This is a genomic window from Flagellimonas sediminis, assembly GCF_010500845.1.
GTDB classification, from domain to species: domain Bacteria; phylum Bacteroidota; class Bacteroidia; order Flavobacteriales; family Flavobacteriaceae; genus Flagellimonas; species Flagellimonas sediminis.
Genome location: NZ_JAAAMI010000003.1, coordinates 364,642 through 422,312, shown reverse-complemented (window position 1 = coordinate 422,312; position 57,671 = coordinate 364,642). Strand labels below are relative to the sequence as shown.

The following is a 57,671-nucleotide window of genomic DNA, read 5'->3' as shown; positions in this document are numbered from 1 at the left end:
CGCCCCACCCTCTACTTGGTTACGGGCAATGGCCAGAGCCTCATCAAACTTTTCTTCTTTAATGAGCCTTAAAAAAATTTTGGAACCGGCCACATTGGTACGTTCCCCCACGTTAATGAAATTGCTTTCGGGGGTTACGACCAAGGGCTCGAGACCTGATAATCGTAAAAAGCGTTCTTGGTTGTTCGTTGCCATAATCTAAAACTATGCTGGAGTCAAAAGATTCCTCGGTTTGTAATCCTTCACAATATTGGCGATTGCCTTAATATGTTCAGGTGTTGTTCCACAGCAGCCACCCACAATATTCACCAGTCTTTTTTCCACATATTCCTTGATTTGTGCGGCCATCTGTTCCGGGGTTTCATCGTATTCCCCAAAAGCATTGGGCAATCCTGCATTGGGGTGGGCTGACGTGGCAAATCCCGACTTTGCGGAAATCACCTCTAAATGGGGCACCAACTGCTTGGCTCCAAGCGCACAATTGAATCCCACCGATAAAATCGGAATGTGGGAAACCGATATCAAAAATGCTTCGGCTGTCTGTCCTGATAAGGTTCTACCCGAAGCATCGGTAATAGTACCACTCACCATGATGGGTACTTCAATATTCCGTTCATCCTTAACCTCTTCAATGGCAAAAAGGGCCGCCTTGGCATTTAGGGTGTCAAAGATGGTTTCCACCAATAAAATATCAGCGCCCCCATCCAACAAAGCTTCTACTTGCTCTTTATACGCTTTTCTAAGTTCATCAAAGGAAACGGCACGGTACCCGGGGTCGTTCACATCGGGCGACATACTTGCCGTTTTGTTGGTGGGACCTATGCTCCCTGCCACAAACCGTGGTTTGCTCGGATCTTTTTTAGTGAATTCGTCCGCAACTTGTTTGGCAATCTTGGCGGATTCAAAATTCAGTTCATATACTAATGCTTCCATGCCATAATCGGCCATGGCGATGGTGGTACCGGAAAAGGTATTGGTCTCGATAATGTCCGCACCTGCTTCCAAATAAGCTCTATGGACATCTGCAATGGCCTGCGGTTGGGTCAAAGACAATAGATCATTGTTACCCTTCAGGTCACTGGGCCAATCCTTGAAACGTTCTCCCCTAAAATCCTCCTCTTCGAATTTATAGCGTTGCAACATGGTGCCCATGGCTCCATCCAATACCAAAATCCGTCTCTTTAAAATGTCCTCAATTTTTTCCATAGTACAATTCCCTTTACAAACAATAGGATGCAAGGGTATCAAGAAAAGTGTGGAAATACTTTGAATTCTTTCGTTATCCTTCCCTTTTGGCAGGATATTGCTCCGTACCTTCCTGAGCATCATTCAGGATAAGGGTAGAATGTAGCACCTTCTCGGAAGTCGAGGGTTGCTAAGGCTTCAAAGGGTCCAATCCCTCCACCTTTCTTGATAACACTTTCAACTTATTAATGAACTGAACTGCAAAGAAACGGCTCTCCCTACTGAAAAGCAAAAAATGGACCTTGATTTTTACATTTCCAACAATAAAAAAACGGGTTGAAAAATCAACCCGTTTTTAAATGCGGTTTGTTATTTTCTAAATCATCATACCACCGGAGACCTCAATGCGTTGACCGTTGACCCATTTGGCATCCTCGGTGCACAAAAAGGCAACCACACCACCAATATCACTGGGAATACCTACGCGACCCAAGGCGGTGAAATTGGCAATGGCTGCTCTTTTGCCCTCATCGGTCTTGTTGGTACCACCACCAAAGTCGGTTTCGATGGCGCCCGGAGCGACCACATTCGACCTAATTTTTCTGGCCCCAAGCTCTTTGGCTTGATATCTGGTAAGTGTTTCCATGGCTGCTTTCAAGGCTCCATAAACCGAATATCCTGGGAAAGAGAACCGAGCCAATCCACTGGAAATATTCACGATACCTCCACCATCTGCCATAATGGGCAACAACTTTTGGGTCAGGAAAAATGCCCCTTTGAAATGGATATCCACCAAAGTATCGAACTGATCCTCAGTGGTCTCTGCAATCATGGCATTGATCCCTATTCCTGCGTTATTGATCAAATAATCGATGTAGTCCGCTCCAAAATGAGAGTCGATCACTTTCTTGACCTGATCCACAAAGACGTCAAAACTGCCTACTTGAGACACATCCAATTGCAACGCATAGGCTTTTTGACCCAAACTTTCAATTTCCTGAACGGTTTTGTCCGCCTCTACCTTATTGCTTTGGTAGGTCAAGACCACATCCAACCCTTTTTTGGCCAAGTTGATGGCCATATTTTCTCCGAGGCCTCTACTGCCTCCGGTCACTAATGCTATTTTACTTTTTGCCATTTTTTTTGATTTTTGATTAGGGTACAAAGTTCTGAAACAAGTGACCTTGATGGATTGCGAGCATCAATCCATTTTTTGCAAAAATCAAATAGCGATACTTCCCCTATATTTTAATGGGGATGTTTTGGAAAACTTCTTGAAGAAATTGGAAAAGTGGGCCACTTCCTCAAATCCCAAACTGAAAGCAATTTCGGAAATGTTCCAATCCGTGTTGTTGAGCAAGATTTTGGCCTCTTCAAAAACACGGGCATGGATAATGGCCGTTGTGGTGCTTCCCGTAGTTTCTTTGAGCACCTTATTCAAATGGTTGGGGTGTACTGCCAATCGCTCAGCAAAATCGTTGGCCGTTTTCAAGACCAACCGTTGCGCGGGAGTATTGACAGGAAACTGACGCTCCAACAGTTCCACAAAAAGGTCAGTGATGCGGGTTGCGGCATTTTTGCCATTTTCCATAGGTTGTACCGGCTGCAACTTTTGACCGATATGCAATAGCTCCACTACATAAGCCCGAATCAAATCAAACTTGAAGGGATAATCCGATGATAACTCCCTGTCTATCTTATGAAAAAGTTGTTCTAACTCCACATAATCATCATCGGAAATATTGAAGATGGGAAACCCTCCTGGTTGGAAAAGCGGTAACGTCTCCAAAATGACCCCACTTTTATCCTTGGATAAAAAGTTCTCCGTGAATACACAAAAATACCCCGATTGGTTTTCATCCTGTGGTACATAATGATATGGGATTCTGGGTGATGCAAACAATAGGGCCTTATCAGCAATATCGATGACCTTATCAGCATATTCTGCCCTGTTCTTCCCGTTGATCAAACTGATCTTAAAATAAGATCGCCGATCATAACGCATCTCCCCTTCGTTCAGCTTGGCACGGTACTCATCGATCTTGAACACATTAAAATGCCCAATGTCCTTTCCAATGGTATCAGGAATGGGCAATTTCATTTTTCCATAAAAATCCCGCAAGGTGAACAATTCTTCCATGGTATTGTAAAATTCAAATATAGCGTAAAAACAAAAACACCCTCCAAAATTGCTTCTGGAAGGTGTTCTTGGAAAATATATATGATTTTAATTGATGCTCTGCACCACTTCTTTTTTGGCCTCTTTTTTAGAACCATCAAATCCTTCCACACCGCCAACGGTGGTATACTTCATCACGTAGCGTTTATCGGGATTGATGATCTGATAGGCAAATTGGCACATGACCGCCGCTTCATGGAATCCGGAAAGGATCAATTTCAATTTACCGGGATAGATGTTAACGTCCCCAATGGCGAATACCCCTGGAATGTTGGTCTGGTAATCCTTGGCATTGTTCACCTTGATGGCGTTCTTTTCAATTTCCAAGCCCCAATCCCCGATAGGTCCCAATTTGGGTGACAACCCGAACAATGGAATGAAGTAATCGGTTTCCACATAACTTTGCTCTTTGGTTTCATCGTTGTACTTGATCACCACGGCCTGAAGTTCCTCCTTACCATGGATTTCCTGTACTTCTGCTTCGGTATACAATTGAATCTTGCCCAATTTGGCCAATTCCCTTGCTTTTTCCACGGAATCCAACGCCCCGCGGAACTCATTCCTTCGGTGTACCAAAGAAACTTCGGAAGCTACATCGGCCAAGAAAATGGCCCAGTCCAATGCGGAATCCCCGCCACCGGAAATAACCACTTTTTTATCGCGGAACAATTCAGGATCTTTGATCATGTATTCCACTCCCTTGCTTTCGAATAGTTCAATATTGGGTATCAAGGGTTTTCTGGGTTCGAAGGATCCCAATCCACCTGCGATGACCACCACAGGAGCTTGGTGTTTGGTACCCTTGTTGGTGGTAACCACAAAAGAACCGTCCTCTTGTTTGTCCAAAGTTTCGGCACGTTCGCCCAAAGTGAATCCTGGTTCAAAAGGTTTGATCTGTTCCATCAATCGATCCACCAAGGCCCCGGCCAAAATTTCTGGATAGGCCGGAATATCATAGATCGGTTTTTTAGGATAAATTTCGGCACATTGACCACCCGGTTGTGGAAGTGCATCGATCAAATGGCATTTCAACTTTAACAAGCCCGCCTCAAAAACGGTGAACAACCCGGTTGGTCCCGCTCCAATTATAATGATGTCTGTTTTAATCATACTACTGCTTTTAATGAGCTTGGATATTCCCATCGACTTCGCTTAGGGGCCCCAGCTCTACCTGACAATTTTTAAACTTTAACTAGCGATTTTTTTCCCTTGTATTGATATTCACTTTGAATGTCCAATAATCTTTGGCGATGGTTTACCACCTCACCGATGATGATGATCGCAGGATTGGACAACTGCTGCTCCTTTGCCTTGTTCTCAATGGAAGCAACAGTTCCAATGCCTATTTTTTCGTGCTCCGTGGTCCCATTTTGGATGATAGCGACCGGAGTCCGCTCTTTTCCTTCTTGCTTGAAGAGTTCCATGATCTCTCCCAACTTGGACATTCCCATAAGGATGATGACTGTTGCGCTCGACTTGGCTGCCAAGGCCACATCATTGGAAAGTTTGTGTTCCTTGGTGGTACCCGTAATCACCCAAAAACTCTCGGCAGAACCTCTTTTGGTCACCGGAATGTTTTGGGATGCCGGAACCGATACCGAGGATGAAATTCCCGGAACCACGGCCACTTCAAGTCCCAATTCCGCAGCATATTCCATTTCTTCGGCTCCACGGCCAAATACAAATGGGTCGCCCCCTTTTAGCCGGACCACATGAAGGCCTTGATCGGCTCGTTGCACGATCAGTTCGTTGATCTGCTCCTGCTGGTAGGTATAACATCCTTTGCGTTTACCCACAAATATTTTTTCGGCTTGGGGAGCATAATCCAACAATGCTGCGGACACCAATGCATCATACAAAACCACGTCTGCAGCCTGCAAAGCCTTCACACCCTTTAGGGTGATCAAATCCACATCCCCGGGGCCTGCCCCTACCACTGTCAATTTTCCGTTACGCATGTTCCAACTCCAATTTTCTGTATGCCTCCAATCGTTCCAATACGGTTTTCGCATCTTTCACATAGCTTTTTGCAAAGACTTCGGAAGGCTCATTTTGGTTGAGTTGAAGAGCGAATTTTTCAAATCCACCTTCAAACTCAATTTTTCCTGTGGCCACATAGAGTTCATCAAAATCCTTGATGATACTCGCATGGGTATTCACTTTTTGTTTCTCCGCAGTCAACAATGCCTTGGCAGAGTTCACCATGGACTGATAGGAATAATAAATACTGGCCGCCCATTTTCCTTCTAGGATGGCCTCTTCGGCACTTTCTATCTTCTCTTGGCTTTCAAAGAACAGGGTAGCCACCAAGTCCACAATGACTCCGGCGCATTCGCCAACCCCGATTTCCTGAACATATTTTTCCTCGTTGCCCCAATCGATGAAATCTTCTTGGGTAAGGTTGTCCACATCGGTCAATGGTTTCAAGAAATCGTAGAAGTAAAGCTGTCCTTTTTCTTCATAATAGTCGGTGAAGTTTGCCCCGTTTCCATTGGCTTCGAAATCGTCCAAGATCAAACGGAGGGCTTGAGGACCTCTTTTACTTGGAATTTTGGCCACTTTGTCCGCGAACTTTCCGTTTCCGTTACCCATGTTTCCGCCGCCCAACAACACCTGAAGGGCAGGTGCTACCAATTTATCCTTGGTACGGATGGACATTCCTTGGAACCCGATGTGGGCCATGTTGTGTTGTCCACATGCGTTCATACAACCACTGATCTTGATCACCACATCAGCATTGTTGATGTATTGTGGGTATTCGGCTTTGATCACACGCTCCAACTCATCGGCGATACCGGTACTGCTGGCAATACCCAAATTACAGGTGTCGGTGCCAGGACATGCGGTAATGTCCAAAGCCTTGTTGTAGCCTGCTTCGGCAAAGCCCAATTTTTCAAGTTCTTGGTAGAAGAAAGGAACCAATTCCTCCTTCACGAAGGGTATCAAAATATTTTGACGTAGGGAGAGACGAATCTCGCCAGCTGCGTAGTTCTGCACCAAATGGGCCAATTCCCGTGCCTTATCGGTATAAAAATCACCCAACAATACCTTGATACCGATGGCCACATAGCCTTCTTGTTTTTGGGGCACCAAGTTGGTGGATTTCCACTGTTCAAATGCTTTAGCATCCTCAATTTCAACTTTGGGCGTTTCCACTTCGGCCACTTGTACCTGTGGATAGTTTTCAAAATCGATTGGATAGGATTGAATAGGAATGGCGGTCTGCTCTTCTTCCAATAATTGTTTGAAACCGTCCAAACCGATATCCTTCAACAAAAATTTCATCCTTGCCTTGGCCCTACTCTTGCGTTCTCCATAACGGTCGAACACACGAACCACGCCTTCCATCATTGGGATGATTTTATCCGTAGGCAAAAAGCTGTACAGTTCATCGGCATGGCGGGGTTGGGAGCCCAAACCACCGGCCAACATTACTTTGAACCCTCTTACCCCATTTTCAATTTTGGCGATAAAACCTAGATCATGCATGTAGGACAAGCCGGTATCGGCATCACTGGCGGAAAAGGAAACCTTGAATTTTCGTCCCATTTCCTGACCAATGGGGTTTCTTAAAAAGTATTCGAACAAGGCTTGGGCATAGGGAGAAACATCAAATGGCTCATCCACATCGATACCCGCTGTTTCACTTGCCGTAACATTCCGAACCGTATTTCCACAGGCTTCGCGAAGCGTTACTTGGTCTTTTTCCAACTCTGCCCACAGCTCAGGAGTACGCTCCAAATCCACATAGTGAATCTGAATGTCTTGACGTGTAGTGATGTGCAGACGACCACGGGAATATTCATCGGAAACGTCGGCTATGCGAAGCAACTGTTTGGAAGTGACTTTACCATAGGGCAATTTGATACGGATCATCTGTACCCCGGGTTGACGCTGGCCATAGACCCCACGTGCCAAACGAAGGCTTCGGAATTTTTCCTCATCGATGTTGCCATCCTTGAACTGGCGAATTTTTTTCTCCAAATCAATGATATCCTTTTCTACTACCGGGTTCTCTATTTCTGTTCTAAAACTTTTCATTATCCTATTTTTCCTATCACTTTTATAGGTTTATAATAAAAATCTTTCCTGTTGTTCAATTGGGCATTACCTGTTATTCTATGAAACCTACGCCTGCTGTATGATTCGTCCTGCTATCGATAATGATAAAGGAACCATTGGTGCGGTGCTCCTTGAACCTATCATAAAAAATGGGTTTGTTCAATCGTAAACGCACTTTGGCAATATCGTTCATATTAAGAGAGGACACATTTTCCTCGATACCTGAATAATCTGGGTGGATCTTATGGTCGATGGCATCTACTTTGGCCAAAGTTTTGTTGACACCATGTTGCAACACATACTTTCCACCAACGGTCAACTGATTGGAGTCCATCCAAGATATGGTTGCCGTCAATTGTTTGTCAATGATAGGAAGGTCTCCTACTTTCACCAACATGTCGCCACGGCTTACATTTACCTCATCTTCCAAAGTAATGGTCACCGAGGAACGACGTGGAGCGGTTTGGTATTCGGTATCGTAAAAATAAATGGCCTTGATCTTGGATCGGGTCATGGATGGCAACACCACCACTTCATCACCCACGCTCAACTCGCCACCATACACCTTCCCTGCAAATCCACGGAAATCATGGAATTCTTCGGTCTTTGGTCTAATGACATATTGTACCGGAAAACGGGGTGTTCCTACGTTGTAGATATCCTGAAGATCCAATTCTTCCAAATGCTCCAATAAGGTCTGGCCTGTGTACCAATCCATGTTTTGGGAACGGTTCACCACGTTGTCGCCCTTTAGGGCACTCACCGGAATGAAGGTGATCTTTTGATCTTGATAATCCCTTTTGCCCATCAATTCCTCAAAATCGGCCTTGATATCATTGTAGGCATCTTCGGAGAAATTCACCAAGTCCATTTTATTGATGGCCACGATCACATCCTTGATACGCAACAGGTTATTGATGAAAAAGTGCCTATTGGTCTGCTCTATGACCCCTTTTCGGGCATCGATCAAAATAATGGCCGCCTGCGAGGTGGAAGCTCCTGTAACCATGTTACGAGTATATTCCACATGCCCAGGGGTATCGGCTATAATGTAACTTTTGGTTGCCGTGGAGAAATAAATATGGGCCACATCTATGGTGATACCCTGCTCCCTTTCGGCCACCAGCCCATCCGTTGCCAGTGAAAAATCAAGGTAATCGTACCCCTTTTGTTTACTAGTTCGTTCAATGGCTTCCAATTTATCGTCGGTCAAGGATTTGGTGTCGTACAACAATCTTCCTATCAAGGTACTTTTGCCGTCGTCCACACTTCCTGCCGTTGCTATTTTTAATACTTCCATCTTCGTCTTCTTAAAAGTAACCTTGTTGTTTACGTTTTTCCATGGCTGCCTCGGAACGTTTGTCATCGATACGGGCCCCTCTTTCGGATATTTTGGAATCCCTGATTTCGGAAACTACTTTGTCGATGGTATCCGCGTACGATTCCACGGCTGCGGTGCAGCTCATATCCCCTACGGTACGGAATCGCACGATTCTTTCTTCCACTTTCTCATCCTCAGCCCTAAACACCACACCATCTTCTGCAGACCAAATCAGTCCGTCACGAAGGAAGGTATTTCTTTTGTGTGCGAAGTAAATGGACGGAATTTCAATATTTTCTTTTTGGATATAACTCCACACATCCAACTCAGTCCAGTTGCTGATCGGGAACACTCTCACGTTCTGGCCCATTTCTATCTGTCCGTTCAACATATCGAACAATTCCGGACGCTGGTTCTTTTCATCCCACTGGCCAAAATCATCACGAACGGAAAAAATACGTTCCTTGGCCCTGGCCTTTTCTTCATCACGTCTGGCCCCACCGATACAGGCATCGAACTTGAACTCCTCAATGGCATCCAACAAGGTTGTGGTCTGCAAAATGTTCCTACTGGCATACTTTCCTGTTTCTTCCACTACCTTTCCTTGGTCGATGGAATCCTGCACATTGCGAACAATAAGTTCCACACCTAATTCTTCTACCAATTTATCCCGAAACTCTATGGTTTCTGGAAAGTTGTGTCCTGTATCGATATGCATCAACGGAAAAGGAATCTTGGCAGGCCAAAATGCTTTTTGGGCCAATCGAACCAAGGTGATGGAATCCTTTCCGCCGGAAAACAACAACACAGGTCTTTCAAATTGTGCGGCCACTTCCCTTAAAATGTAAATGGCTTCATGCTCCAATGCATTGGCGTTGGGCCTTTCTGGGGCAGTAAGCGTAAATGGATTTTTAATTTCTTCTGCGAGTGTACTCAAAGCTTTTTATGTTTTAACCTCTCAACTGTGCTCGAGGTGACAATTCATATTATTTTTTAGGTATGCAAACCACATTCACGGTTTGCCAATACTTTTGTGGGATCAAAATACTTATGCTCATTGGGCAACCCATGTCCCTGCAAATAGGCATCCAATTGGGTATCGCTCCAATGATAGAACGGACTTACCTTAAGCACGCCATCCTTACTCATGCTCAACACGTCCAAGGAATCACGGTGGGCCGTCTGTCCTTTTCTAAGGTTGGTGAACCAAACATCGGGTTTGTGCTCTTCCATGGCCCTCCTGAACGGCTCTAACTTAACCTGCTCCGTGAACAGTTCGTGACGGGGATCATCAATCTGAGGAATGCCCATTACTGCATCACGATGTGCAGTGGTTTGTTTGGGCACATATAATTTGATGTTCAGGCCCAAACGGGCGATCAACTCTTCGGCATGCTTGTAGGTTTGAGGGGTATTGTAACCCGTATCGCACCAAATAACCGGAATATCTTTGTTGACCTCGGTCACCGCATGAAGGATGGCTACCTCATAAGGTCTAAAGTTGGTGGTCACCACGGATTTCTTTCCATGGCCAATGGCCCAAGAAATAATTTCTTCCGGCGGAATGCCCTTAAACTGGCGATTCAGATTCTGTATTTCAACTTGTGTCAATGCCATAACCGTTCTATTTATTTACCCCATTTGATGGAGTTCCAAACTCTTTCATGAAAAAAATACAAGACCATTTTGGTAACCAGTTCCACCATTCCGATGGAAAAAGCCAAGGTCAGGGTTCCGGTCACGATCCATGAAATAATGATGGTATCGATGGTACCCACAATCCTCCAACTAATGGATTTTGCTATGCTCCTTTTGGGGCTTTCGGACCTCAAATCCTTGGTATAGGAGGTTTCTTCTTTGCTATTCTTTATTACCAGTTGGTCTGTGATCATCTCAAAATTGTATTTCCTATCGACTTACTAGGGAATTCAAAAATAAAATTAAATTTTGAAACCACATATAAAAGCTATCTTAAAAATACTTTTATCCTATAGTTTTAGTAGATTATCGAATTTTAAAATATGATTTTGCCAGATTCTCATCAATATTGAATAAAAATATAGACGATTTTTAAAGTAGATCGGCCAAGGTATTGCTCCGGTATACATCCAAAGCACTATCCCGAACCTGAATCATCAATTTGTGAACGGAACAAGTGGCCTCATCTGGGCAATCCCCACATTTTTCGTAGAAGTTAAGGCTCACACAGGGTACCATGGCAATGGGTCCTTCCAACACCCGCATGACTGTGGTCATCGGAATTTCATGGGGTTCCTTGATCAGGTAATACCCCCCACCCTTTCCTTTTTTGGAACCCAAAAATCCATTTCTTCTGAGGGTAAGAAGAATGCTTTCCAAAAACTTTTGAGAAATGTTCTCTTGTTTGGCGATTTCCGCAATCTGAACAGGCTCTTTTCCCTTGACCCTGGCGAGGTAAGTAAGTGCCTTTAAACCGTATTTTGTCTTCTTGGAGAGCATTCTGCGAATTTAAAAATAAAAAGTCAACATATTTGTACTAACAACCAAACTGATTCGTTACCTGTTAAAGTACTCAACTTCACTAAATGAATAAAATATACTTTCTATTACTCATTGTAATCCTCTCAGCTTGTCAAACTAGTGAGGATATAGAATCAGTTTCTGAAGAAGTTTCAAGCCAATTGATTGGACCATGGGAACTTGTGGAAATCACATCCGAAGAAGGTAGAATTGGTTCATCTACCGCATCAGACCCTAATTACTTTGAAATTCTTTATACTGGAGAAGGCACAAATCTTGACACACAATTAACCTTTACCGAAAATCCAAATGCTTTGGATATTTCAGGAGAAGGCTTCTATTATGTGAGAGCCATTACCGAAGTTAGCGGAAATATTGAGATTTCAGGTGACCCTAAAATTGAAGAACAATGGACTTTTGCATATGACTTTCTCGCACCAGGTCGTGGTTGGAAAGTTGAGGAAGGAAAATTTATATTCGATCATGTAGAGGGAAGTTTAAGAGTGGATTACGGTCCAGAAATTCTAGAGTTGAACGAAACCGCCCTTAAACTTAAAATAAAGTACAATAAAGATTACCCTAAAACAGGTCTACATATCGGTCAAGAAACCTGTATTTTTTATTGCACATTACATAGAATATAAAAACAGTCCTATTCTTCCAAGGCCTGATCTATATCGGAAATGATATCATCAATATGTTCCAATCCAACTGAAATTCGGACCATGCCATCTGTAATCCCTACCGCTTCGCGCTCCACTTTGGACAGTTTGCTATGGGTTGTGGATGCCGGATGGGTAACGATACTACGTGAATCACCCAAATTGGCAGAAAGCGATAGCAACTCAATACTATCGAAGAATTTTCTACCGGCCTCCAATCCTCCTTTTACTTCAAAAGCTACTACACAACCACCGGCCTTCATCTGCTTTTTGGCCACCTCATACTGTGGATGCGATTTCAAGAACGGATATTTCACCCAGGCTATCTTCGGGTGATTTTCCAAAAAAGTGGCCAATTGCAGGGCGTTGGAACAATGTCTGTCCACACGAATGGCCAAGGTCTCCAAACTTCTGGACAAAACCCACGCATTGAAAGGGGAAAGTGCGGGACCCGTGATTCGTGAAAAACGGTACACCTTGTCCATCAACTCGTTGCTACCAACCGTGATACCCGCCAATACCCTTCCTTGTCCATCCATCAATTTGGTACCGGAATGGATAACCAAATCAGCTCCGAATTTGATGGGTTGTTGCAGATAGGGAGAAGCAAAACAATTGTCCACAATAAAAATGAGTCCATGCTTTTTTGCGATGTTGCCCAATACCTCAAGGTCCAACACATCCACCCCAGGGTTCGTTGGGGACTCAGCATAAAGAATCCTGGAAGTTGGTTGGATCAGATTCTCGATACTCTCCAAATCATTGGCATCAAAGAAACTGGTGGTGATATTCCATTTCGGAAAAAACTGGGTGAACAAGGTATGGGTTGAGCCAAAAATACTGCTCGATGAAATCACATGGTCCCCTGAATTCAACAAGGCCGCCAAAGTGGAATACACCGCCGCCATGCCCGAAGCAAAGGCAAAACCACTTTCTGCCCCTTCCATTTTGCATACTTTTTCAATGAACTCGGAGGAGTTGGGATTGGAGTATCTGGAATAAATATTCCTTTCCTTTTCTTCGGCGAACGAAGCCCTCATGTCCTCGGCATCCTCAAATACAAAACTGGAAGTCAAATAAATAGGACTGGAATGCTCCAAATATTGACTTCGCTCCATTTGCGTGCGGATCGCTTCTGTTTCAAACTGCTTTCTGTTATTGCTCATATCTTCTCTGCTATTCTTAATATATCACCAAATACACCCCTGGCGGTTACCGCGGCACCTGCTCCGGCACCTTGGATCACCAATGGGTTTTCTCCATAGGATTCTGTATAAATTTCGATAATGGAATCGGAACCTTTCACTTGCCCCAAAGCACTTTCTTTAGGAACTGATACCAATTTCACTTCCAATATCCCTTTGTCTTGTTGCAAATCGCCGTGCAAATCGCCAACATATCGCAACACATGCCCTAGCTTCTGTTGACTCTTGACATCAGTATAAACCGAATCCATTTCTTCAATTCGTCCCTTAAAATCATTAAAATCCAACGTCTGTAGTTCCTTTGGAATCAAATTCTGAATCTTGATATCCGAGAACTCGTTTTGCAGATCCAGTTCCCTGGCCAAGATCAATAATTTTCTTCCCACATCATTCCCTGATAGGTCCTCACGTGGATCCGGCTCTGTATACCCTTTGGCCATTGCTTCCTTCACAATATCAGAAAATTGGGCATCTTTCTCCGAAAAGGTATTGAAAATATAACTCAATGATCCTGAGAACACCCCTTTGATCCTCGTAATATTCTCTCCGGAAAGGTGAAGCAACTTAATGGTATCGATCAAGGGAAGCCCTGCCCCAACATTGGTTTCGTACAAATATTGCTTTTGATTGGCATCCAAGGATTTCCGAATGGATTTGTATCGTTCAAAGCTCAGGGTATTCGCAATCTTATTGGAGGAAACCAAATCAAAACCATGCTTGATGAACGGTTCGTAATTCTCCACAAAGGCGCTGCTGGCCGTGTTGTCGACCGCTATCAAGTTTTCCAAATGGTGTTGCTTGGCAAATGCAATAATGTCGGCAATCTGATAGGGTTTTCCCTCTTTTTCCAAACGTACTTTCCAATCGGCACCAATCCCAGAGGCATCCAACAATACTTTTCTGGAATTGGCCACAGCAAATACCCGAAGATCAATCCCTTTCCTGGCCTCAATGTTTTTTTCAGAACCCAAGATCTGATCGATCAAGGTGCCACCTACATTTCCATGTCCGAACAAAGCCAAATTGATGCGTTTAGCAATACCGAAAATCTGTCCGTGCACCACATTCACCGCTTTGGTCAAATCGGATTTGCGCACGACCATGCTCACGTTCTTTCCAGTGACCGTATTGTTGAAAAGCAATGGCACCACTTGGTTCTTCGCCAAGGCATTGAAGGGTTTGTGGAAACTGCTCAAATCCATCCCCACAATGGAAATGACCGAAACATCTTTTACCACAGTGATTTGGTTGATATCCTGGGAAGAGTAATCCGTTTCAAATTCGAGATCCAGTAATTTTTTGGCCTTGTCCGCTTTGGAAGCATCCACTACCAGACCAATACCTCTCTCGGATGATCCCTGTGAAATGATTCCCACACTGATGTCGTTCTGGCCCAAGGCCCTAAAAATCCGCATATCGACACCAACTTTGCCCAAAAGACCTCTTCCTTCTAGATTGATAAGCGCCATATTGTCCAACACCGAAAGGGATTTGATTCCCCCATTATCCGTTTTTGGACCGATCAGGGTACCTTCGTTATCATCGTTGAACGTATTGCAGATACGGAGTGGGATATTTTTCTCTATCAATGGGATAATAGTCTTCGCATGCAAAATATTGGCCCCGAAATTGGCCAGCTCATTCGCCTCGCTATACGAAATCACATCGATTAATTTGGCATCCTTCACCAACTCTGGATTGGCAGTGAAAATACCATCCACATGGGTATAGTTGATCAATTCCCCGGCATCCAAGAAATTGGCCAGAAGGGCAGCGGAATAATTGCTTCCATTTCTTCCCAAAGTGGTAGTGGCCCCATCACTGGTAGATCCGATAAAACCGGTGACCACGGCAATGGTATCTGCTTTTAATTGATGAAAATAACGGATTACATTTTCTTTGGATGCCCCTTGGTCCACCTCCGCGTTGCTAAACGTATCATCGGTCTTTATCAATTTACGGGAATCGAAGAGTTCGGCCTTCAAACCGGTTTGGTTCAAAAGTGATGTTACTACTTTGGCCGAAATCAACTCACCGAAGGATAGAATTTCATCTTTGGTCTTTAAACTATAGTCGCCAGTCAAGGAAACCCCATTCAAGATTCGTTCAATAGTATTGAGTTCATCTTGAATATCGACTCCCTTGAAATCATTTTTCTGATAGATGGCAAAACTCTCCAAATCTTCCTTGAAGTCTTCACCCCTAGCCGCTTTTTCCAACAAACTTTCCAGTTCGTCCGTGGCTTTTCCGCGAGCGGAAACCACCACGGCAAAGTGTTCGTTGGCTTTGGCCCGTTTGGTGATGATTTTCAACACGCGTTTGATTCCTTCGCCATTGGCAAGGGATTTCCCCCCAAACTTCAATACCTTGATCCTCTCTGTCTTTCCATTTTTCTGGAAGACCGTCTCCAACAGTTTTTCCAACTGTTCAAACTCCATCAAAAAAGCATCGTGGCCGTGGAGTGACTGCACTTCACCATAGGTGACATTGGCATTGGCCCTAGCCAAGCGTTTGAAGGTCTCGCGGTTTTCTTCAGCAGTAAAAAAGAGATCGGAATTGACCCCGATGATATGGATCTTGGTATCGCTTTCCTGCAAAACCTTAAAAGCATCATCCCCGTTACGGGTAATGTCGATGGTCTTCAACAATTGGTTCATCAACTTGTAGGCGGACAATTGAAAACGCTCCTGCAATTTCTTGCCATGGTGCATCAACCAACTCTCTACATTGAACACCTGAAGCTCCTCGTTGGTACTCCGCTTAAACCGTTCCTTGAACGACTCCGGGGTGCGGTAACACAACATGGCGTGCATACGGGCATCATGTACGGGCTGTTTGGAATTGACCAAGAACTGTTCTTGGATCTGGCAGTTGGCAATAAGCCAGTCCGTGGATTTCCAGTCGGATGCAACTGCCACCAAATGTTCTGTTATATTCGGATTCAAAGCGGTCATTTCCCAAGCGATCCCACCACCCAAGGAACCTCCGATGATGGCGTACAATTTAGAGATTTCCAGTTGTTGCAACCCCAAAAGAAAGATCTTGGCAATATCGCCCGCAACAAAATCCTTATAGTTTTCGATTACAAAACCATCATAGCCGTTCCCTGGAATGTTGAACGCCAAAATGGTGTATTGATCGGTATTGATACATTTTCCTTCCCCGATCAGATCGGACCACCAGCCTTGTTCCCCGGCCACATTGGAATTACCGGTAAGGGCGTGGTTCACCAGAACAATGGGCGCCGAATGAAGGGGCTGCCCGAACAATTGATAGGACAATTGCAGGTCCTGAACCGATCCATTGATCGTTGTAAAATTTTCTATGGCCAAATGCCTTATATCCATAATGCAATATGTGACCCAATGGGTCAAGATTTAATAAATAATATGGTTATAAGAAAGAGGGGCAGAAACTACCTGTTGCGTTATCTATTCCCAATGGGATAGAATGTAGCACCTTCATGACCATAGAAGTCAAGGGTTGCTAAGGCTTCATCGGGTCTATTCCCTCCACCTTTCTTGATAACTTTTCAATACGTGTTTGAACTTCGAGGGACAAATATACTGATGGAAAGATGGATTTTCCTAATCTTTTGGAAAATTTTCATCAAAGATGTCCCTTTGGTCCAGATCCAATCTCTTTTGAACTATTTCAAAATGGTAAACTCAATATTCGAATCCGTGAAAACGGTATGCGTCTGTGTTTTGAAATCAGATTCGTCCGCCTTGAAGATATTGTCCACATACGTCTGCGGATTTAAATCGATGAGTGGGAACCAAGTGCTCTGTACCTGAACCTGTAACCTATGCCCTTTCTTAAAGGTATGGAACACATCCTGAAGTTTGATATCCACTTCAGTCTTTTGGTTGGGCACAAATGGTTCTGGGTTGGAAAAACTGTTTCGGAACCGGCCACGCATCACCTCGCTACGCACCATCAAATGATAGTTGCTCATCTTTAGATGGTCCTGCATTTCTTCATTGGTCTCGGTATCTGCTGGGTGAACGTCAATCACCTTTACGATCCAGTCGGCCGCTGTACCTGTAGTGGCCACCTTCAAATTGGCCAAAATATCCCCTGCCAAGGTCAAATCTTCCGTCAAAGGTTCTGTTTCAAAAACCAATACGTCGGAACGGCGGGCCGCAAAACGCTGGTCATCCGTCATATATTTTCTTGGTGTGAACACGGTTTTGATGTCCTCGGAATATGGCACCGGTTTTTTAATGTCGCTAATGAACTGGATCCCTGTTGTTGATTTAGGCTCCGAAGTCAATTCCTGGTCTTCGGAAAGGTACATGGTCTGTTTGGAAGCATTGGCTGGTGGCCAGCTATCGTATTGCTTCCATTCTTTTCTACCCGTATCAAAAACATACGCTTCCGGCAGACCTGAATTTGGACTTCCGTCACCCTTTAAAAAGTGATTGAAGAATTTGGTTTCAATGTCTTTCTGGAAAAACAACGAAATGGAATCGCCAAAATAGTAGTTACCTACAACGTTCCTTACCTGATCTCTTGCCCAGCCCCCATGGTCCCACGGACCGAAAACCATGGTATTGTAGTTGTCCTCGTTGTATTTTTCAATGTTCTTGTAGGTTTCCAATGGCCCGGATAGATCTTCCGCATCGAACCAGCCTCCCACGATCATGGTGGCCACGCTGCTCTTCACATCTTTCAAGTGTTGGATAAGGCCCTTACTCTGCCACATTGCATCATAATTGGGATGGTCCTTCAACTCGTTCCAAAAATAATCATCGGTAACCCCTTCTGGTCGCATGGTGGGCGTATCGGCGGTATCGTATTCAAAAAAGTGGTCCAAGTTCTTTAATGGACCGGCGTCCAAAAAGAACTGATATTGATCTTCGGTTGGCAGACTTGGCAACGTATACCAAGCTGTATCAATCGGTTGGTCCCCGTTTGGCCTTGGGGTGCCGAACAAGGAAGTGGCCCTAAAATAACTCAACAAATAGGCTCCGTTGTGATGGAAATCATCAAAAAAGAAATCCCCGATACACGCTTGTGGAGACGCTGCCTTTAAGGCTGGGTGCGCATCTATGGTGGCATAAGTGGCATAAAAACCAGGATACGAAATACCCCATACGCCAACATTTCCATTGTTGTTTTCCACATTGTTCACCAACCAATCAATGGTGTCATAGGTATCGGAACTTTCATCCACTTGGTCATTGGACGTTTTGTTGGGAATGTAGGCCCTCATGTTTTCATAATGTCCTTCACTGAGCCAACGTCCACGTACATCTTGGTAAACGATGATGTTCCCTTCCTTCATCAGATGTTCGTTGGGTCCTATCTTGGTTCTAAAATTACCCTCTCCATAGGGCTGCGAGCTATACGGAGTGCGTTGCATCAGGATTGGATATTTTTGGGAAGTGTCCTTCGGGGAATAGATGGTGGTATGCAACTTAACGCCGTCGCGCATGACAATGTCCACTTCCTTTTTGGTATAATGATCGGCAACATAGGTATCTACCGCTTTTTCTTCGGTCTTTACCGTTTTTTTACAACTGACCGCCAACATTAAAAAACCAAGGCTCAAGAACAGGATCCTAAAAGAACTTTTCATGCTTTTTCAAATTTGATCCCTAAAGCTACTAAAGTTAGCTGGGTACGACAATAAAAAAAGGAGCCTTGATCAAGGCTCCTTATCTATTTTTAAACTGATGTTGAACTTTTAAAGGCTAAATGCAGCTTTCACTTTGTCCACCATATCCAATTTTTCCCAAGTGAAGAGCTCCACTTTTTTCTCGATCCTTCCATTGTAGGGAGACTCGAAAACCTTGGTCAAGGTTTGGGGCTCCTTACCCAAATGGCCATAGGCAGCCGTTTCCAAATAAATGGGGTTTCTCAGTTTGAGTCGCTCCTCAATGGCAAAGGGTCGCATATCGAATAGTTCCGCGGCTTTCTTTGCAATCTCGCCATCGCTCATCTTAACATTGGATGAACCATAGGTTTCCACAAAAATGGATGTGGGCTCCACCACCCCGATGGCATAGCTCACCTGCACCAGAATTTCATCTGCCACCCCTGCTGCAACAAGGTTTTTGGCCATGTGGCGTGCAGCATAAGCGGCACTGCGGTCTACCTTACTCGGGTCCTTTCCACTAAAAGCACCTCCACCATGGGCACCTTTACCTCCATACGTATCCACAATGATCTTTCTACCCGTTAATCCGGTATCCCCGTGTGGGCCACCAATCACAAACTTCCCGGTTGGGTTAATGTGATATTTGATTTGGTCGTTGAAGAGTTTCTGGATATCCGCTGGTAAAAGATTCTTTACCTCTGGAATAAGAATATTGATGATATCCTTCTTGATTTGGGCCAGCATGACCTCATCTTCTGCAAAATCATCATGTTGGGTAGAAACCACAATGGTATCAATACGCTGTGGCACGTTATCATCGGAATATTCAATGGTCACCTGGGATTTGGCATCGGGTCTCAAATAGGAAATTCTAGTACCTTCCCTGCGCAAATCGGCAAGCACTTGTAAAATCTTGTGCGATATATCCAAGGCCAATGGCATATAATTGGCTGTTTCCTTGGTGGCATATCCGAACATCATTCCTTGGTCCCCGGCACCTTGCTCTTCCTTGCTGCCGCGATCTACTCCTTGGTTAATGTCCTGTGATTGTTCGTGGATCAAGGAAATAACCCCGCAAGAATCGCCACTGAACTTGTATTCACCTTTGGTGTAGCCAATATTGTTGATCACTTCCCTCGCAATGCTCTGAAGGTCTACATAGGTATGGCTCTTCACCTCCCCGGCTAACACTACCTGACCGGTGGTCACCAAGGTCTCGCAGGCTACTTTGCTCTCTGGGTCAAAGGCCAAAAAATTATCCAAAAGGGCATCGCTGATCTGATCCGCAATCTTATCCGGGTGTCCTTCACTAACAGATTCTGATGTAAATAAATATGGCATTGTATTACTTTATGGGAAGGCTTTGACGAAGGAACCCTAAGGCGTTTACATCTCACGGGAGATGCCTGAAGTGCATTCAGAATAAACTGCTTTAGCATTTTTTAGAGGTTGCAATCAGTCAAATCTTTCCTCGTTCGATGAGCAAAAGTACATATTTGAAACATATTTCAAAACTTTGTTTTATACGGCAGTGAACTATCGCCATTTCAACCAGTTTTTTTTCGTCAAGTAGATATACTTTGTATATTGCGGCGATTAGAATTTCCCTGATCAACAAACACCAACTTAAAACACAATCACCCTATGCATATTGCGGTAGCAGGCAACATTGGCGCCGGAAAGACCACATTAACCAACTTACTTGCAAAACATTACAAGTGGGAAGCCCATTTTGAGGACGTAGTGGACAATCCGTATTTGGACGACTTTTACACCCAAATGGAGCGTTGGAGCTTTAACCTGCAGATCTACTTTTTGAACAGTAGGTACCGCCAGATCCTGCGGATAAGGGAAACCGGTAAAAATGTGATCCAGGATCGTACCATTTACGAGGATGCCCATATTTTTGCCCCCAACCTGCATGCCATGGGACTGATGACCAACCGTGATTACGAAAACTACCGTAGCCTTTTCGAATTGATGGAAAGTTTGGTACAACCACCCGATCTGTTGATCTATCTGCGCAGTTCCATTCCCAATTTGGTGAACCAGATCCACAAGCGTGGCAGGGATTATGAAAATTCCATTTCCATTGATTACCTCAGTCGATTGAACGAACGTTACGAGGCTTGGGCCAACACCTATGAAAAAGGGAAATTGCTCATTTTTGATGTGGATAACCTCGATTTTGTGGCGGAACCAGAAGACCTCGGGGTGGTGATCAACCGCATAGATGCGGAGATCCACGGGTTGTTTTAAAAGCAATCTTTCATTACATCCAAATAACTTGGGTTACCAAACATTTGTATCTTAATCAAAATTTATTCCAATGAAAATTGATCGACTTCTCAAATGTTCCACAATTCTTCTAGGCCTACTTTTATATTTACATGCAGGTGCCCAAGAACTCACAAAAGTTGCGCCCGAAGAAGTGGGAATGTCATCAGAACGACTGGATGTAATGACCCGCACATTTCAAGATTATATTGACAAAGATAAGCTACCAGGTGCAGTAATTCTTGTTGCCCGAAAAGGAAAAATAGCCTACTTCGAGTCCTTTGGCAAAAATGATATTGCACGTGAAATTCCCATGACAAATAGTTCCATCTTTAGAATTGCCTCGCAGACCAAGGCCATTGTAAGTGTTGGAATCATGATCCTTCAAGAACAAGGGAAACTTTTGATTTCGGATCCCGTTGGCAAATACATCCCAGCCTTTATGGAAACAAAGGTTGCCGTAGCCAAGGAAGACGGCACTTACGAGGTGGTAAAAAGCAATAGGCCCATAACCATCAGAGATTTATTGACCCACACTTCTGGAGTTTCCTATGGTGAAGGTATTGCCGCGGACCAATGGAAAAAAGCCAAAATCCAAGGATGGTATTTTGCTGATCGGGAAGAACCTATTTTGGCAACCGTTACGAGAATGGCCGGACTACCTTTCGAATCGCAGCCAGGGGAACAATTTGTGTATGGCTACAACACCGATATACTAGGAGCACTAATCGAAGTTGTATCAGGCAAACCATTGGATATTTTTCTGCAGGAAAACATAATCGGGCCATTGGGAATGGCCAACACCCATTTTTATTTACCTAAAGAAAAAAGAGATCGTTTGGCTGTTGTGTATTCTCCCAAAGACAATGGATTGGAACGCGCTCCAGAACAAGGTGGAATGGTGGGTCAAGGGGCCTATGTGGATGGACCCCGAAAGAGTTTTTCAGGCGGCGCAGGCCTTTTGAGCACATCATTGGACTATACCAAATTCCTTCAAATGATGCTAAATGGTGGCATCTTTAACGGAAAACGAATTTTATCTCCAAAAACCGTTGAATTGATGACGGTCAACCATTTGGGTGATGCATCATTCCCTTGGGTTGGCGGAACCGGATTCGGCCTAGGCTTTTCCGTTGTTGAAGATTTAGGGGATAGGGGCACTCCCGGAACTGTCGGTGAATATGGTTGGGGAGGTGCCTATCATTCAACGTATTGGGTAGACCCTAAAGAAGAATTAACCGTAGTGTATTTCACCCAATTGATTCCTTCAGGTGACATTGACGACCATGGAAAATTGCGGTCTTTGGTTTATCAAGCCATCGTGGATTAAAACAAAAATCCATTTCCCTCACCCAAACGACCCGTTCCCTCATTCCTATTTTTAATAGGTTGATTTTCAAACTAGTTTAGGATTCAGATTACATCCATAACTATTAACTACGCCCTTGTGGCAAAAAATTTGAAAATCATGGAACCAAAGAAAAACCCACAATTAGATCTGAAAAGGAACAGCAAACTCTATTTTTCCATAGGGATGACCTGTGTTCTCCTACTCGCCTATATGGCCTTGGAATGGAAAAGCTACGACAAAATCTCCGAATGGGACATTGGACTAAATGATCCCAATTTACTGCCGCCAGAGGAAGTACCTATTACCATTCAAAAAATGGAACTTCCGAAACCTAAAATCCAAACCCCACCGGAAATCAAGATAGCCGATGACGAAGAAAAGATTGAAGAATCTGTTATTGAAGCAGAAGATACCAATCAGGATACTGAAATAGTAGATGTTGAAGACATTGAGGTTGCAGATGATGACATCCCAGATACAGTGCCTTTCATTACCATTGAAAACGCGCCTGTTTTCCCAGGTTGCGAAAATGAACCCGATGAAAAGGCAAAAAAAGCCTGTTTTCAGGAAATGATGCTCAAACACATCAACAAGACCATCCGTTATCCTGAATTGGCACAAGAAATGGGTTTACAAGGTAGGGTAAGTGTGGTTTTTACCGTTCAGAAAGATGGCAGCATCGGTGACGTAAAACTGCGTGGTCCTCATGAAAGTTTGGAAAAAGAAGCTGGTCGTATCATTTCAAAATTGCCCAAAATGACTCCCGGAAAACAGCGGGGTACACCAGTAAAGGTTCCCTATGCCATTCCGATTACTTTTAAATTGAATTAATTTCACATCTCGACTCCGCTCGATATGACACCATAAAAAAACCACGCCAAGGCGTGGTTTTTCCAGCTTTACTTTAAAGCGAGAGCTAATTCTTTGCCCTAGCACTCTTGTATTCTTCAATCTTTTTTTCAAGTTCTTCCTTGGAGTTGGCCGTAAACTCTTCAACCTCTTCAACGGTTTCACCATTGATCGTGGTACTTGAGATCACCATTGCCTTAAAAGCCCCTTCTTCGGTATTGCTTACCTCCACTCGGATTTGCTTTTCAACTTCTTTGGTTTCCTTCATATCATCAGAAGAAATGGTAACGGAAACTTCCTCTTTCACCATTGCCATATCGTCGGAAGAAAGGCTCACCAAACTTGGGGCAATCACCAACGCCACTACGGACATCAATTTAAGCAAAATATTCAAAGATGGACCGGAAGTATCCTTAAATGGGTCACCAACGGTATCCCCAACCACAGCAGCTTTATGGGCATCACTACCTTTTCGGCCTTCGGCTTCAATGGTTTTCTTGGCATTATCCCAAGCTCCACCAGCATTGGATTGGAATATCGCCATCAAAACTCCAGCAGTAGTAACACCGGCCAAAAGTCCTCCCAACATTTCGGCACCGCCGATAAATCCAACAGCAACAGGTACAGCAATGGCCAACAAACCTGGCATTACCATTTCTTTGATGGAAGCCTGCGTTGAAATGGCCACGCACTTCTCATATTCGGCCACACCATCGGCGGCTTCAAAAATTTCCATATCCTCCTTGGAGGCTTTGGAAAGATCGGAATCATATTTTCTCATGATTTCCAAAGCTGCTTTCAACTTTGGAATTTCTTTGAACTGACGGCGCACTTCTTCAATCATGGACATGGCCGCCCGACCTACTGCATTCATGGAAAGGGCAGAGAATACGAAGGGCAGCATACCACCCACCAATAGTCCGGCCATGATATCTGGCTGGGAAACGTCAATGGATTGTACCCCGGCGGTCTTCATAAAGGCCGCGAACAAGGCCAAGGCGGTCAACGCTGCGGAGGCAATGGCAAAACCTTTACCAATGGCAGCGGTTGTGTTACCAACGGCATCCAACTTATCGGTACGCTCCCGTACTTCTTTTGGCAATTCGGCCATCTCTGCAATACCACCCGCGTTATCAGAAATAGGTCCATAGGCATCAACAGCCAATTGGATTCCTGTATTGGCCAACATTCCTACCGCGGCAATGGCAATTCCATATAAACCTGCGAAGTAGTGCGAAACCAAAATGGCCGCGGCAATCAAAATAATAGGAATGGCAGTGGACATCATACCCACTCCCAAACCTGCGATAATATTCGTGGCCGAACCTGTCTCGGATTGGCGCACAATGGAATTGACGGGTTTTTTTCCGGTTCCCGTATAATATTCGGTAACCTTACCAACCAAAAGTCCAGCGACCAAACCTGCAATGGTAGCCCAAAAAACGCCCATGGCAGAGTATTCTTTTCCACCTTCCATCCAAGATTCAGGCAGCATGCCTTTGATGATGAAATAAGATGCGATCAACATAAGTGCTGCAGAACCGAATTCGCCAATATTCAAGGCAGTCTGAGGATTTCCTCCATCCTTCACCTTAACGAAAAAGGTTCCGATGATGGACATCACGATCCCTACGGCAGCCAGTGCCAACGGTAAATACACGGCACCCAAACCATCAAATGAAGCCTGGAATTCGGGAAGGGTGGCAAAAACAGCACCTAATACCATGGTACCGATGATAGATCCCACATAGGATTCGAAAAGGTCGGCACCCATACCGGCCACATCCCCAACGTTGTCGCCAACATTATCGGCAATGGTAGCTGGGTTTAGAGGGTGATCTTCAGGAATACCTGCCTCTACCTTACCTACCAGGTCGGCACCTACGTCAGCAGCCTTGGTATAGATACCTCCACCTACACGTGCAAAAAGTGCGATGGACGAAGCCCCTAGTGAAAATCCGGATAGTACGTTCAGGATCTCACCCAACTCCCATCCTTGACCGCTATAGATCATGAAAAGTCCACTCAAGCCCAAAACACCAAGTCCCACAACACCAAGTCCCATAACGGCACCTCCGGCAAAGGCTACTTCAAGCGCCTTACCCAATGAGGTACGGGCGGCCTGTGTAGTTCTTACGTTGGCCTTTGTGGCCACTTTCATTCCAATGAAACCGGCGAGGGCGGAACAAATGGCCCCTACCACAAAGGAAACGGCCACCATTCCGTTGGAGCCCGCCTCATTGCTTCCCTTGAAATAAAGCAATACGGCTACGGCCACCACAAAAATGCTGAGTATTTTATATTCTGCCTTTAGGAAGGACATTGCCCCATCGGCAATGTTCTTGGCAATCCTTGCCATTTTTTCATCCCCAACTTCCTGTTTGGAGATCCATACGTTTTTAATGAACACGTACAATAGGCCCAGGATACCAAAAACGGGCAAAAACTTTACGATTAAATCCATAGATTGAGTTGTTTAGAAAATTTTTAATGGCAGCTAATGTAGTAAAATACGAAGTAATAAAAAAAATGCGCTTTTCATTATAAAAAGCGCATTTTTTTAAAGTTATTATTATCTATATGGTGTAGGTCCGTTTCTTTTTGTGTTCGCTTTCTTCATAGCGCTGTACACATTCGTGATAGATCTTGATGGCCTCGTTCACATCGCCCCAACCACCGGTGTCTACTTTCTTTTCTTCCAAATCTTTGTATACCTGGAAAAAGTGTTCAATTTCCTTCAATCTGTGCGGGTTCAGTTCACTGATGTCTTCCCTTTGGCTCCAAATCGGATCGGACACCGGAACACAGATCAATTTTTCATCAGGACCTTTTTCATCGGTCATATGGAACACCCCTACCGGTTTCACTTCCATCACCACCATTGGATAGCTTGGCTCGGTGGCCAACACCAATACATCCAAGGGATCTTTGTCCAAAGCCAAGGTTTCGGGCACAAAACCGTAATCGCCAGGATACATCATGGACGAAAACAAGGTTCTATCAAATCGGATCTTGTGAAGGGTGAAGTCGTATTCGTACTTATTTCTACTACCTTTTGGGATTTCTATGAGCACATCAAAGGTAACTTGTGGTTTTTTAGACATTTCAGAGATTTATTTACTGCAAAAATAACCAGTACAACTGGATTTGGGAGCATAAATTGCCTTATTCGTATTAATTAAAAATTAAATCCGAAGGTTCCTGTAATGCCAAAAGGTCTTGCATCTGGATTTTGGAGGTAATTGCCCCTAAAATTGAAGTCTATCCTGAGTATTTTGAAGATATTACCGACCCCGAAGGAGTATTCCCAATAAATCTGATCCTCGGGTGCGGACAATGGTACGTTGGTCGGTGCACTCAAAGCGATATTTTCGTCGGAAAGCTGGCCCCAGGCCCCTCTTAGCCCTACTATTTCCCTAAGATTGAACTTTCGCAAGAAAGGAATCCTTGAGAATAAGCGTCCATTAAAGTTATGTTCCAAATGTACCGTGGCATAGGTATCGGTCACAAACTCGTAAAAATCCAGGTTTGGAAACGCGTTGTACAAGGAGAAAAGGGTCTGGTTACCTGGTATCACACTCAACAGTCCCAGAGGAACGGCCCCGAAGGTCTTACCGAGTTCCACACTACTGGTTAACCTGCCCAAACCACCAATCTGCCATGGTTGGCGATAGGAGAACTGGATTTTTTCATAATCGAAATCACTTTCCAAAAAGCCTCTGACACCTTTGGTATAGTTCAGCACCAAAGTACTGTAATCATCGTTTACATTGACGCGCTCCACCCCATAACCAATGGTTCTTTTACCTGGCGTATAGATCAAGGTAGTGTTCAAATCGAACTGTTTTACTTCCGAAGAAATGCCCGTTGGAGAGTTTGGATCTACATAATCAAGACTGAAAGCATCGGGTAAGGCCGAACTTAGGGTCCGGAACGAACTACCTACACTTATCCTGAAGTTTTTTACGGGTTCCATTTCCACATTGAAGGTAGATAGGTTAATGTTGGTCAACCTGTTATTGGAACCAACGGTCACCAAGGACGACGAAGCGATGCTCCTTCCCATGACGTCAGTGGTACTAGTCAAACTTAAGCCCAATTGCTCAATGTCCCTTCGGTTACCTCCAGAGAGAATGAGTCTATTCTTCCGATCCAGCAAAAACTTGCCCGAAAAACCATGCTTGAACTTCCTGTCATCAAAACCATAAGCCATGTATCCTTCCAAACGCCACGTATCGTTCTGTCCAAAATAGGTGCGCGCACCACCACGCAAACGGATTCCTTCGGCATCGTTGTAACCGAAAGTGCTGTAGATATCCCCAATATCCACGTTCCATTTATCGATTTCAATATATCCGGAACCCAAAATACTCACAATGTCGTAATAAGTGCGGAACTTGGGCACCGTCTTTAAGGTATCCAATAATTTAAAGATACCCGATTCGTCTGCGTTCAGGTTCTCGAGTCGGGCGTTCTTCCAAAAAATACTATCCTGGGCAAACACCCGCGGATCGTATGGATCGGAAACAGCTTTATAAAAATCTTCGGAACGGTTGGTATCGAACACATAGTTATCAAAAACCGTGGTGCGTTTACCATATACTCCCCTCGACTCCTCTTTCTTGGAAAAACTAAAGTCGCTCAACATGTAATCCCGCTTCAGCAAAAAGACTGAGTCGCTCACCACATCAAACTCCTGTTCAATATAGATTTCCTTTACCCAGTTGATGTTGGCACTCTTGGTGACCTGCATGTTGATTTTCTTGATGGCAAAAGTGGTATCGTTCACCCAAAAATCCCCTTTAAAGGTTAACTCGTTTTTCCGGCGTGGATAATAGATGATATTGTAGCACCATTTATTATCAATGAACGTACTGTCAGAAAGTACATAGTTGTACACATCCACACCTGTTTTGGACAAGGGACTGGTAAAGCTTTTATCGAAAAACTTCAGATAGTTATCATATATATCGTAGTCGGAATAGAGGTCCTCCACAAATGCAGCGATGGCCTGATTACCACTAAAACCTGAGTTTTTGTTCCCCAACACATCCTCTTTTTCCTTTTCGATGACATTGTCACCATATACTTTGGAGAAGGTCTCGTTCAAGAAAATGGGCAAATAGGTCTTTCCCGTGATGCGGGAGGTGTCCAAGTCCTCGAACATAAACTCCAGCCCCTTAAAAAGCTTGCTCTTGATCAAGGCACTATCTATGGTATTGAGGTCGAACTCAATCTTCTCGTATTTATCGAATTGGTATTGTTTGAACATCCTTACCCCGTTCTGCCTTTCCTTGGCCCAAATTTTTCTAAGGATGTCGATGGCAGGATTGTTCTTTTTGGATTGCTTTCCCGTATACACCACCACCTCTTTCAATTCTTCGGTGGATTCGGCCAGAACAATCTCAAGGCCATAGTTCACTTTTTGGGCAAGTTCAATTTCCTTGGTCTCGTACCCGATAAAGGAGACAATAATGGCGCTATAGGTATTGTCCGATTCAAAATAAAAACGACCATTGTCATTGGTAATGGTTCCTTCGGAAGAGTTTTTGAAAATAATATTGGCGAAGGAAATGGGTGCACCGTATTCATCCAGCACGATACCTTCTATTTTGGTTTGTGCGGATACCAGTAAAAGTGAAAGAAAGAAAAAAACGGTTAGGATTCTTTTCATGCTCGGATTTATGGGACGCAAAGAAAGACAACAAAGGCTTTCCTTTGATAAACTTAGGTCAAATTTGGTTCAAAGTATTTTCTTATCAAAAACTGTTCCCTAAAAAAAGCCCCATCAACTAGGTTGACGGGGCTAATATACCTTACAAATATGATTCTATAGCTTATATAACACTTTCTTAACAGCCTTGATCACGTCCTCGTGGTTAGGCAACCATTCCACCAAAAGCACAGGGGAATAAGGTGCTGGGGTGTCAGCAGTGTTCAATTTTACGATAGGGGCATCCAAATAATCAAATGCTTTGTCCTGTACATGATAGATAATTTCAGTGGCCACGTTGCCAAACGGCCAAGCCTCTTCTAAAATCACCATTCTGTTGGTTTTCTTCACGGAAGTGATGATGGCATTGATATCCATTGGACGAACGGTGCGCAAATCGATGATCTCACAGCTAATCCCTTCTTTTTCCAACTCTTCGGCAGCCTTGTAGGCTTCTTTGATGATTTTTCCAAAGGAAACAATGGTCACATCGCTACCTTCACGCTTAATGTCGGCAACTCCCAATGGAATGGTGTACTCGCCTTCTGGCACCTCACCCTTATCACCGTACATTTGCTCGGACTCCATAAAAATAACAGGGTCGTTATCTCGGATAGCGCTTTTCAACAGTCCTTTGGCATCGGCAGGGTTTGATGGAACCACTACCTTAAGTCCAGGACAATTGGCATACCAACTTTCAAAAGCCTGAGAGTGCGTGGCCGCCAACTGACCTGCAGAAGCAGTAGGACCCCTAAAAACGATAGGGCAGTTGAACTGTCCGGCAGACATCTGACGGATTTTTGCCGCGTTATTGATAATCTGGTCAATCCCCACCAAGGAGAAGTTGAAGGTCATGAATTCTATAATGGGTCGGTTGCCGTTCATGGTAGAACCCACGCCTACACCGGCAAAGCCCAACTCGGAAATCGGGGTATCCAAAACCCTTTCCGGTCCAAACTCATCCAACATTCCTTTTGAGGCTTTATAGGCACCGTTGTACTCGGCAACCTCCTCACCCATCAAATAAATGGAATCATCCCTTCTCATTTCTTCGGACATGGCCTCGGCAATAGCTTCCCTAAACTGTAGTGTTTTCATTAAATCGTGCTAAAAAATTGAATTGGCGTGCTTAAAAATGCAAGCAAAAATAGCAAAAACTCACCGAACATTGCCTGACCTTTCATCAAAAAAAAGAACAAAATTTATTATGCATGCATAATAAATTTAATTATTATTGGCTATATTTGACAACATAAACCTTAAGTATATATGAAGATTTTAGTTTGCATAAGCAACGTACCGGATACTACTTCCAAAATCAATTTTACGGAAGGCGACACCAAGTTTGATACAAACGGGGTTCAATTTGTGATTAATCCCAACGATGAGTTCGGATTGACCCGCGCCATGTGGTTCAAGGAAAAACAAGGTGCAACCGTACATGTGGCAACCGTTGGAGGGGCCCAAACGGAACCCACCATAAGAAAGGCACTTGCCATTGGCGCCGACGAGGCAATCAGAGTAAATGCCGAACCAAAGGATGGTTTTTTCGTAGCTAAGCAATTGGCCGAAGTGGTCAAAAATGGTGGTTATGACCTGGTCATTGCCGGTAGGGAATCCATTGACTATAATGGTGGAATGGTACCCGGAATGTTGGCCACCTTATTGGAAATGAACTTTGTAAATACCTGCATAGGTTTGGAAATTGAAGGAACCCAAGCTACCGCTTTGCGTGAAATCGACGGAGGAAAGGAAAAATTGAGTACTTCCTTGCCATTGGTCATCGGTGGTCAAAAAGGGTTGGTTGAGGAAAGCGACCTACGCATTCCCAACATGCGTGGTATCATGATGGCCAGACAAAAAGCACTGAACGTAGTGGAACCTGTGGACGCCCCACAGTTGACCAAGGATGGAAAATTTGACAAACCTGCACCAAAAGGGGCCGTTAAATTGGTTAGCCCTGATAATGTTGGGGAACTGGTAGACCTATTGCACAACGAAGCTAAAGTTATCTAAACAAGATTTGAAAATATTATGTCAGTATTAGTATATGCCGAATCCCTTAAGGGAAAATTGAAAAAGAATGCTTTTGAAGTGGCTTCTTATGCCTACAAGGTGGCCCAAGATTTGGGTACCACCGTTACGGCTGTAACGTTCAATGCACAGGACGATGCAACCTTGGGCACTTATGGGGTTTCCAAAATTTTGAAAGTAGCCAATGATAAACTGGACACCTTCAATGCCAAAGCTTATGCCGATGCTTTGGCACAGGCTGCTAAAGCTGAAGGAGCCAAAGTCATCGTTTTAAGCTCCAGTTCAGACACCAAATTTTTGGCACCGATACTTGCCACTAAAATGGATGCGGGATATGTTCCCAATGTGGTTGCCGCTCCTGATAGCACTTCCCCATTCGTGGTAAAAAGAACGGCTTTCAGTAACAAGGGCTTTGCCCATACTGAGATTTCTTCCGATGTAAAAGTGATCGGGGTATCCAATAATGCATACGGAGTTGTGGAAAATAATGTATCGGCCGCTGTGGAAGATTTTAATCCTTCATTGACCGATGGCGACTTTGCCGTAAAATCGGTCGAAGTGGATAGAGTTTCAGGAAAAGTAACCATTGCCGATGCCGATATTGTGGTGTCAGGCGGTCGTGGGTTGAAGGGCCCTGAAAATTGGGGTATGATCGAAGAATTGGCCCAAGTTTTGGGCGCCGCTACGGCCTGTTCCAAACCAGTTTCCGATTTGGGCTGGCGCCCCCATGGTGAACACGTGGGACAAACAGGTAAGCCTGTGGCGAGTAATCTCTATATTGCCATTGGTATTTCTGGGGCCATTCAACATTTGGCTGGTGTAAGTTCCTCCAAGGTCAAAGTGGTGATCAACAATGACCCTGAGGCTCCTTTCTTCAAGGCCGCAGATTACGGAATTGTTGGGGATGCCTTTGAGGTAGTGCCCAAACTCATCGAAAAATTAAAGGAATTTAAAGCCCAAAACGCTTAAATTTTGTTAATTTGCCCATTGCAAGGGGCTGTTCAGATAACTGGTAAAGCCACTTATTTGGACAGCTTTTTTGCTTTAGGAGGAGATTATGAGTTTAGTACGGCTAAAAATAAAGGGAATATCATACAGTCAAACCCAAAACGGCGCTTATGCCCTTATTTTAAATGAAGTGGAGGGAGACCGAAAACTTCCCATTGTCATTGGGGCATTTGAGGCACAATCCATTGCCATTGCCCTGGAAAAGGACATTAGACCTCCTAGACCTTTGACCCATGACCTTTTCAAGAATTTTGCGGACAGGTTTGAAATAGTGGTAAAACAGGTCATCATCCATAAATTGGTCGACGGTGTTTTTTATTCCAGCATCATCTGTGAACGCGACAAAGTGGAAGAGATCATTGATGCCCGCACCAGCGATGCCATTGCCTTGGCCCTTCGGTTTGATGCACCCATCTTTACCTACAAGACCATCTTGGACAAAGCCGGTATCTTCTTGAAATTCTCATCCAAAGAAGAAGAAAAAGAAGACGAGGACGACAGCATTGTTGTGGACGAGATCCTTCAGGAGGGAGAAACTGTTGAAATTGAATCCGGTGCCGGGTCCCATGGCTACCGAGAACTTTCCTTGGAAGAACTACACAAAGAATTGGACCAGGCAGTGGCCAATGAAGACTACGAAAAGGCTGCCAAATTAAGGGACGAAATTTCCAAGCGAAAATAAACGTACATGGCGAAAAAGACCCAGAGTTTCTTGATCCTTCTGTTCATTTGTTCAATCGCCTTAGGGCAAAATACCGTGCCAGCCGATTCTCTGAATCTTGCCTCAACCGCAAACCTCGTCACTCAGTCATCTCCAGAAATTATTGCCAACCAAGGTTTTACATTAACCACTCTTTTACGCGGGGGGTTGGGTATGGCTGTATTGATCCTGATTTCCTTTTTGTTCAGCAATAATCGAAAGGCCATCAACTGGAAAACCGTGGGCATTGGGCTTTCCCTACAAGTGTTGATTGCCATAGGGGTGCTCAAAGTCCCTTTTGTGCAATATATCTTTCGAAAATTAGGTGAATTTTTTATAAGTATTCTTGAGTTTACCCGAGCTGGAAGCCAGTTTTTGTTTGAAGGGCTTGTTGTGGATATGGATACCTTTGGATATATTTTTGCCTTTCAGGTGCTCCCCACCATTGTATTTTTCTCCGCATTGACCTCCGTGCTCTACTATTTAGGTGTTATCCAAGTTATTGTTAAGGGAATGGCGTGGCTGCTATCAAAAACACTTGGAATCTCAGGTGCAGAAAGTCTATCCGTGGCAGGAAACATCTTTTTGGGCCAAACGGAAGCCCCGCTATTGATCAAAGCGTATTTGGAAAAAATGAACCGGTCCGAAATCCTTTTGGTCATGATCGGTGGAATGGCTACCGTTGCTGGAGCTGTACTCGCGGCCTATATCGGATTTTTGGGTGGAGATGATCCAGTACTTCAATTGGTTTTTGCCAAACACCTCTTGGCCGCTTCTGTTATGGCAGCACCAGGCGCCATCGTTATTTCAAAAATATTATATCCCCAGACCGAAACGGTAAACACCGATGTAAAGGTGTCCGCGGAAAAAATTGGCACGAACATTTTGGATGCCATCGCCAACGGTACAACAGAAGGTTTGAAATTGGCCCTGAACGTGGGTGCCATGCTGTTGGTTTTTGTGGCCTTTATCGCCATGATCAATGGCATATTAGGAGGAATAGCAGGCTTTGACGGTATAACAATAGAGCAATTGAATATTAATTGGCATTTTACTTCGTTAAATGAAATAATTTCTGAAAATACTCGGTTTGACAGACTATCAATTGAATTTATTTTAGGGTATATTTTTGCCCCTCTCATGTGGCTCATTGGTGTGGCCAATGAAGATGTAATGCTAATGGGACAGTTGCTCGGTATAAAGCTTGCCGCCAGTGAATTTATCGGTTACATTCAGTTGGCCGACCTGAAAGATGTGGCGAACGGCGTGCATTTTACCTACAACAAATCCGTAATCATGGCCACGTATATGCTTTGTGGCTTTGCCAATTTTGCCTCTATCGGTATCCAAATCGGTGGTATCGGTTCCTTGGCACCCGGTCAGCGCAAGAACTTATCCGAATTCGGCATGAAGGCCGTTTTGGGCGGTTCCTTGGCTTCCTTGCTTTCTGCTACCATTGCAGGGATGATTTTGGGGTAAAGGATTGATGGGTATAGGGTGGAAGGTTCTGGGTAAAAGGATATTAGCTGACCCCATTTCATAATAATCATATCAACCTCGATCATTTAACGCAATTGTACTATGCGAAATTTTCGAGAATTGGAGGTTTGGAAAGACTCCCGAATACTGGTAAAGGAAATCTACACCATTACCAAATGTTTACCCGATTCTGAAAAATACGGCCTTGTATCCCAAATGAACAGGTGTTCAGTGTCCATTCCAGCCAATATTGCAGAAGGGTGCAGCAAGTATTCCCAAAAAGACTTTGTCCGATTTTTACAAATTAGCTTAGGTTCGGCTTTCGAATTAGAGACCCATCTCATTCTTTGCCAAGATTTGAACTTCCTTCCTTCAGAAGAATCATCATCAATCATTAAAAACATCCAACGCCTACAAAAAAAGATTGCATCCCTGATTAAATATAACAAGTCCAACCATCCGTAACCCTTCACTTTAATCCATTACCCTTAACCAAACCCCACCCGTTAATAAAGTTTTCATAAATCAGGCAGTAGACCTATTGCCCTTTCGTACGCAACCATTTACCTTTAACCCATTATGAAACAGTACCACGACCTCCTCAAACATGTGTTGGAACACGGGAACCAAAAAGGCGACCGGACAGGAACAGGAACCTTGAGCGTTTTTGGCTATCAGATGCGGTTCGACCTTTCGGAAGGATTTCCCATGGTGACCACCAAAAAATTGCATTTAAAGTCCATTATTTATGAACTGTTGTGGTTTTTGAAGGGGGATACCAATATTGAATACCTGCAAGAGAACGGCGTACGTATTTGGAACGAGTGGGCGGATGAAAACGGAGACCTCGGTCCTGTATACGGACATCAATGGCGCAATTGGAACAGTGAGGAAATCGACCAGATACAGGAAGTGGTGGATACCTTGAAGAACAATCCCAATAGTCGCCGTATGTTGGTCTCTGCCTGGAACCCCAGCGTATTGCCCGACACTTCCGTTTCCTTTGCGGAAAATGTGGCCAACGGTAAGGCTGCTCTCCCTCCCTGCCATGCGTTTTTCCAGTTTTATGTAGCAGATGGGAAACTGTCTTGCCAATTGTACCAACGCAGTGCCGATATCTTTTTGGGGGTACCCTTCAACATTGCCTCTTACGCTTTGTTCACGATGATGATGGCACAAGTCTGTGGCTACCAGCCTGGGGATTTTATCCACACCTTTGGTGACGCCCATATCTACAACAACCATTTGGAACAGGTGGAACTGCAATTGAGCCGTGACCCTCGCCCATTGCCCACCATGAAAATCAATCCAAATGTAAAGGACATTTTTGCCTTTACATTTGATGATTTTGAACTACTTAACTACGACCCACATCCCCATATTAAAGGCGTGGTTGCCGTATAAATCTGATTTGAGCAAATGCAAAAAGGCGGGGTAATTTTTGACTTTAATGGCACCTTATTTTGGGATTCCGAATACCAGGAAAAGTCTTGGGACGAATATTTGGCGGCACACCATATTTTCCTGACCGAACAGCAAAAGAGGGATTACATCCATGGCCGCAACGGGAAGGATACGCTAGAAATTCTCTTCAAACGGCCTTTTAGCGATGAAGAAGTGCATCAGTATTCCGAAGAAAAAGAAGTGCTTTACCGCAACGAATGTTTGAAACACAAAATGGAACTGGCACCCGGTGCACTGGCCCTTTTGGATTATTTAAGGGGGAACGATATTCCCATGGCCATTGCCACGGCTTCTGGAAAATCGAATGTGGACTTTTTTATAGACCAGTTTAACTTACTCGATTATTTTGCCGAGGAGCATATTGTGTACAACGATGGCACTGTAAAGGGAAAACCTCACCCCGACTTATTTGACAGGGCCATAGAACGATTGGGCGTGGGCAAGGCAGGTTCCGTTATTTTTGAGGACTCCCACTCCGGGGTACAGGCAGCCCTGAATTGCCAAGTGGGCCATGTGGTCATCGTAAACTCCACCGACTCTGATTATGCCGATTTTGACCTCCCCATCATCACCCATTTTGATGGGTTTGACAGAAGGCTTTTAAAAAATTGATTATCTTTTTTCTCTGAAAATATGGGACAAGCATGTCGGATGATTCCCTTTTTAACACGTATCGAGATAAATCATATCGATTTATTTCCTTTGATGGCCTTTATAGTACAATTGAAAACCAAAGACTAAGGTTTTCAAGGGCAGACCAATTCAATGACCCTTTAGATAATAGTCCATTTTTGATGGATTTGGATTGGGAAAACTTATCCAAAAAAGGACATAAGCTTATTCAACATGCTACAAAGATTGCATTTGAAAGAGCCTTTTCATCAACATATATATGTTGTTTTTCAAAAACCTATACTACTGAAAAGTCATATTTGATGTGGGCACATTATGGAAAATCTCATACGCAAGTCTGTTTTGAAATAGATTTCTCAAAACATGACTATTGTGGTAGTCCTTCGGAAGTCGTTTACCCAGAAAGCCTACTTGAAAAAAGAAATTTAAAAAAAATAAAAGAAGGGGAATTGGGCATGTTTGTGGTAACAAATAAAAGTAATATTTGGGATTACGAGGAAGAAGTACGCCTTGTTTTTGATATTCGCTACGTCAAAAACCTAATGGATTTAAAAATTACTAATGATGGAAAAAACTTGGATGTTCCTTTTAATCCAAAATTGATATCCAAGGTCATTTTTGGATATAAATCACTAGAATTTGACCAATTGAAAACTATTTCGTTTTTCAATAACATTGGTCATATGCCAAGATATGAACAAATGATAGTTGACCCCTTAACATTAAAACTAAAACCCATAATGTATGAGCCTTCGATATAACACAAGTTCAAGATTTTCCCCTCAAAACCCCATTAATATCCCGTAACGCGGTAACCACTTGTTGGATTTCCCTTTGGGAAAACGCTCCTTCCTCCACATAAAAGAGCATTTCCAGACCCAAGTCCAGTATGTTGGCCAGTTCGGCAGGGGAGCCATAGGCATCTTCAAACAAATCCGAAAATATTATCTCCTTTTGGGTCATGCCCAAATGTAAAATCCCTGATTGGATAAACCGTCATAATCAATTATGACTGTATTTATTTTTTTTAACTTCAGCTAATAAAACAAATCCATGAACCCGCTTATCCAATACACCATCGCACAATTTGAGGAAATCCAGGACGGTTACCCTTGGGTAGGCAATTCCTTTGCCAGTAAGCTAGCCGATGTGGATGCAGACCTCGTGTTTAAAAGACCTTTGGAAGGTTTGCACAGTATTGCTGAGACCATTTCGCACCTCACTTTTTGGCGAAAAGAGGCCTTGCTGAAAATCAAAACGGGCCAAGGCAGCAAAACGGACGATTGCCCAGAAAATTGGTTGCCCAACGACATCCTAAAACAAAAAGGTTGGGAGCAGATCCAAAAGGAATACGATGACACCTTGAAGGAACTCATCACTTTGCTTAAAAACAAAGAAGATGCATTTCTTTCACAAACCTATTACGATATCGACTTTAAGGGCGACTACACATACAGCTTTCTAGTAAATGGTATGTTACACCATGATGTGTACCATTTGGGGCAGTTGGGCCTTATCATCAAATTTCTGAAAGAGAAAAACCCTTAAATTGCTAGTTGTCAATTAATACTAAACAAGCCATCATGGACAAACACAGAATCTTTACCACCTCGGTTGCCAGTGTATATCCACATTATATCACCAAAGCAGAGAAAAAAGGCCGCACCAAGGAGGAGGTGGATACCATCATCCAATGGTTGACCGGCTACGACCAAAAAGCGCTGCAACACATTTTAGATAACCGTATAGATTTTGAGACTTTTTTTGGAGAAGCACCCCGATTGAACCCGAATGTTGACAAAATAACGGGGGTGATCTGTGGGTATCGGGTAGAAGAAATGGAAGACGGACTCATGAAAAAAATCCGGTATTTGGACAAGCTGGTGGACGAACTGGCCAAGGGCAAGGCCATGGAGAAAATATTAAGGAAGTAGTATTCACGTTTTCCCGATCCAAAGCCATGGGCCTTGGAACCGATTGCAAGCAAATCCTTGTACCTCGTCTTTATATCAACTATCTTTAATACATAAGGATTTGGGCTATACAAGCCGTAAAAATGAAACACTATGAGTTGGGTTACCATTAAAAGTTCGCACTATGAAACCGATTTGCTCCCCTTGAAGAGCAGGCTGGAAGCTGAAGGCATCCAATGCTTTTTGCGCAACGAACACACCACGCAGGTCATGAGCCACATGGCCACCTTTGTTGCGGAACTTCAAGTTGCAAAAGAGGATATGGAGAAAGTGAGGGAAATTATGACGGAAATAGAAAAGGCATAGGCACCTAACAAAAACTGGTTTCGAGCCATTGAAATATGCAACAAAAAGCCTACTAACCACAAGTTCCCTTGAAGAAACGATTCCTTATCCCACTATTTTTCCTTCTCCTTTTCAGCAGGTTAATAGTTGTAGGTCAAGTTGGAAAACCCATAGAACTGGGCCATTCCATTTCTGTACACTCCACCATCCTCAATGAGGAAAGATCCATTTTGGTGAGTCTTCCCCACTCCTATAGCGATCCTTCAAAATCTGACACTCAATATCCAATTATTATTTTATTGGACGGATATGTCCACTTTGAAACCACATCGGCCATTGTCCAATTTATGGGTTCCCGTACCAACCGCAACTACCTGATGCCGGAAACCATTGTGGTGGCCATCGAAAATGTGGATCGCGAACGGGATTTCACCATTACCAAATTGCAGACCAAGCGTGCCAACACCATGGGTGGGGGCAAAAAATTCCTGGATTTTATTGAAAAGGAATTGATTCCTTATGTAGAGAACCATTATCGTGCAGCCCCACATCGTACCTTGATAGGGCACTCCCTCGGTGGCTTGTTGACCGTAAATGCCTATTTGGACCCCAACAGTGTGTTTAATGCCTATTTGGCCATCGATCCCAGTATTTGGTGGGACGAAACCACCATGGAAAGTAAAATGGCTTCAATGACCCCGACCTCCATCAACAAAAAATTATACTGGGCCACGGCCAACCAAGGCGAGACCAATTACGAGCGGAACAAAAAGCGACACGACCAATTTGTAGCGATGATGGAGGAGCGCTGGCGCGACAAACTTCAGGTAAAACAAGATTATTTTGAAGCCGAAAACCATCGGTCGGTGCCACTACCGGCACTTTACAAAGGCCTAAAGTACCTCAACGAGACCCATAAGTAAAAAACGTTTTTTTGAAGGGTAAAAATGTGAAGATGGTGAGACCCTGAATCAAGTTCAGGGTAAAAAAAACCGCCATCAGCTTGGGGAAACCGATGACGGTGCATTAAAATTACCTTTCTAAAAAGTTATACTTCCAAAACGGCGTTTTCCGTGCCGGCATACTCGTTCCATTGGAAACGATCGGCCTCAGCATCGTTGGTATAGTTGCCATCTATCAAATATCTGAACTCATAGGTGTTCTCCACAGGAAGTTCAAAAGTTCCCTTGAAGGTTCCATCCTTCAATTTTTTCAATCCGCTGCCCTTGGGGTTCCACTTGTTGAAATCGCCGACTACCGCAACGGTTTCCGCCTCATCCGCAGGAACACTGAAAGTGACCTTGCAAACAGGCTTGCTCTTTAGGTATTGTTTCTTAATTGCCATGGTACCAAAATTTTAATTCCACCACAAAGCAATACATAAAACTGCTTATTTACAATTAGTTACCACCGATTTATCATATTGATAAAATGCACCTAACAATAGGGTTACTTTTATCAAATTAGATCATGGATTTTTACCAATTATTATTTTGACATCCAACGTTTTAGAAGTGTGGCAATAACATCCACTTCTTCCTCCGTATTGTAAAAATGGAAGCTCAATCGCACCCCTCCTCCCCTTGGTGAAACCACCACATTTTCTTCGGTCAATTTATCGAAAAGCTTTTTATCGTCCTTTATATTGAAAATGGTACTGTGCTGTTTTCTCTGACTTACAAAAGGTTGAAGCAGCCCTAGATCGGAGAATGCGGTCATGGCCCTATTGGACAATTTCTGGAGCTGGGCCTGAACGTTCTCTAGACCGATCTCATCCAAAAAATTAAGGGCAAATTCTAAACTTCCAAAGTTGAAGGAGTCCAAGTGGCCAGGCTCCAAGAACTTACAGAACGGGATGCTGTCACGCTTGGAGAGGTCGTTGTTCACGGAACCGTTGCCTATGCCTTTTAATTCAAATTGGTCCTTTATACCATCCTTTATCAGGAAAAAACCATTGCCATAACCCGCCAATAGCCATTTGTAGGCGCTGGCCCCTAGAATATCCACCCCCGAAGCCTCAAAATCAAAAGGTTCCATTCCCAAGTACTGGGTTCCGTCCGCCATGATCATCACATCGGGGAAATCCTTTTTCACCTGCTTTAAAAAGTCAAGATCAATTTTTACCCCGTTCACCCATTGCACCAAACTCAAGGCCAGAATATCTATTTTTCCGGTTTTTAGTTTTTCATGTATGCGCTCCTCCATATGCTCATCGATATCCACATACTCCCTTTTAAAGTTTCGGGTCTCGAAAGGCCAGTTCACCGAGGGATAATCGTTATGCAGCAGCAATACTGTTTTATCCTTGGGAAGGCCTTCCAACAACAAATTGAGTCCCAAACTGAAATTGGGAACCAAGGCCACATTTTCGGGCTTACAATGAAAAAACCTTCCGACCGTTTTCTTGATTTCGGGCATGTGCGCAAATCCCTTGTTCTTCATCTCACTACCGCCAATAAGGTAGTCCAGGTCATGGCCTTGCCTCCATTCCATGAGGTCTTCGCTCAAAAGTCCTGCAGAAGCCGTGTTGGCATAAATGTATTGGTTTAGAACAGGGAATTTTTTTCTCAGATTTTGCATTACGGGGTATTTGGATACAATTCAACTATATTTGTTGTTAAAGATAGCCATTCCATGTTGTCATTCGGAAAAAAGAAAACACCTGAATTGGATCTGGAGCAGCACGAGCTTTTGGAGAATGCCCATAAACGCATCAAACAAAAGAAACGGCTGTTCTCCCACTTTGTGGTTTTTTTGATCGGCAGTGTTTTTTTGGTTCTGATCAACAAAATCCTCAAGTATGGGGATTCCTACGATTGGTTTATTTGGGCCATTACCTTTTGGGCCTTTTTGTTCGTGATCCATGCCTTTAACGTGTTCGTAACGCATAGGTTCATGGGACAGGACTGGGAACGCCAGCAGCGGGAAAAATTGGTGGCCTTGCAGAAGAAACGCATTGCCGAAATCCAAAAAGAAATCGAGACCGAATTTCCCCTTTCCAACATCAATAAAAAAAAAGATCAATGAAGCGATTGATCATTATTGCCGCAGCCGCGGAGAACAATGCCCTGGGCAAGGACAATGACTTGGTCTGGCATCTTCCCGATGATTTTAAACGATTCAAGACGATTACATCGGGCCATAAGATCATCATGGGCAGAAAAACGCTGGAAAGCTTCCCAAAGCCACTTCCGGACCGTGAACATATCGCCATAACACGGGACAAGGATTACCAGACAAAATTCCCTTGCACCATAGTACATTCCCTGGAGGAAGCCATTGATTTGGTTCATGAAGGGGAAACGGCCTTCATCATCGGTGGTGGTGAAATCTACAAACAGTCTATGACCATTGCTACGGACATTGAACTTACCCGCGTACACGCAACATTCGAGGCGGATGCTTTTTTTCCTGTGATCGATGAAAAGGAATGGGAATTGGTCAACGAGGAACATCATCCAAAGGATGATAGGCACCAATATAGTTTTACCTACCTGACCTATAAACGAAAATAGAAATCAAAAATCGAGGTACGAAACCTCGCAATCAGGCCCATCCACAAAACTTTTCAGGATGTCCACATTCTTGTTGGTGTACAAGGTATACTTCGGATGGTTTGTTTCCGGAGCCAATAACCCGTTTTGTTCCAAGATGGCTTTGGTTTGTCTGGCAACAGCTTCCCCAGAATCAATGATAGTGACGTTATTCGGCAACATTTCCTTCAATACGGGAATCAAGTAAGGATAATGGGTGCATCCCAACACCAGGCAGTCGATTTGTTGTTCCAACATTGGATCTAAAAAGGTGGCCAAAAGCTCCCTCATTTCAGTGGAATACACTTTGTTGGACTCGATCAATTCCACAAGCCCTTTTCCTTCTTGCTCCACCACGGTAATCCCTTCGGCAAAGAGTTTGGAGGTATTATGGAACAAACTGCTGGAGAGCGTTCCTTTTGTGGCCAGAACACCCACTTTTTTGGTCTTTGTATGAAATGCCGCAGGTTTTATGGCAGGTTCTATCCCAATAAATGGTACGTGATAATTTTCCCGGAGGTAATCAATGGCATTTGTGGTTGCTGTATTGCAGGCCACCACAATAATCTTTGATCCTTTTTCCAAAAGGAGTTCTGTATTCTTGATGCTCAGACGGAGAATTTCTTCCCTTGATTTTTCACCATAGGGGGCATTGGCACTATCGGCCAGGTACAGGGTGCTTTCATGGGGAAGCATTTTCACCACTTCTTTCCAGATGGAGGTTCCCCCCACCCCTGAATCAAAAATCCCGACAACATTACCCAAATATTGGTTTAAAGAATGATTCATTGATTAACCTATCATTTTATCTCTAATTTATAAATCCGATTCTAATTTATAAATCAAACCATCTTTCCAAAACTTTGTTATTCGAATTTTTACAAATTGGCCTGAATTTTAATTTAAAACTTTTAAAACAGACAGTTATGAGAAAATTATTTTTTTTACTTGTGAGTATTCTAGTCATTTCTTGCTCAAATGAGGGCATACCTACAGAAGAAATTACTGATCAAAATCAAACATTAGTATCGAAATTTTATTTCAAAGGAACTTTTTATACCATTGAATATTATGAAGATGCTGATGGTAATCTACAACCCTTAAGTGACATTCCTGATGCATTAAAAGGACTTGACAATCTGCCAGAACTAGCAACAGTTATAAACAAAGAAGCTGTTTATTTCTTTGAAAATGAGCAAGAAAAATTCAATTTTTATAACGACGATTATGAAAAGTTATTAGAATCAAGGAAAAATGCCAGTAATTTCGATTCTAAAAATCCAGCAATTGTAGGTCCATTCAACACTTATGTGAAATTTTATCAAGATAGCTACCTAAAAGGAAACATAATGACGAATATAAATTCAGTTGATGACCTTAAAAATTTAAAAAGTGTAAATTTCAATGATAAGGCAAGTTCATGTACTATTTCCTCCACTTTTAAATACCCGTATGGAACAACCAACTATAATCAAACTAGGCGAGTTATCATGTATGAACATGCCGATTTTAAAGGAAAGAGCATTGAGATATCTAACTACTATATATCACCAGGTATATTTGGTCATGAAAGATTCAAAAGTTTATCTTCTGCCTTATTCTCAAATTGGGACGACAAAATAAGCTCAATTGATATAGTTCTCAACGGGGTATCTGAAGTAAAATAATATCATGGTTTTATAAAATAAAAAAGCTGGAGGTGTACTCCAGCTTTTTCAATATTGAGAGATTAATGTTTTTAGAATCCCAATTCTTTCTTTACCGCAGGTAAAAGATCCTTTCCTTTGGCTACGATCAAGCTCAAACCTGGGCTTGCATCGATCACGTAATCAAAACCTTGGGCAGCGGCCACCTTTTCGATGGCAGCCTTGGCCTTTTCTGAAATGGGAGCGAACAATTCTTGTTGCTTTTGTTGCATGGCTTGCATGGCAGCATTTCTGGCTTCGTCTATATTTTTTTCAAATCCTTGAAGCTCCTGAGCCCTTTTTTGGTTTTCTTCTTCCGTTTTGGAAGTGGCCTCGTTAGAGTACTGGGTATATTTATTCTGAAGTTCTGTCATTGAACCTTGGATGTCCGCTGAATAGGTTTCCTGCAATTTTTTCAATTCGGCTTGTGCAGCTTTCATCTCCGGCATTTCAGTCAACAGTTGCTGTACGTTGATATGGGCAATCTTACTCTGTGCATTTACAAAACCCGTAGCCGCCACAAACAATATTAGGGCTACAGCAATCCTTTTAACATTTCTCATGATTCTCTAAGTTACTTATTTCGATTTTAAATTTAGTGTTTCAATATTTAGTTCTGTACTGAATCCTTCTCCTGTTCCGGTTTGCTCCGGTCCTCTATTTTCGCTTGGCGTTTTGCTTCGCGTTCTTCCAACAATTTTTGTCTTCTTGCCTCGTAGGCTTTTTTTCTTTCCTCCCTTAGCCTCAGTTGTTCCGCCCGCTTGTCCTCAACTGCTTTGGCGTTGGCCTGTTGAATGGAATCGGTCCGGGCCTGTCTGTCCAAAAGCGCTTCACTTATCTCCTCATCGGCTTCTTCCTCATCAGCCTTGAACTGCTCCAAACGGTTTTTCTGGTCCTGTTTTTTATTGGAGGCACTCACCTTTCGGGTCCGTGCTATTTCCCTTAAAACCAAGTCACTGATATCGTGCCGTTTTTCGGAGTACAACATTACAACATCTGCCGATTTATCAAAAATAAAATCGTATCTTTTATTGGCCCCGATTTTTTGTACCTCGTTGAAAACCTGGTCTTGGATCGGTTGTACCAAAAGTTGTTTCTGTAGCACCAAATCCCCTTGCGGTCCGAACCGGTCCTGTTGATAATCCAACATTTCCTTTTCCAAAATCTGGATTTCCTCTTCGCGTTCCGCGATGAGTTCATCCGTCAAGAGCACTTTTTCTGCCATCAGATCTTTTTTCATCTGATCGATGGAACTTTGTTTGAGTTCTATCTCTTGTTTCCATTTTAGGGCCTTTATGTTCAGTTGCTCCGTTGCGTCCCTATACTCTTCCACATTCTCCAGGATATATTCCATATCCACGTATCCTATGCGCACCCCTCGTGAAGTTTGGGAAAACCCATGAAGGGACAACATCAAAACCACTAATGACAAAAGAACTTTCGTATTCATCTTTGATTCCGCATTTTACATAGAAAATATCGTGCCAAAATAAATCATTTATTTAAAATGGGACATTTATAAGTGACCCAGACACTATTTTCCTTTGATTAAAACTGCTGCCCGATGATGAAGTGCGTTTGCCATCCACTTGGTCCGGTAGATCCAGGTCTGGCATCACTATCGAAACCATAACCAAAATCGATTCCCAAGAGTCCGAATGCCGGCATAAAAATACGTAGCCCCACTCCGGCAGATCTTTTTAACTCAAACGGATTATATTCATTAAAATTGTTGAAAGCATTACCGGCTTCCAAAAATGATAGTGCATAAATGGATGCCGAAGGTTTTAATGTAAGCGGATAGCGAAGCTCCATGGAGAACTTATTATAGATTGTTCCCCCATCCTGCTGAAGCCTACCTGTTATCGCATTAGTTATATATGGTGTCAACGATTGATTTTGATATCCGCGCAACTGAATAACATCCCTACCATCCAACGTAAAGTTACCAAGACCATCACCTCCCACATAAAAACGCTCAAAAGGAACATCGCCAATATCGTGGTTATAGGCACCCAAGAAACCAAATTCTGCATTGGTACGGAGAACCAACTTGTCCACCAAAGTAGTGTACCAGTCACCCTTAAACTTAATCTTGTAGTATTCCAACAACTTAAAACGCTCTTCTTCCATACTCTCCAAATCATTGCCCAATTGTTGGAATTCCAATTCTTCTTCTGTATTTCTATCTAAATCCTGAAGCTCGTACAATCTTTCCGTAGTTGAATTAATATCTTCCTTTAACTGTTTGTAATCTTTGGAACTGAACAAAGAATATGGCGGAGTAAACTTAGCAGTCAATTCAAAGTTGGAACCTGACATTGGGAAAATCCTGCTCGGACCCTGAGAACTTCTAGATATACCAAGGGTATAGCTCAAAGAATTGGAACTACCATTACCAAAGTTGAACAGGCCACTGTTGTAATCGTTAAAATCATACAACTGATAACTTGCTGCATGTGAAATGGTAAAAAAGTCATCAGGCCACTGTACTCTTTTGGCCAAACCAGCGGAAACACCAGTTATTGAAAAACCTCGTTCTTTTTGAACATCCAATCTACCATTGCTATTATATCCTGTGGCAAACTGCTGGGTCCTAGAAAGGGATAGGTTGAACCTTACCGGTTTTTTACCTCCCAACCAGGGTTCAGAGAAATTCAGACTATAGACCCTGAAGGTTCTACTGGCCTGCAGACGAAGGGCAAAGGTCTGCCCATCACCCATTGGCACTGGCTTGTAGGCCTCCCCATTGAAAATATTTTTTAGGGAAAAGTTGCTAAAGGAAAGTCCCAAGGTACCAATGAAACCTCCACCGCCGAAACCACCTTGTAGTTCTATCTGGCTGGAACCTGATTCCACCAAGCTGTATTCGATATCCACGGTCCCTTCGTTGGGGTTCGGGTTTTGTATATCCGGAACTATCTGCTCCGCGTCAAAGAAGCCCAACTGACCCAACTCCCTAATGGTCCTTACTATATTTTCCTTGCTATATTTTTGACCGGGACGTGTTCTTAATTCCCTAAAGATTACGTGATCATTGGTTTTATCGTTCCCTTTTACCGTAACGTGGTCCAAATAGGTTTCCTTACCTTCAATGATCCTGATCTCAAAATCAATAGTGTCATTCACTGCGGAAACCTCAACCGGGTTAATGGTCGAGAACAGGTAACCATTGTTCTGGTAAAGATTGGTCAGATCCACGGCATCCGGTTTGGAGTCGTCGGCCACACGTTCCTTTAACAAAACCCCATTGTAAGTATCCCCTTTTTTGATTCCCAAAATTTGGCTCAATTGCCTATCAGTATACACGGAGTTTCCGACAAAATCAATATTCCCAAAGTAGTATTTATTACCTTCTTCCACTTTGATGATCAGGTCGATGTTGTGCTCATCCACTTTTACAAAGGTATCCGAGAGCACCCTGGCATCCCTATAACCTCTTTCGGCATAGGTGTCCACCAAATTGGATAAATCCTCATCAAAATCGGCCGCAATGAATTTTGACTTCTTCCAGAAACGGAACAGTTTTTTCTTCTTGGTATTCTTAAGGGCCTTACGTAACCTTTTGTTTGTAAGTTGCTCATTCCCCTCAAAGGTGATCTTTCTGATCTTTACCTTGTCTCCCTTGTTCACATTGACCACCATATTCTGTACGTTGGTGCCCGATGTGTCAGCTGTCGTGGCAATATTCACCTTGGCATTCAGGTAGCCTTGTTTTTTATACTTGTTCTGTAGGTAGTTTTTGGTATTGGCGATCAAACTTTCGGTAATTTTCTTCCCTTTTTTAAGGTCCGTATCGTTGATGATGTCCTCCACCTTGCGCTTTTTGATACCATAAACGGTAACATTGTTCAAGGTAGGACGTTCCAAAATATGAAGTTCCAAATAAATTTGGTTGCCTTCGATCTTGGTATAATACATCTCCACATTACTAAAGAGTTCCAGGCCCCACAACTTTTTGATCACGGCACTGATCTCATCACCCGGCACCTTGATGGGTTGGCCTACCCTTAACCCTGTGTAGGCCTTAACGGTCTGCTCGTTGTAACTTTGCAATCCAGTGACGGTCAATCCCCCCAAAATATATTCTTTACCATCCTCAAAGGTGGTTTCTTGGGCAAACCCCGTTCCGGACAAGAGTAGGAATGTTGCGGAAAGAAATATTCTGAGATAAACCGGTATCAGGTTATCAATACCTTTAGTTAAGTTGTTCGCTAGTTTTTCCAAATCGTCGTTCTCTATTTTGGTAACTCATTATGGCCTCTACCAAATGCTGCTCGTTAAAATCGGGCCAAAATACATCAATAAAATATAATTCCGCGTATGCAATCTGCCAGAGTAAAAAATTGCTGATCCTACATTCGCCACTGGTGCGTATAAGTAGGTCAACATCAGGCAAAAAGTGCGCGTAAAGATGTGTATTTATAACTTGTTCGTCAATATTTTCGGGTGAAATTATGTTATTTTTAACTTTGACCGCAATCTCCCGAACGGCTGATGTAATCTCTTCCCGAGAGCCATAGCTCAATGCCAGGGTAACGGTCATCCCTGTATTTTTTGATGTTTTGGCAATGACTTCGTCAAGTTCCCTATGCACCTTTTCGGGCAGGGTTTCCATCCTTCCGATGGCCTTTAACCTAATATTGTTCTTTTTCAAATTTTTGAGCTCCCTTTTCAATGCAGTCACCAGAAGCTTCATTAAAGTGTCCACCTCAATTTTGGGTCGGTTCCAATTTTCCGTGGAAAATGCATAGAGGGTAAGATATTGTATTTCAAGTTTTACGCAAGTTTCCACTGTGCGTTTTACCGCCTCGGCACCATTTTCATGACCGAACACACGGAGCTTGCCCCTTTGTTGGGCCCATCTACCGTTGCCATCCATGATGATGGCCATGTGTTTTGGAAGTTTGTCCTTGTTTAGGTCCTCTAGCGTTTGCATTATTTATTGAAAACAATCCTGGCAGGGCTTGCGTCCGAAGGTATACGTCAATGTAAAACCCGTGAACACGTACCAGTCATCGCTCAATATGTTCCCAAACCTGAACTGCTCATAATTGGAACCTTCTGGGTTACTTGCGTCCAAATTGTCCGTAAAAGTATACCTGGCCCCAATTTCGGCCCCCAGAATGAGGAACTGACTTAACCGGCATTTTGCCCCAACCGTCATTGGAATTGCAAAACTACCGTCTTTTTGGTTAATATCCTGCACTTGGAGGGCATCAAAATAATTAAAATCGTACCTGAAATAGGTTAAACCCGTATACAGGTAGGGTGTAAAGGCCGGACCGAGCTTGTGAAGGTTGTATTCCACGAAGTTGATTTCGAGTCCCGCGGAGAACTCCAAAACCGAATTATCCAACACATAGGCACGTTGTTGGCGCGATTGCATACTGGATTTGGTATCGTCTGCCGTAAATTGCCCATAGATAACGCTGCCCCTCCAAGCGTAGCGTTTTCCTTTGTTCCATTTAAAGATGCCACCAAAGGCAGGGCCGGAAGGTAAAATGTAATTGGTCCTTCCCACATCGCCCACCATATTGGCGCCCCCGGCAAACAAACCAACCTCATAGGTCTGTGCGCTGACCTTGATCACACAGCATAGAAATACAGCCAAAACTATCCGCATACTAACCAAAAAATTCAAGTTTTAAGAGTAAAGGAAGGTCAATAGATACAATATTAGATTTGTTCTCCCTTGTAAAACAGTTTTTAGCCCCATTTATTGTCCGTGTTGAATTCAATTGCGTTTATCTTCCCCCCAAAGCAATTTATTGCGAAGCGTTTTCAAGAAGCTTTCCGATTTGTATTCGATCATTTTGATGGTGAAATCGGATTTCTTGATACGGATTTCCTTGCCGTTGGGAATATCCGCGATCCTAGAATCCAGGGAGACCAAATGGGTCTTTTCCCTCCCAGAAACCTTCAATCTGATCTGGGTGTCATCGGAAATGACCAGGGGCCGAGCATTTAGGTTATGTGGTGCAATGGGCGTAAGCACTAAGGATTTGGCAGTTGGTGCGATCACAGGTCCTCCACAACTGAGGGAATATCCGGTAGAACCTGTAGGTGTGGACACGATAAGTCCATCGGACCAGTAAGAAGTCAGGTATTCGTCGTTCAACCACGTTTCCACGGTAATCATGGAAGTGGTGTCCTTGCGGCTTACCGTGACTTCGTTCAACGCAAAATTGAGCCCTTTGAATTCATCCAGATCGGAATTCAACTCCACCTCGACCAAGGTACGCTCCTCAACGGCAAAGTGCCCGGCCACAAACTCCGTGACCAGCTTGCGCACGTTTTCTTTTTTAAAGGTGGACAAAAATCCCAAGCGGCCGGTATTGACCCCAACAATGGGAATACCATAATCCTTGACGTAGGTTACGGCCCGCAACATGGTACCATCTCCACCAAAACTTACGAACATGTCAAAACTGGAGTCCAGTCCCTTGGATGCCGTAAACAGTCCATCAATACGTCCTTTTGTTACTTCGGAAACAAGTTTATTGAAGTTTTCCTCAACATAAATAGTGGCATCCAGCTTTTCGAGTTCCTCCAAAAGTTCGTGAACACAACATTTATCCTCCTCCTGAAAAGATTGACCGTAAATGGCTACCTTCATACTATACGTTGAGATATTTTTCCAGATAGTCCGATCGTTGCTTCAAATCTTCCATGAACTGATCGTCACTATTTCCAAAAACTATGGTATAGTTGTACCTTCTAAAAGTTTGGGCCACCTCATTCATGCTCTGGGTGCCGATTTTAAGGGTAATCTGCACCACATCGTTTTCAGAATCGGTGATAAAGGCCCCCAACAGCCGGGCATTGTTGCTTTCCACGATTTGGGCAATCTCGCTAAAGGAATAATCCTTGATTCCCGTAGAAATGACCAAAATGGCCCCGGGTTCCTTAAAAAAAGGCGTGTCGATAAAAACACTCACGATATCCTCCAGATCATAGTACCCCGAGATCAATTGGTTTTCGTCCACAACGGGCAAAATATTGGCCTCGTTCCGGGAGAACATCTCCAGTACATCCAACCAAGCTGTTTCCTTGGTCACAAAGAAATTATCCAATTCGTACCGGAAGTCCTCTATGGATTTTTCTGGCTCGAAACAGGGCAGATCATTCTCCGACAAAAGTCCAAGGTAAACCCCGTTTTCAGTAACGGCCACATGGGAGTATGTGGTCTCCTCAAAAAACTTGATCACCTCCTTCAAGGTTTCGGAAACCTCGAAAACGGGCACTGTAGTTATAATTTGGTCTTGGATGTGCATAACGCTGTTATTAGGTGCAAAATACTAATTTTAAATGGCAAAAGGCGTGCCTAATTCCTATTTTTGCCAATCTAAAAAAGAACTTCATGACAAAGTTGAGCGTCAACATAAATAAACTGGCAACATTACGAAATTCTCGCGGCGGCAACGTGCCCAACCTCATCACCTCTACCCAGGACATTGAATCTTTCGGGGCTGAGGGCATCACCATTCATCCAAGACCCGATGAGCGACACATTCGTTATCAAGATGCCAGGGACCTCAAAAAAATAGTTGCCACGGAATTCAATATTGAAGGAAACCCGGTACCCAAATTCATCGATTTGGTCCTTGAGGTAAAACCCACTCAGGTTACCTTGGTGCCCGATGCAGAGGATGCCATCACCTCCAATGCCGGCTGGGACACCATTAAACACAAAGATTTTTTGGTCGATGTGATCAACACCTTCAAAACGAATGGCATACGCACATCCATTTTCGTGGACCCCGACCCTAAAATGGTAGAGGCAGCTGCCTTGACTGGCACCGATCGTGTGGAACTGTACACCGAAAGCTACGCCCATGAATTTGCCAAAGGCAACAAGGAAGCGGCCGTTGCTCCTTTTGCAAAAGCTGCGGAAGCGGCCCAAAAAGTAGGGCTTGGACTTAATGCAGGTCACGACCTAAGCTTGGACAACATTCAATTTTTCAAGCAACATATTCCAAGTTTGCTGGAAGTCTCCATTGGCCACGCATTGATCTGCGAATCCCTTTATTTGGGATTGGAAAATGTCATCAACATGTACCTACACAGATTGAAATAATGGAAATATTACATTCAAAAATATTGGGAGAAGGCCAGCCTTTCATTATCCTTCATGGTTTTTTGGGCATGTCGGACAACTGGAAAACCCTTGGCACCCAATACGCCGAAAACGGATTTCAGGTACATCTCATTGACCAACGGAACCATGGCAAAAGTTTCCATTCCCCGGATTTTGACTACGAATTGCTTTCCCGGGATGTCATCAATTATATGGACCACCACCAACTGGATTCATCCATTGTGCTTGGGCATTCCATGGGCGGTAAAACGGCCATGCAGTTGGCTACCTCCCACCCGGAAAGGGTCACTAAACTCATTGTTGCCGATATTGCACCTAAGTTTTACCCCCCCCATCATCAGGATATCGTAAACGCGCTGGACAAGTTGGATTTTGACAAGATCACGAGCAGGACCGAAGCAGATGAAGAACTTTCCAAATACCTTAGAAATTTTGGTATTAGACAATTTTTGTTGAAAAACCTGTATTGGGTGGAACAGGGAAAATTGGGGTTCCGATTCAATTTTGAAGTTCTCAAGAACAAAATGGAAGAGATCGGGGACAACATTGCCCCATTGGCCCTTTATGATGGTCCTACCCTATTTCTGAGGGGCGACCGGTCTGAATATATACTCCCCAACGATTATCCAGAGATCAAAAAACACTTCCCCAACGCTCAGATTGAAACCATAGACAATGCCGGGCATTGGTTGCATGCAGAAAACCCCGCACAGTTTTTTGAAAAGAGCTTCGCTTTTCTAAATTCTTAAAATTTCATCCTTTTTATTATGCATGCATAATTTTTTTGCCCATTTAATTGCCTGTATAACAATTTTGATATAGATTTGGTTTATTGTGATTTTACCATAAAAGTGAACATAAACTAACTCTAACAGATTATCGATATGAAAAAGTTTTATGCCTTACTCCCAGTTTTAGGCTTATTCTTGATGGCATGTGAAGACGATACGACCCCAATTGACAACACGACCGAACCCATTGAATACACTTCCGGAACCGCGGATTTCTCCAATTACGTAGCTGTAGGAAATTCCCTTACAGCAGGATTCTCTGACAATGCACTTTTTACAGCTGGCCAGGAAGCTTCTTTTCCCAATATGCTGGCGGCTAATTTTGCCTTGGTAGGGGGCGGCTCTTTTAATATTCCTTTCATGGCGGACAACCTTGGGGGAATGACCCTTCAGGGAACCCCAATAGCAGGGAACAGACTCTATTTGGCATTCACTGCCAATGGTCCTGCACCAACGCCTGTTTCCGGGCAAGGCTCCACTGAAGTATCCAGTAAATTATCTGGATCTTTCAACAACATGGGGGTACCCGGGGCAAAAAGTTATGAGCTCTTGGCTCCAGGCTACGGCAGTGTGGCAGGAGTGGCCATGGGAACCGCCAATCCCTATTTTGCAAGATTCTCTTCCAGCGAATCGGCTACCGTTATTGGTGACGCCGCGGCGCAAGGAGCAACCTTCTTTACGTTGTGGGTTGGATCCAATGACGTTTTGTTATATGCCACAGGTGGAGGAGCAGGAACTGACCAAACTGGAAATTTAGACCCCAGCACCTATTCAAGAGCCGATATTACAGATCCCAATGTGTATGCAAGTGTTATGAGTGGCATTGTACAGACATTGAAAGCCAATGGTGCAGATGGTGCCATCGCCAACATTCCATATGTAACCGACCTTCCCTATTTCTCTACCGTACCATACAATCCCATTCCTTTGGACGCGGAAACTGCCGCTTATTTGAACAGCATGGCTGCTTATGGTGCCTATAATGCAGGATTGGCTCAATTACATGCTTTGAACATCATCGACGCTCAGGAATTGGCAAAAAGAACTATATCCTTTTCTGCCGGCGAAGGCAACGCTGTGGTCATAATTGATGAAGATTTAACTGACCTTACTGGTTTTAACCCGGCCTTGATCAATATGAGACAAGCTACTGCCGATGATCTTTTGGTGCTGACCTCAAGCACGTTTATCGGAACTTTGGCCGATCCGAACAATCCTACTTCAATCAATGGAGTTGCGGTTCCTTTGGCAGATAAATGGGTTTTAACGCCTGAAGAACAATTGATGGTAAAAACGGCAACCGATGCCTACAACCAAACTATCGCTGCCTTGGCTTCTGCTTACGACCTTGCTTTTGTGGATGCCAACACTTTGTTGAGCACCATCAATATCTCTGGTATCCAGTTAACTGATGGAAGTTTAGTGACCAGTGATTTTGCTACAGGTGGCGGATTCTCTTTGGATGGGGTACACCCTGCTCCCAGAGGTTATGCAATTGTCGCCAATGCATTTACAACTGCCATCAATACAAAATTTGGGTCCAACCTACCAATGGTCAATCCATTGGATTATACCGGGCTCTATATTAACTAGACAAACATAATTTCGTTATCTTAAGGGCACCGTAATCACGGTGCCTTTTTTATTAAAACAACTTCAAAAATCACCTTTATGAAACTCATACTAAGATTATTATTGAATGCCCTAGCCGTGGTAATCCTGGCCTATGTTCTGCCAGGTGTGGGTGTGGATTCCATGGTCACCGCCATTATTGTGGCCGTTGTATTGAGCTTGCTCAACTTTTTGGTCAAGCCAATCCTTGTCATTTTAACATTGCCGATCACCATACTTACCTTGGGACTTTTCTTGTTGGTCATTAATGCCATCATCATTCTTTTTGCCGCAAAATTGATTGATGGGTTTCAGGTTGTCAACTTCTGGTGGGCCATTATTTTCAGTTTGTTACTGTCCATTTTACAGTCCATTTTGCATTCCATTTTAAAGGAAGACCAATAGATTTCGTTTGGTTTGAAATTCAAGGGTTTAAAAAGTTGCTGTCAAACCAAAAATGCATTACTTTTGCATCCCATTTTTGAACAGCAAATTAGGTAGGAGATGAATATTACTAAAGAGCAGATTGACGATCTTAATGCAGTTGTAAAAGTCGCCATAAGCAAAGAAGACTATCAGGACAAGGTAGAAAAAATCCTTAAGGACTACAGAAAACAAGCCAATATTCCAGGTTTTAGAAAAGGTCAGGTTCCCATGGGACTGATCAAAAAACAGTACGGAAAAGCTGTTTTGGTGGATGAGGTGAACAAACTGCTTCAGGACAATCTGAACAAATACCTTACCGAGGAAAAATTGGATGTTTTGGGCAACCCGCTTCCCAAACAACCTGAAAATTTTGATTGGGAAAACGAAAATCTCGATTTCGAATTTGAATTGGGATTGGCGCCTAGCTTTGATGTACAGTTGAAGACCAAAAAAGCCGTTACCCAGTACAAAATCGTGGCCGATAAGAAAATGATCGACGATCAAGTGGAGCGCATCCAAAAACAATACGGAAAGTTGGTATCCAAAACCGAAGTGGGCAAAGCCGACGAGGTGACCGGAACATTTGCCAATGAAGCCGAGGACATCAACAACAAGACCACTATTGAGGTGGACAAGGTAAAAGCTAAAAAAGCGGTAGATGCCTTGGTCGGCAAAAAAGTAGGTGACATTGTTACCTTTTCCACCAAAGGACTTTTCAAGGAAGACTATCTTTTATCTAGTGCATTGGGCATCAACCGTGACAAGGCAGATAGCCTGAACACCGAGGTTACTTTCACCATTGAGGAAATCAACGAAAGACAACCTGCAGCCTTGGACCAGGAATTGTTCGATAAATTGTTCGGTAAGGACAAGGTAACATCTGCCAAAGAATTGAAGGACCGTATTAAAGAAGATTCTGAAAATCAGTTTGAACAGCAATCCGATCAAAAATTGTTGAACGATATCACCGAGAAATTGATTGAGGAAACCAAATTTGACCTGCCAGCAGAGTTTTTGAAAAAATGGATCCAAGTGAGTGGGGAACAAATGTTGTCCGATGACCAAGCCACGGAAGAATTTGAAAGATCGGAAAAAGGATTGCGTTACCAATTGATCGAAGGTAAGATCATTCAAGAAAACAATCTTCAAGTACAATTTGATGAGCTTAAGGAATTTGCCAAAGGATTTATCAAATCGCAAATGGCACAATATGGCCATATGGACCCCAAAGAGGAGGAATTGGAAAACATCGCCGTTCGTGTAATGAGCAATCAAGACGAGGTGAAACGACTTTCAGAACAGTTGATGAGCCAAAAATTGTTGGACCTATACAAGGAGAAGGCCAACCTTAAGGTGAAGGAAGTATCTTATGACGACTTCATCAAGGAGGCATACAGCTAGTCTGCTAAAAGAAAAATAAGTATCTTTACGGTGCCGAAAAGCTAATTTTTCGGCACCTTTTTTTTAAGATAAATCGAGTACTATCCTATGGATTACGGAAAAGAATTTAGAAAATATGCTACCCAGCATCACGGTATAAACAGCATGCACTATGACCAGATCATGAGCAGCATGTACCCTATGAACATGACTCCCAACATTATAGAGGAACGCCAATTGAACGCAGTTGCAATGGATGTTTTCTCCCGATTGATGATGGACCGCATCATTTTTATGGGAACAGGGATCAATGATCAAGTGGCCAATATTGTACAGGCCCAGTTGCTCTTTTTGGAAAGCGCGGATGCCTCCAAGGACATTCAGATCTATATCAATTCCCCTGGCGGAAGTGTGTACGCCGGATTGGGCATTTACGATACCATGCAGTTCATCAAGCCCGATGTGGCCACCATCTGTACCGGAATAGCCGCCTCCATGGCCGCGGTACTGCTCTGTGCAGGTCAAAAAGGTAAACGAAGTGGCCTGCCACACTCCAGGGTCATGATCCATCAGCCACTTTCAGGAGCGCAGGGACAGGCCAGTGATATTGAAATCGCTGCCAAGGAGGTGTTGAAGATCAAGGACGAATTATATGAGATTATCTCCAACCACTCCGGTCAACCTTTTGACAAGGTGTATGACGACAGTGACCGGGATTACTGGATGAAGGCCGAAGAAGCCAAGGCCTATGGCATGATCGATGAAATTTTGATAAGGGAAAAATCCTAATTCATACCCATTAATTAAGAAGCCAACCCCTTAACGCAGACCAAAATCCATTTTTTTGCGTTATTGATGGTTGAATAGTTGAGAAATATGGCAAAGGAAAACTTGGAATGTTCTTTTTGTGGAAGAAAAAAGCCAGAAACCAATTTATTGATTGCTGGTCTTGATGCGCATATTTGCGACCGATGTATAGAACAGGCCCATAGCATTGTTGCGGAAGAATCCAAACAATCCAAAAACCACGACCTATCCTCTGAACTGGAATTGAAAAAACCAGTGGAGATCCGTGATTTCTTGGACACATTTGTTATTGGTCAGGAAAGGACCAAAAAAGTAATGTCGGTAGCGGTATACAACCACTACAAAAGACTGTTGCAACCCAAGGGCAAGGATGACGATGTAGAAATCCAAAAGAGCAACATTATTATGGTGGGGCAAACCGGTACGGGCAAGACCCTTATTGCGAAGACCATCGCCAAAATGCTCAATGTGCCTTTGGCCATTGTGGATGCCACGGTACTCACCGAAGCAGGGTATGTTGGGGAAGATGTGGAAAGCATCCTGACCCGATTGCTACAGGCTGCCGATTATAACTTGGAAAAAGCGGAAAGAGGTATTGTATTCATCGATGAGATAGACAAGATTGCCCGCAAGAGCGACAACCCATCCATCACCCGCGATGTATCAGGTGAAGGCGTGCAACAAGGTCTTTTGAAGCTCTTGGAAGGCACTGTGGTGAACGTTCCACCAAAAGGTGGGCGTAAACATCCCGATCAAAAGTTCATAGAGGTAAATACAGAAAATATTCTTTTTGTGGCCGGAGGTGCTTTTGATGGTATCGAGCGCATCATTACCAAACGCTTGAACATGCAGG

The 57,671-nt window shown here is 43.5% G+C and carries 57 protein-coding genes and 2 riboswitches (2 of these 59 only partly in view); of the genes, 26 read left to right on the top strand and 31 right to left on the bottom strand.

Translation table 11 applies throughout. The annotated features are described in order from the left end of the window. The 12 genes from metH to GTK07_RS08755 all read right to left on the bottom strand — a co-directional run. Window positions 1-195 carry the 5' end (the start) of a methionine synthase gene (gene metH / locus GTK07_RS08810; RefSeq protein ID WP_163634912.1) on the bottom strand. 2,484 nt of this gene lie to the left of the window's left edge, so only the first 195 of its 2,679 coding nucleotides appear in the window; the start codon lies at window positions 193-195; the stop codon falls past the left edge of the window. 9 nt (window positions 196-204) lie between these two features. Continuing rightward, the gene (locus tag GTK07_RS08805; RefSeq protein WP_163634911.1) at window positions 205-1,206 is read right to left on the bottom strand and encodes a homocysteine S-methyltransferase family protein; all 1,002 of its coding nucleotides are present in this window, start codon (window positions 1,204-1,206) and stop codon (window positions 205-207) included. Window positions 1,207-1,322: 116 nt separating this feature from the next. Next, window positions 1,323-1,420: riboswitch (SAM riboswitch) on the bottom strand. A gap of 141 nt (window positions 1,421-1,561) precedes the next feature. Beyond that, window positions 1,562-2,323 carry an SDR family NAD(P)-dependent oxidoreductase gene (locus tag GTK07_RS08800; RefSeq protein WP_163634910.1) on the bottom strand — a complete coding sequence of 254 codons (762 nt, stop codon included), beginning with the start codon at window positions 2,321-2,323 and terminating at the stop codon, window positions 1,562-1,564. A gap of 84 nt (window positions 2,324-2,407) precedes the next feature. Further along, window positions 2,408-3,325: a helix-turn-helix domain-containing protein gene (locus GTK07_RS08795; protein ID WP_163634909.1), complete on the bottom strand. Its 918-nt coding sequence runs from the start codon at window positions 3,323-3,325 to the stop codon at window positions 2,408-2,410. An 87-nt stretch (window positions 3,326-3,412) separates the two neighbouring features. Then, window positions 3,413-4,474, bottom strand: a complete 1,062-nt coding sequence (locus tag GTK07_RS08790; RefSeq protein WP_163634908.1) for an NAD(P)/FAD-dependent oxidoreductase — start codon at window positions 4,472-4,474, stop codon at window positions 3,413-3,415. Between the two features lie 71 nt (window positions 4,475-4,545). Further along, complete coding sequence (cobA, locus tag GTK07_RS08785; protein ID WP_203583763.1) at window positions 4,546-5,322, bottom strand: uroporphyrinogen-III C-methyltransferase; 777 nt, start codon at window positions 5,320-5,322, stop codon at window positions 4,546-4,548. Next, the gene (locus GTK07_RS08780) at window positions 5,315-7,405 is read right to left on the bottom strand and encodes a HEPN domain-containing protein (protein ID WP_163634906.1); all 2,091 of its coding nucleotides are present in this window, start codon (window positions 7,403-7,405) and stop codon (window positions 5,315-5,317) included. Before GTK07_RS08780 ends, cobA begins: the two co-directional genes overlap by 8 nt. 73 nt (window positions 7,406-7,478) lie before the next feature. Next, entirely contained in the window at window positions 7,479-8,726 is a 1,248-nt protein-coding gene (locus tag GTK07_RS08775; protein ID WP_163634905.1) for a sulfate adenylyltransferase subunit 1, read from the bottom strand. A gap of 10 nt (window positions 8,727-8,736) precedes the next feature. Further along, window positions 8,737-9,663, bottom strand: coding sequence for a sulfate adenylyltransferase subunit CysD (cysD, locus tag GTK07_RS08770; protein WP_163634975.1), 927 nt, complete (start codon window positions 9,661-9,663; stop codon window positions 8,737-8,739). A gap of 77 nt (window positions 9,664-9,740) precedes the next feature. After that, window positions 9,741-10,364: a phosphoadenosine phosphosulfate reductase domain-containing protein gene (locus tag GTK07_RS08765; protein WP_163634904.1), complete on the bottom strand. Its 624-nt coding sequence runs from the start codon at window positions 10,362-10,364 to the stop codon at window positions 9,741-9,743. Between the two features lie 11 nt (window positions 10,365-10,375). Further along, window positions 10,376-10,639 carry a DUF2061 domain-containing protein gene (locus tag GTK07_RS08760; RefSeq protein WP_163634903.1) on the bottom strand — a complete coding sequence of 88 codons (264 nt, stop codon included), beginning with the start codon at window positions 10,637-10,639 and terminating at the stop codon, window positions 10,376-10,378. 178 nt (window positions 10,640-10,817) lie between these two features. Continuing rightward, the gene (locus GTK07_RS08755) at window positions 10,818-11,225 is read right to left on the bottom strand and encodes an RrF2 family transcriptional regulator (RefSeq protein ID WP_163634902.1); all 408 of its coding nucleotides are present in this window, start codon (window positions 11,223-11,225) and stop codon (window positions 10,818-10,820) included. Between the two features lie 86 nt (window positions 11,226-11,311). Between GTK07_RS08755 and GTK07_RS08750 the strand changes: the two genes are divergently transcribed. Continuing rightward, the gene (locus tag GTK07_RS08750; protein ID WP_163634901.1) at window positions 11,312-11,890 is read left to right on the top strand and encodes a hypothetical protein; all 579 of its coding nucleotides are present in this window, start codon (window positions 11,312-11,314) and stop codon (window positions 11,888-11,890) included. 8 nt (window positions 11,891-11,898) lie between these two features. Here the strand turns inward: GTK07_RS08750 and GTK07_RS08745 are convergent, their stop codons facing one another. The 4 genes from GTK07_RS08745 to metK all read right to left on the bottom strand — a co-directional run bounded on the left by GTK07_RS08745 (window position 11,899) and on the right by metK (window position 20,059). Further along, window positions 11,899-13,074 carry a trans-sulfuration enzyme family protein gene (locus GTK07_RS08745; RefSeq protein ID WP_163634900.1) on the bottom strand — a complete coding sequence of 392 codons (1,176 nt, stop codon included), beginning with the start codon at window positions 13,072-13,074 and terminating at the stop codon, window positions 11,899-11,901. Continuing rightward, window positions 13,071-16,460 (bottom strand): bifunctional aspartate kinase/homoserine dehydrogenase I, encoded by a 3,390-nt coding sequence (gene thrA / locus GTK07_RS08740; protein ID WP_163634899.1) that lies wholly within the window; start codon window positions 16,458-16,460, stop codon window positions 13,071-13,073. Before thrA ends, GTK07_RS08745 begins: the two co-directional genes overlap by 4 nt. A gap of 77 nt (window positions 16,461-16,537) precedes the next feature. Continuing rightward, a riboswitch (SAM riboswitch) is annotated at window positions 16,538-16,644 on the bottom strand. A 118-nt stretch (window positions 16,645-16,762) separates the two neighbouring features. Beyond that, on the bottom strand, window positions 16,763-18,697 hold the full coding sequence (locus GTK07_RS08735) for a CocE/NonD family hydrolase (RefSeq protein WP_203583758.1): 1,935 nt from the start codon (window positions 18,695-18,697) through the stop codon (window positions 16,763-16,765). A 108-nt stretch (window positions 18,698-18,805) separates the two neighbouring features. Next, on the bottom strand, window positions 18,806-20,059 hold the full coding sequence (gene metK / locus GTK07_RS08730) for a methionine adenosyltransferase (RefSeq protein WP_163634898.1): 1,254 nt from the start codon (window positions 20,057-20,059) through the stop codon (window positions 18,806-18,808). A gap of 303 nt (window positions 20,060-20,362) precedes the next feature. On the opposite strand from metK, the gene GTK07_RS08725 reads away from it, so the two are divergent. From GTK07_RS08725 to GTK07_RS08715, 3 genes are all read left to right on the top strand, one after another. Then, the gene (locus tag GTK07_RS08725) at window positions 20,363-20,977 is read left to right on the top strand and encodes a deoxynucleoside kinase (protein ID WP_163634897.1); all 615 of its coding nucleotides are present in this window, start codon (window positions 20,363-20,365) and stop codon (window positions 20,975-20,977) included. 70 nt (window positions 20,978-21,047) lie between these two features. Then, complete coding sequence (locus GTK07_RS08720) at window positions 21,048-22,325, top strand: serine hydrolase domain-containing protein (protein WP_163634896.1); 1,278 nt, start codon at window positions 21,048-21,050, stop codon at window positions 22,323-22,325. Window positions 22,326-22,463: 138 nt separating this feature from the next. After that, window positions 22,464-23,177, top strand: coding sequence for an energy transducer TonB (locus GTK07_RS08715; RefSeq protein WP_163634895.1), 714 nt, complete (start codon window positions 22,464-22,466; stop codon window positions 23,175-23,177). An 85-nt stretch (window positions 23,178-23,262) separates the two neighbouring features. On the opposite strand, the gene GTK07_RS08710 is transcribed toward GTK07_RS08715, so the two are convergent. From GTK07_RS08710 to GTK07_RS08695, 4 genes are all read right to left on the bottom strand, one after another. Next, window positions 23,263-25,659, bottom strand: coding sequence for a sodium-translocating pyrophosphatase (locus tag GTK07_RS08710; protein ID WP_163634894.1), 2,397 nt, complete (start codon window positions 25,657-25,659; stop codon window positions 23,263-23,265). A 112-nt stretch (window positions 25,660-25,771) separates the two neighbouring features. Continuing rightward, entirely contained in the window at window positions 25,772-26,299 is a 528-nt protein-coding gene (locus GTK07_RS08705) for an inorganic diphosphatase (RefSeq protein WP_163634893.1), read from the bottom strand. Window positions 26,300-26,373: 74 nt separating this feature from the next. Further along, window positions 26,374-28,869 (bottom strand): DUF5686 and carboxypeptidase-like regulatory domain-containing protein, encoded by a 2,496-nt coding sequence (locus GTK07_RS08700; RefSeq protein WP_163634892.1) that lies wholly within the window; start codon window positions 28,867-28,869, stop codon window positions 26,374-26,376. Between the two features lie 156 nt (window positions 28,870-29,025). Beyond that, entirely contained in the window at window positions 29,026-30,006 is a 981-nt protein-coding gene (locus GTK07_RS08695) for a pyruvate dehydrogenase complex E1 component subunit beta (protein WP_163634891.1), read from the bottom strand. 171 nt (window positions 30,007-30,177) lie between these two features. On the opposite strand from GTK07_RS08695, the gene GTK07_RS08690 reads away from it, so the two are divergent. The 8 genes from GTK07_RS08690 (at window position 30,178) to GTK07_RS08655 (ending at window position 36,987) form a co-directional block, all read left to right on the top strand. Further along, window positions 30,178-30,924, top strand: a complete 747-nt coding sequence (locus GTK07_RS08690) for an electron transfer flavoprotein subunit beta/FixA family protein (RefSeq protein ID WP_163634890.1) — start codon at window positions 30,178-30,180, stop codon at window positions 30,922-30,924. An 18-nt stretch (window positions 30,925-30,942) separates the two neighbouring features. Next, the gene (locus GTK07_RS08685) at window positions 30,943-31,911 is read left to right on the top strand and encodes an electron transfer flavoprotein subunit alpha/FixB family protein (RefSeq protein WP_163634889.1); all 969 of its coding nucleotides are present in this window, start codon (window positions 30,943-30,945) and stop codon (window positions 31,909-31,911) included. 88 nt (window positions 31,912-31,999) lie between these two features. Continuing rightward, complete coding sequence (locus GTK07_RS08680; RefSeq protein ID WP_163634888.1) at window positions 32,000-32,632, top strand: bifunctional nuclease family protein; 633 nt, start codon at window positions 32,000-32,002, stop codon at window positions 32,630-32,632. A 6-nt stretch (window positions 32,633-32,638) separates the two neighbouring features. Further along, the gene (locus GTK07_RS08675; protein WP_163634887.1) at window positions 32,639-34,129 is read left to right on the top strand and encodes a NupC/NupG family nucleoside CNT transporter; all 1,491 of its coding nucleotides are present in this window, start codon (window positions 32,639-32,641) and stop codon (window positions 34,127-34,129) included. A gap of 102 nt (window positions 34,130-34,231) precedes the next feature. Continuing rightward, on the top strand, window positions 34,232-34,594 hold the full coding sequence (locus tag GTK07_RS08670) for a four helix bundle protein (protein WP_163634886.1): 363 nt from the start codon (window positions 34,232-34,234) through the stop codon (window positions 34,592-34,594). Between the two features lie 114 nt (window positions 34,595-34,708). After that, entirely contained in the window at window positions 34,709-35,533 is an 825-nt protein-coding gene (locus GTK07_RS08665) for a thymidylate synthase (RefSeq protein WP_163634885.1), read from the top strand. 15 nt (window positions 35,534-35,548) lie between these two features. After that, window positions 35,549-36,205, top strand: a complete 657-nt coding sequence (locus GTK07_RS08660; RefSeq protein ID WP_163634884.1) for an HAD family hydrolase — start codon at window positions 35,549-35,551, stop codon at window positions 36,203-36,205. A gap of 32 nt (window positions 36,206-36,237) precedes the next feature. Beyond that, window positions 36,238-36,987 carry a DUF2971 domain-containing protein gene (locus tag GTK07_RS08655; protein WP_163634883.1) on the top strand — a complete coding sequence of 250 codons (750 nt, stop codon included), beginning with the start codon at window positions 36,238-36,240 and terminating at the stop codon, window positions 36,985-36,987. Between the two features lie 7 nt (window positions 36,988-36,994). Here GTK07_RS08655 and GTK07_RS08650 read toward each other — a convergent pair whose 3' ends face one another. Continuing rightward, window positions 36,995-37,189 carry a hypothetical protein gene (locus tag GTK07_RS08650; RefSeq protein ID WP_163634882.1) on the bottom strand — a complete coding sequence of 65 codons (195 nt, stop codon included), beginning with the start codon at window positions 37,187-37,189 and terminating at the stop codon, window positions 36,995-36,997. Window positions 37,190-37,279: 90 nt separating this feature from the next. Between GTK07_RS08650 and GTK07_RS08645 the strand changes: the two genes are divergently transcribed. From GTK07_RS08645 to GTK07_RS08630, 4 genes are all read left to right on the top strand, one after another. Further along, entirely contained in the window at window positions 37,280-37,774 is a 495-nt protein-coding gene (locus tag GTK07_RS08645) for a DinB family protein (RefSeq protein ID WP_163634881.1), read from the top strand. Window positions 37,775-37,809: 35 nt separating this feature from the next. Then, on the top strand, window positions 37,810-38,160 hold the full coding sequence (locus tag GTK07_RS08640; RefSeq protein ID WP_163634880.1) for a DUF2200 domain-containing protein: 351 nt from the start codon (window positions 37,810-37,812) through the stop codon (window positions 38,158-38,160). A 132-nt stretch (window positions 38,161-38,292) separates the two neighbouring features. After that, entirely contained in the window at window positions 38,293-38,505 is a 213-nt protein-coding gene (locus GTK07_RS08635; protein WP_163634879.1) for a putative signal transducing protein, read from the top strand. A gap of 68 nt (window positions 38,506-38,573) precedes the next feature. Further along, complete coding sequence (locus GTK07_RS08630; RefSeq protein ID WP_203583757.1) at window positions 38,574-39,407, top strand: alpha/beta hydrolase; 834 nt, start codon at window positions 38,574-38,576, stop codon at window positions 39,405-39,407. Window positions 39,408-39,532: 125 nt separating this feature from the next. Here GTK07_RS08630 and GTK07_RS08625 read toward each other — a convergent pair whose 3' ends face one another. Beyond that, window positions 39,533-39,829 (bottom strand): isoamylase early set domain-containing protein, encoded by a 297-nt coding sequence (locus GTK07_RS08625; RefSeq protein ID WP_163634878.1) that lies wholly within the window; start codon window positions 39,827-39,829, stop codon window positions 39,533-39,535. A gap of 143 nt (window positions 39,830-39,972) precedes the next feature. Next, the gene (locus GTK07_RS08620) at window positions 39,973-41,064 is read right to left on the bottom strand and encodes an aminotransferase class V-fold PLP-dependent enzyme (RefSeq protein WP_163634877.1); all 1,092 of its coding nucleotides are present in this window, start codon (window positions 41,062-41,064) and stop codon (window positions 39,973-39,975) included. 54 nt (window positions 41,065-41,118) lie between these two features. Here GTK07_RS08620 and GTK07_RS08615 point away from each other — a divergent pair, with 54 nt between their 5' ends. Next, window positions 41,119-41,511 carry a 2TM domain-containing protein gene (locus GTK07_RS08615; protein ID WP_163634876.1) on the top strand — a complete coding sequence of 131 codons (393 nt, stop codon included), beginning with the start codon at window positions 41,119-41,121 and terminating at the stop codon, window positions 41,509-41,511. Next, window positions 41,508-41,999: a dihydrofolate reductase gene (locus GTK07_RS08610; RefSeq protein ID WP_163634875.1), complete on the top strand. Its 492-nt coding sequence runs from the start codon at window positions 41,508-41,510 to the stop codon at window positions 41,997-41,999. The genes GTK07_RS08615 and GTK07_RS08610 overlap by 4 nt, the downstream gene beginning before the upstream one ends. A gap of 3 nt (window positions 42,000-42,002) precedes the next feature. On the opposite strand, the gene murI is transcribed toward GTK07_RS08610, so the two are convergent. After that, the gene (gene murI, locus GTK07_RS08605) at window positions 42,003-42,806 is read right to left on the bottom strand and encodes a glutamate racemase (protein WP_163634874.1); all 804 of its coding nucleotides are present in this window, start codon (window positions 42,804-42,806) and stop codon (window positions 42,003-42,005) included. A gap of 137 nt (window positions 42,807-42,943) precedes the next feature. Here murI and GTK07_RS08600 point away from each other — a divergent pair, with 137 nt between their 5' ends. Then, window positions 42,944-43,684: a hypothetical protein gene (locus tag GTK07_RS08600; RefSeq protein WP_163634873.1), complete on the top strand. Its 741-nt coding sequence runs from the start codon at window positions 42,944-42,946 to the stop codon at window positions 43,682-43,684. Window positions 43,685-43,755: 71 nt separating this feature from the next. Here the strand turns inward: GTK07_RS08600 and GTK07_RS08595 are convergent, their stop codons facing one another. The 7 genes from GTK07_RS08595 to GTK07_RS08565 form a co-directional block, all read right to left on the bottom strand. Beyond that, window positions 43,756-44,265: an OmpH/Skp family outer membrane protein gene (locus GTK07_RS08595; RefSeq protein WP_163634872.1), complete on the bottom strand. Its 510-nt coding sequence runs from the start codon at window positions 44,263-44,265 to the stop codon at window positions 43,756-43,758. A 47-nt stretch (window positions 44,266-44,312) separates the two neighbouring features. Further along, on the bottom strand, window positions 44,313-45,152 hold the full coding sequence (locus tag GTK07_RS08590) for an OmpH/Skp family outer membrane protein (protein ID WP_163634871.1): 840 nt from the start codon (window positions 45,150-45,152) through the stop codon (window positions 44,313-44,315). Window positions 45,153-45,250: 98 nt separating this feature from the next. Further along, window positions 45,251-47,929, bottom strand: coding sequence for an outer membrane protein assembly factor BamA (gene bamA, locus GTK07_RS08585; protein WP_163634870.1), 2,679 nt, complete (start codon window positions 47,927-47,929; stop codon window positions 45,251-45,253). Continuing rightward, window positions 47,901-48,641, bottom strand: a complete 741-nt coding sequence (locus tag GTK07_RS08580) for an isoprenyl transferase (protein ID WP_163634869.1) — start codon at window positions 48,639-48,641, stop codon at window positions 47,901-47,903. Before GTK07_RS08580 ends, bamA begins: the two co-directional genes overlap by 29 nt. 3 nt (window positions 48,642-48,644) lie before the next feature. After that, on the bottom strand, window positions 48,645-49,328 hold the full coding sequence (gene porG / locus GTK07_RS08575) for a type IX secretion system protein PorG (RefSeq protein ID WP_163634868.1): 684 nt from the start codon (window positions 49,326-49,328) through the stop codon (window positions 48,645-48,647). A gap of 111 nt (window positions 49,329-49,439) precedes the next feature. Then, window positions 49,440-50,321, bottom strand: a complete 882-nt coding sequence (locus GTK07_RS08570) for an NAD kinase (RefSeq protein WP_163634867.1) — start codon at window positions 50,319-50,321, stop codon at window positions 49,440-49,442. A 1-nt stretch (window position 50,322) separates the two neighbouring features. Further along, window positions 50,323-50,979: a CBS domain-containing protein gene (locus tag GTK07_RS08565; protein ID WP_163634866.1), complete on the bottom strand. Its 657-nt coding sequence runs from the start codon at window positions 50,977-50,979 to the stop codon at window positions 50,323-50,325. Window positions 50,980-51,065: 86 nt separating this feature from the next. On the opposite strand from GTK07_RS08565, the gene GTK07_RS08560 reads away from it, so the two are divergent. The 7 genes from GTK07_RS08560 to clpX all read left to right on the top strand — a co-directional run. Further along, window positions 51,066-51,782, top strand: a complete 717-nt coding sequence (locus tag GTK07_RS08560; RefSeq protein WP_163634865.1) for a pyridoxine 5'-phosphate synthase — start codon at window positions 51,066-51,068, stop codon at window positions 51,780-51,782. Further along, window positions 51,782-52,552, top strand: coding sequence for an alpha/beta fold hydrolase (locus tag GTK07_RS08555; protein ID WP_163634864.1), 771 nt, complete (start codon window positions 51,782-51,784; stop codon window positions 52,550-52,552). Before GTK07_RS08560 ends, GTK07_RS08555 begins: the two co-directional genes overlap by 1 nt. Window positions 52,553-52,687: 135 nt before the next feature. Further along, window positions 52,688-54,187, top strand: a complete 1,500-nt coding sequence (locus GTK07_RS08550) for an SGNH/GDSL hydrolase family protein (protein WP_163634863.1) — start codon at window positions 52,688-52,690, stop codon at window positions 54,185-54,187. A 78-nt stretch (window positions 54,188-54,265) separates the two neighbouring features. Beyond that, window positions 54,266-54,610 (top strand): phage holin family protein, encoded by a 345-nt coding sequence (locus GTK07_RS08545; protein ID WP_163634862.1) that lies wholly within the window; start codon window positions 54,266-54,268, stop codon window positions 54,608-54,610. Between the two features lie 99 nt (window positions 54,611-54,709). After that, window positions 54,710-56,032, top strand: coding sequence for a trigger factor (tig, locus tag GTK07_RS08540; RefSeq protein ID WP_163634861.1), 1,323 nt, complete (start codon window positions 54,710-54,712; stop codon window positions 56,030-56,032). An 87-nt stretch (window positions 56,033-56,119) separates the two neighbouring features. Then, window positions 56,120-56,800 (top strand): ATP-dependent Clp endopeptidase proteolytic subunit ClpP, encoded by a 681-nt coding sequence (gene clpP, locus GTK07_RS08535; protein ID WP_163634860.1) that lies wholly within the window; start codon window positions 56,120-56,122, stop codon window positions 56,798-56,800. An 87-nt stretch (window positions 56,801-56,887) separates the two neighbouring features. Then, window positions 56,888-57,671, top strand: partial view of an ATP-dependent Clp protease ATP-binding subunit ClpX gene (gene clpX, locus GTK07_RS08530; protein ID WP_163634859.1) — the 5' portion only. It continues 452 nt past the right edge of the window; only the first 784 of its 1,236 coding nucleotides appear in the window; the start codon lies at window positions 56,888-56,890; its stop codon lies beyond the right edge, outside the window.

Bases quoted from the DNA above. Each gene is read 5' to 3' on its own strand.
- GTK07_RS08645 (WP_163634881.1), top strand. From the start codon at position 37,280: ATGAACCCGCTTATCCAATACACCATCGCACAATTTGAGGAAATCCAG.
- GTK07_RS08735 (WP_203583758.1), bottom strand. From the start codon at position 18,697: ATGAAAAGTTCTTTTAGGATCCTGTTCTTGAGCCTTGGTTTTTTAATG.
- metK (WP_163634898.1), bottom strand. From the start codon at position 20,059: ATGCCATATTTATTTACATCAGAATCTGTTAGTGAAGGACACCCGGAT.
- GTK07_RS08580 (WP_163634869.1), bottom strand. From the start codon at position 48,641: ATGCAAACGCTAGAGGACCTAAACAAGGACAAACTTCCAAAACACATG.
- GTK07_RS08780 (WP_163634906.1), bottom strand. From the start codon at position 7,405: ATGAAAAGTTTTAGAACAGAAATAGAGAACCCGGTAGTAGAAAAGGAT.
- GTK07_RS08745 (WP_163634900.1), bottom strand. From the start codon at position 13,074: ATGAGCAATAACAGAAAGCAGTTTGAAACAGAAGCGATCCGCACGCAA.
- GTK07_RS08765 (WP_163634904.1), bottom strand. From the start codon at position 10,364: ATGGCATTGACACAAGTTGAAATACAGAATCTGAATCGCCAGTTTAAG.
- GTK07_RS08640 (WP_163634880.1), top strand. From the start codon at position 37,810: ATGGACAAACACAGAATCTTTACCACCTCGGTTGCCAGTGTATATCCA.
- GTK07_RS08675 (WP_163634887.1), top strand. From the start codon at position 32,639: ATGGCGAAAAAGACCCAGAGTTTCTTGATCCTTCTGTTCATTTGTTCA.
- GTK07_RS08545 (WP_163634862.1), top strand. From the start codon at position 54,266: ATGAAACTCATACTAAGATTATTATTGAATGCCCTAGCCGTGGTAATC.
- porG (WP_163634868.1), bottom strand. From the start codon at position 49,328: ATGCGGATAGTTTTGGCTGTATTTCTATGCTGTGTGATCAAGGTCAGC.
- GTK07_RS08790 (WP_163634908.1), bottom strand. From the start codon at position 4,474: ATGATTAAAACAGACATCATTATAATTGGAGCGGGACCAACCGGGTTG.
- GTK07_RS08795 (WP_163634909.1), bottom strand. From the start codon at position 3,325: ATGGAAGAATTGTTCACCTTGCGGGATTTTTATGGAAAAATGAAATTG.
- GTK07_RS08680 (WP_163634888.1), top strand. From the start codon at position 32,000: ATGAGTTTAGTACGGCTAAAAATAAAGGGAATATCATACAGTCAAACC.
- GTK07_RS08590 (WP_163634871.1), bottom strand. From the start codon at position 45,152: ATGAATACGAAAGTTCTTTTGTCATTAGTGGTTTTGATGTTGTCCCTT.
- GTK07_RS08600 (WP_163634873.1), top strand. From the start codon at position 42,944: ATGAGAAAATTATTTTTTTTACTTGTGAGTATTCTAGTCATTTCTTGC.
- GTK07_RS08560 (WP_163634865.1), top strand. From the start codon at position 51,066: ATGACAAAGTTGAGCGTCAACATAAATAAACTGGCAACATTACGAAAT.
- GTK07_RS08660 (WP_163634884.1), top strand. From the start codon at position 35,549: ATGCAAAAAGGCGGGGTAATTTTTGACTTTAATGGCACCTTATTTTGG.
- GTK07_RS08725 (WP_163634897.1), top strand. From the start codon at position 20,363: ATGCATATTGCGGTAGCAGGCAACATTGGCGCCGGAAAGACCACATTA.
- cobA (WP_203583763.1), bottom strand. From the start codon at position 5,322: ATGCGTAACGGAAAATTGACAGTGGTAGGGGCAGGCCCCGGGGATGTG.
- GTK07_RS08565 (WP_163634866.1), bottom strand. From the start codon at position 50,979: ATGCACATCCAAGACCAAATTATAACTACAGTGCCCGTTTTCGAGGTT.
- murI (WP_163634874.1), bottom strand. From the start codon at position 42,806: ATGAATCATTCTTTAAACCAATATTTGGGTAATGTTGTCGGGATTTTT.
- GTK07_RS08670 (WP_163634886.1), top strand. From the start codon at position 34,232: ATGCGAAATTTTCGAGAATTGGAGGTTTGGAAAGACTCCCGAATACTG.
- GTK07_RS08800 (WP_163634910.1), bottom strand. From the start codon at position 2,323: ATGGCAAAAAGTAAAATAGCATTAGTGACCGGAGGCAGTAGAGGCCTC.
- GTK07_RS08665 (WP_163634885.1), top strand. From the start codon at position 34,709: ATGAAACAGTACCACGACCTCCTCAAACATGTGTTGGAACACGGGAAC.
- GTK07_RS08720 (WP_163634896.1), top strand. From the start codon at position 21,048: ATGAAAATTGATCGACTTCTCAAATGTTCCACAATTCTTCTAGGCCTA.
- GTK07_RS08755 (WP_163634902.1), bottom strand. From the start codon at position 11,225: ATGCTCTCCAAGAAGACAAAATACGGTTTAAAGGCACTTACTTACCTC.
- GTK07_RS08690 (WP_163634890.1), top strand. From the start codon at position 30,178: ATGAAGATTTTAGTTTGCATAAGCAACGTACCGGATACTACTTCCAAA.
- GTK07_RS08615 (WP_163634876.1), top strand. From the start codon at position 41,119: ATGTTGTCATTCGGAAAAAAGAAAACACCTGAATTGGATCTGGAGCAG.
- GTK07_RS08685 (WP_163634889.1), top strand. From the start codon at position 30,943: ATGTCAGTATTAGTATATGCCGAATCCCTTAAGGGAAAATTGAAAAAG.
- GTK07_RS08610 (WP_163634875.1), top strand. From the start codon at position 41,508: ATGAAGCGATTGATCATTATTGCCGCAGCCGCGGAGAACAATGCCCTG.
- tig (WP_163634861.1), top strand. From the start codon at position 54,710: ATGAATATTACTAAAGAGCAGATTGACGATCTTAATGCAGTTGTAAAA.
- GTK07_RS08635 (WP_163634879.1), top strand. From the start codon at position 38,293: ATGAGTTGGGTTACCATTAAAAGTTCGCACTATGAAACCGATTTGCTC.
- GTK07_RS08620 (WP_163634877.1), bottom strand. From the start codon at position 41,064: ATGCAAAATCTGAGAAAAAAATTCCCTGTTCTAAACCAATACATTTAT.
- GTK07_RS08625 (WP_163634878.1), bottom strand. From the start codon at position 39,829: ATGGCAATTAAGAAACAATACCTAAAGAGCAAGCCTGTTTGCAAGGTC.
- GTK07_RS08655 (WP_163634883.1), top strand. From the start codon at position 36,238: ATGTCGGATGATTCCCTTTTTAACACGTATCGAGATAAATCATATCGA.
- GTK07_RS08715 (WP_163634895.1), top strand. From the start codon at position 22,464: ATGGAACCAAAGAAAAACCCACAATTAGATCTGAAAAGGAACAGCAAA.
- GTK07_RS08650 (WP_163634882.1), bottom strand. From the start codon at position 37,189: ATGACCCAAAAGGAGATAATATTTTCGGATTTGTTTGAAGATGCCTAT.
- GTK07_RS08570 (WP_163634867.1), bottom strand. From the start codon at position 50,321: ATGAAGGTAGCCATTTACGGTCAATCTTTTCAGGAGGAGGATAAATGT.
- GTK07_RS08760 (WP_163634903.1), bottom strand. From the start codon at position 10,639: ATGATCACAGACCAACTGGTAATAAAGAATAGCAAAGAAGAAACCTCC.
- clpP (WP_163634860.1), top strand. From the start codon at position 56,120: ATGGATTACGGAAAAGAATTTAGAAAATATGCTACCCAGCATCACGGT.
- GTK07_RS08695 (WP_163634891.1), bottom strand. From the start codon at position 30,006: ATGAAAACACTACAGTTTAGGGAAGCTATTGCCGAGGCCATGTCCGAA.
- GTK07_RS08750 (WP_163634901.1), top strand. From the start codon at position 11,312: ATGAATAAAATATACTTTCTATTACTCATTGTAATCCTCTCAGCTTGT.
- GTK07_RS08775 (WP_163634905.1), bottom strand. From the start codon at position 8,726: ATGGAAGTATTAAAAATAGCAACGGCAGGAAGTGTGGACGACGGCAAA.
- GTK07_RS08555 (WP_163634864.1), top strand. From the start codon at position 51,782: ATGGAAATATTACATTCAAAAATATTGGGAGAAGGCCAGCCTTTCATT.
- GTK07_RS08710 (WP_163634894.1), bottom strand. From the start codon at position 25,659: ATGGATTTAATCGTAAAGTTTTTGCCCGTTTTTGGTATCCTGGGCCTA.
- GTK07_RS08805 (WP_163634911.1), bottom strand. From the start codon at position 1,206: ATGGAAAAAATTGAGGACATTTTAAAGAGACGGATTTTGGTATTGGAT.
- GTK07_RS08595 (WP_163634872.1), bottom strand. From the start codon at position 44,265: ATGAGAAATGTTAAAAGGATTGCTGTAGCCCTAATATTGTTTGTGGCG.
- thrA (WP_163634899.1), bottom strand. From the start codon at position 16,460: ATGGATATAAGGCATTTGGCCATAGAAAATTTTACAACGATCAATGGA.
- GTK07_RS08705 (WP_163634893.1), bottom strand. From the start codon at position 26,299: ATGTCTAAAAAACCACAAGTTACCTTTGATGTGCTCATAGAAATCCCA.
- GTK07_RS08550 (WP_163634863.1), top strand. From the start codon at position 52,688: ATGAAAAAGTTTTATGCCTTACTCCCAGTTTTAGGCTTATTCTTGATG.
- GTK07_RS08700 (WP_163634892.1), bottom strand. From the start codon at position 28,869: ATGAAAAGAATCCTAACCGTTTTTTTCTTTCTTTCACTTTTACTGGTA.